56 protein-coding genes (2 of these 56 cut by a window edge) are annotated in these 57671 nt (G+C 39.4%); 46 read left to right on the top strand and 10 right to left on the bottom strand.

The features are described 5' to 3' along the window. The 5 genes from FZC41_RS04400 to FZC41_RS04380 all read left to right on the top strand — a co-directional run. On the top strand, positions 1–711 hold the 3' portion of the coding sequence (locus FZC41_RS04400) for a methyltetrahydrofolate cobalamin methyltransferase (protein ID WP_148566180.1). Its footprint begins 93 nt before the window's first position; the window shows 711 of its 804 coding nt (coding positions 94–804); its start codon lies off the left edge, out of view; its stop codon occupies positions 709–711. Between the two features lie 382 nt (positions 712–1093). Beyond that, a complete protein-coding gene (locus FZC41_RS04395) occupies positions 1094–1759 on the top strand; it encodes a DUF1214 domain-containing protein (RefSeq protein WP_148566179.1) in 666 nt (221 codons plus the stop codon). Beyond that, entirely contained in the window at positions 1756–2364 is a 609-nt protein-coding gene (locus FZC41_RS04390) for a DUF1254 domain-containing protein (protein ID WP_243136650.1), read from the top strand. Before FZC41_RS04395 ends, FZC41_RS04390 begins: the two co-directional genes overlap by 4 nt. Beyond that, positions 2361–3443, top strand: coding sequence for a DUF1648 domain-containing protein (locus FZC41_RS04385; protein ID WP_148566178.1), 1083 nt, complete (start codon positions 2361–2363; stop codon positions 3441–3443). Before FZC41_RS04390 ends, FZC41_RS04385 begins: the two co-directional genes overlap by 4 nt. A gap of 42 nt (positions 3444–3485) precedes the next feature. After that, on the top strand, positions 3486–4181 hold the full coding sequence (locus FZC41_RS04380; protein WP_148566177.1) for a C39 family peptidase: 696 nt from the start codon (positions 3486–3488) through the stop codon (positions 4179–4181). A gap of 40 nt (positions 4182–4221) precedes the next feature. Here the strand turns inward: FZC41_RS04380 and FZC41_RS04375 are convergent, their stop codons facing one another. Then, entirely contained in the window at positions 4222–4782 is a 561-nt protein-coding gene (locus FZC41_RS04375; RefSeq protein WP_148566176.1) for a TetR/AcrR family transcriptional regulator, read from the bottom strand. 171 nt (positions 4783–4953) lie between these two features. On the opposite strand from FZC41_RS04375, the gene FZC41_RS04370 reads away from it, so the two are divergent. From FZC41_RS04370 to FZC41_RS04320, 11 genes are all read left to right on the top strand, one after another. After that, positions 4954–5553: a class I SAM-dependent methyltransferase gene (locus FZC41_RS04370; protein WP_148566175.1), complete on the top strand. Its 600-nt coding sequence runs from the start codon at positions 4954–4956 to the stop codon at positions 5551–5553. A 272-nt stretch (positions 5554–5825) separates the two neighbouring features. Further along, the gene (locus tag FZC41_RS04365) at positions 5826–6740 is read left to right on the top strand and encodes a cyclic di-GMP-binding domain-containing protein, MshE-related (RefSeq protein WP_148566174.1); all 915 of its coding nucleotides are present in this window, start codon (positions 5826–5828) and stop codon (positions 6738–6740) included. A gap of 59 nt (positions 6741–6799) precedes the next feature. Next, entirely contained in the window at positions 6800–7159 is a 360-nt protein-coding gene (locus FZC41_RS04360; RefSeq protein ID WP_148566173.1) for a response regulator, read from the top strand. A 413-nt stretch (positions 7160–7572) separates the two neighbouring features. After that, a complete protein-coding gene (locus FZC41_RS04355) occupies positions 7573–8403 on the top strand; it encodes a response regulator (RefSeq protein ID WP_170253842.1) in 831 nt (276 codons plus the stop codon). A 440-nt stretch (positions 8404–8843) separates the two neighbouring features. Continuing rightward, positions 8844–9281, top strand: a complete 438-nt coding sequence (locus FZC41_RS04350) for a pyridoxamine 5'-phosphate oxidase family protein (RefSeq protein WP_148566171.1) — start codon at positions 8844–8846, stop codon at positions 9279–9281. Further along, complete coding sequence (locus FZC41_RS17860; protein WP_148566170.1) at positions 9188–9427, top strand: 4Fe-4S binding protein; 240 nt, start codon at positions 9188–9190, stop codon at positions 9425–9427. The genes FZC41_RS04350 and FZC41_RS17860 overlap by 94 nt, the downstream gene beginning before the upstream one ends. Positions 9428–9441: 14 nt before the next feature. Beyond that, entirely contained in the window at positions 9442–10191 is a 750-nt protein-coding gene (locus FZC41_RS04340) for a VOC family protein (RefSeq protein ID WP_148566169.1), read from the top strand. A 157-nt stretch (positions 10192–10348) separates the two neighbouring features. Further along, entirely contained in the window at positions 10349–10975 is a 627-nt protein-coding gene (locus FZC41_RS04335) for a TetR/AcrR family transcriptional regulator (protein ID WP_170253840.1), read from the top strand. Beyond that, entirely contained in the window at positions 10972–11250 is a 279-nt protein-coding gene (locus tag FZC41_RS04330) for a DUF2087 domain-containing protein (protein ID WP_186855147.1), read from the top strand. Before FZC41_RS04335 ends, FZC41_RS04330 begins: the two co-directional genes overlap by 4 nt. A 354-nt stretch (positions 11251–11604) precedes the next feature. Then, positions 11605–12291 (top strand): DUF2786 domain-containing protein, encoded by a 687-nt coding sequence (locus FZC41_RS04325; protein ID WP_148566167.1) that lies wholly within the window; start codon positions 11605–11607, stop codon positions 12289–12291. 195 nt (positions 12292–12486) lie between these two features. Beyond that, positions 12487–21276, top strand: a complete 8790-nt coding sequence (locus tag FZC41_RS04320; protein WP_148566166.1) for a GH36-type glycosyl hydrolase domain-containing protein — start codon at positions 12487–12489, stop codon at positions 21274–21276. A 55-nt stretch (positions 21277–21331) separates the two neighbouring features. Here the strand turns inward: FZC41_RS04320 and FZC41_RS04315 are convergent, their stop codons facing one another. Next, positions 21332–21559, bottom strand: a complete 228-nt coding sequence (locus FZC41_RS04315; RefSeq protein WP_148566165.1) for a CsbD family protein — start codon at positions 21557–21559, stop codon at positions 21332–21334. Positions 21560–21731: 172 nt separating this feature from the next. Then, the gene (locus FZC41_RS04310; protein ID WP_148566164.1) at positions 21732–21872 is read right to left on the bottom strand and encodes a lmo0937 family membrane protein; all 141 of its coding nucleotides are present in this window, start codon (positions 21870–21872) and stop codon (positions 21732–21734) included. Positions 21873–22105: 233 nt separating this feature from the next. Here FZC41_RS04310 and FZC41_RS04305 point away from each other — a divergent pair, with 233 nt between their 5' ends. The 3 genes from FZC41_RS04305 to FZC41_RS04295 all read left to right on the top strand — a co-directional run bounded on the left by FZC41_RS04305 (position 22106) and on the right by FZC41_RS04295 (position 24352). Beyond that, positions 22106–23572, top strand: a complete 1467-nt coding sequence (locus tag FZC41_RS04305; RefSeq protein ID WP_148566163.1) for an alpha-amylase — start codon at positions 22106–22108, stop codon at positions 23570–23572. Positions 23573–23757: 185 nt separating this feature from the next. Continuing rightward, entirely contained in the window at positions 23758–24003 is a 246-nt protein-coding gene (locus FZC41_RS04300; protein WP_148566162.1) for a CsbD family protein, read from the top strand. Positions 24004–24064: 61 nt separating this feature from the next. Continuing rightward, entirely contained in the window at positions 24065–24352 is a 288-nt protein-coding gene (locus tag FZC41_RS04295) for a YggT family protein (RefSeq protein WP_148566161.1), read from the top strand. 19 nt (positions 24353–24371) lie between these two features. On the opposite strand, the gene FZC41_RS17855 is transcribed toward FZC41_RS04295, so the two are convergent. From FZC41_RS17855 to FZC41_RS04280, 3 genes are all read right to left on the bottom strand, one after another. Continuing rightward, the gene (locus tag FZC41_RS17855) at positions 24372–24521 is read right to left on the bottom strand and encodes a JAB domain-containing protein (protein WP_148566308.1); all 150 of its coding nucleotides are present in this window, start codon (positions 24519–24521) and stop codon (positions 24372–24374) included. 124 nt (positions 24522–24645) lie between these two features. Next, positions 24646–25269, bottom strand: a complete 624-nt coding sequence (locus FZC41_RS04285; RefSeq protein WP_148566307.1) for a response regulator transcription factor — start codon at positions 25267–25269, stop codon at positions 24646–24648. A gap of 16 nt (positions 25270–25285) precedes the next feature. Next, a complete protein-coding gene (locus FZC41_RS04280; RefSeq protein ID WP_148566160.1) occupies positions 25286–26350 on the bottom strand; it encodes a sensor histidine kinase in 1065 nt (354 codons plus the stop codon). A 350-nt stretch (positions 26351–26700) separates the two neighbouring features. Between FZC41_RS04280 and FZC41_RS04275 the strand changes: the two genes are divergently transcribed. From FZC41_RS04275 to FZC41_RS04245, 7 genes are all read left to right on the top strand, one after another. Further along, entirely contained in the window at positions 26701–27633 is a 933-nt protein-coding gene (locus tag FZC41_RS04275) for an ABC transporter ATP-binding protein (RefSeq protein WP_148566159.1), read from the top strand. 10 nt (positions 27634–27643) lie between these two features. Beyond that, complete coding sequence (locus tag FZC41_RS04270; RefSeq protein ID WP_148566158.1) at positions 27644–28771, top strand: ABC transporter permease; 1128 nt, start codon at positions 27644–27646, stop codon at positions 28769–28771. After that, positions 28758–29924 carry an ABC transporter permease gene (locus tag FZC41_RS04265; RefSeq protein WP_148566157.1) on the top strand — a complete coding sequence of 389 codons (1167 nt, stop codon included), beginning with the start codon at positions 28758–28760 and terminating at the stop codon, positions 29922–29924. Before FZC41_RS04270 ends, FZC41_RS04265 begins: the two co-directional genes overlap by 14 nt. 122 nt (positions 29925–30046) lie before the next feature. Beyond that, positions 30047–30649: a helix-turn-helix domain-containing protein gene (locus tag FZC41_RS04260; RefSeq protein ID WP_148566156.1), complete on the top strand. Its 603-nt coding sequence runs from the start codon at positions 30047–30049 to the stop codon at positions 30647–30649. 11 nt (positions 30650–30660) lie between these two features. Further along, on the top strand, positions 30661–30954 hold the full coding sequence (locus FZC41_RS04255) for a DUF2087 domain-containing protein (protein WP_311135823.1): 294 nt from the start codon (positions 30661–30663) through the stop codon (positions 30952–30954). A gap of 240 nt (positions 30955–31194) precedes the next feature. Further along, on the top strand, positions 31195–31773 hold the full coding sequence (locus FZC41_RS04250; protein WP_148566155.1) for an NAD(P)H-dependent oxidoreductase: 579 nt from the start codon (positions 31195–31197) through the stop codon (positions 31771–31773). Beyond that, entirely contained in the window at positions 31770–32015 is a 246-nt protein-coding gene (locus tag FZC41_RS04245; protein ID WP_148566154.1) for a hypothetical protein, read from the top strand. The genes FZC41_RS04250 and FZC41_RS04245 overlap by 4 nt, the downstream gene beginning before the upstream one ends. Positions 32016–32126: 111 nt before the next feature. Here FZC41_RS04245 and FZC41_RS04240 read toward each other — a convergent pair whose 3' ends face one another. The 4 genes from FZC41_RS04240 to FZC41_RS04225 form a co-directional block, all read right to left on the bottom strand. After that, entirely contained in the window at positions 32127–33095 is a 969-nt protein-coding gene (locus tag FZC41_RS04240) for a methyl-accepting chemotaxis protein (RefSeq protein WP_148566153.1), read from the bottom strand. 7 nt (positions 33096–33102) lie between these two features. Next, positions 33103–34134: an FIST signal transduction protein gene (locus FZC41_RS04235; protein ID WP_148566152.1), complete on the bottom strand. Its 1032-nt coding sequence runs from the start codon at positions 34132–34134 to the stop codon at positions 33103–33105. Between the two features lie 485 nt (positions 34135–34619). Beyond that, on the bottom strand, positions 34620–35426 hold the full coding sequence (locus FZC41_RS04230; protein ID WP_148566151.1) for a flavodoxin family protein: 807 nt from the start codon (positions 35424–35426) through the stop codon (positions 34620–34622). 91 nt (positions 35427–35517) lie between these two features. Continuing rightward, positions 35518–36099 (bottom strand): PadR family transcriptional regulator, encoded by a 582-nt coding sequence (locus FZC41_RS04225; protein ID WP_148566150.1) that lies wholly within the window; start codon positions 36097–36099, stop codon positions 35518–35520. A gap of 218 nt (positions 36100–36317) precedes the next feature. Between FZC41_RS04225 and FZC41_RS04220 the strand changes: the two genes are divergently transcribed. From FZC41_RS04220 to FZC41_RS04125, 20 genes are all read left to right on the top strand, one after another. Then, on the top strand, positions 36318–36980 hold the full coding sequence (locus FZC41_RS04220; RefSeq protein ID WP_148566149.1) for a TetR/AcrR family transcriptional regulator: 663 nt from the start codon (positions 36318–36320) through the stop codon (positions 36978–36980). Positions 36981–37692: 712 nt separating this feature from the next. Next, positions 37693–38889, top strand: a complete 1197-nt coding sequence (locus FZC41_RS04215) for an MFS transporter (protein ID WP_148566148.1) — start codon at positions 37693–37695, stop codon at positions 38887–38889. A 154-nt stretch (positions 38890–39043) separates the two neighbouring features. Beyond that, positions 39044–41038 carry an oxidoreductase gene (locus FZC41_RS04210; protein WP_148566147.1) on the top strand — a complete coding sequence of 665 codons (1995 nt, stop codon included), beginning with the start codon at positions 39044–39046 and terminating at the stop codon, positions 41036–41038. Positions 41039–41530: 492 nt separating this feature from the next. Next, positions 41531–42205 carry a response regulator transcription factor gene (locus FZC41_RS04205; protein WP_148566146.1) on the top strand — a complete coding sequence of 225 codons (675 nt, stop codon included), beginning with the start codon at positions 41531–41533 and terminating at the stop codon, positions 42203–42205. Further along, entirely contained in the window at positions 42193–42516 is a 324-nt protein-coding gene (locus FZC41_RS04200) for an ATP-binding protein (RefSeq protein WP_148566145.1), read from the top strand. The genes FZC41_RS04205 and FZC41_RS04200 overlap by 13 nt, the downstream gene beginning before the upstream one ends. 73 nt (positions 42517–42589) lie before the next feature. Continuing rightward, positions 42590–43321, top strand: a complete 732-nt coding sequence (locus FZC41_RS04195) for a TVP38/TMEM64 family protein (RefSeq protein WP_148566144.1) — start codon at positions 42590–42592, stop codon at positions 43319–43321. Between the two features lie 108 nt (positions 43322–43429). After that, positions 43430–43882, top strand: a complete 453-nt coding sequence (gene def, locus FZC41_RS04190; protein ID WP_148566143.1) for a peptide deformylase — start codon at positions 43430–43432, stop codon at positions 43880–43882. A gap of 28 nt (positions 43883–43910) precedes the next feature. Next, positions 43911–44375, top strand: a complete 465-nt coding sequence (locus tag FZC41_RS04185) for a VOC family protein (protein WP_148566142.1) — start codon at positions 43911–43913, stop codon at positions 44373–44375. A 418-nt stretch (positions 44376–44793) separates the two neighbouring features. Then, positions 44794–45504, top strand: a complete 711-nt coding sequence (locus tag FZC41_RS04180; protein WP_148566141.1) for a response regulator transcription factor — start codon at positions 44794–44796, stop codon at positions 45502–45504. Between the two features lie 52 nt (positions 45505–45556). Next, a complete protein-coding gene (locus tag FZC41_RS04175) occupies positions 45557–46690 on the top strand; it encodes a sensor histidine kinase (RefSeq protein ID WP_148566140.1) in 1134 nt (377 codons plus the stop codon). A 200-nt stretch (positions 46691–46890) separates the two neighbouring features. After that, entirely contained in the window at positions 46891–48282 is a 1392-nt protein-coding gene (locus FZC41_RS04170; RefSeq protein ID WP_148566139.1) for a glutamine synthetase family protein, read from the top strand. 20 nt (positions 48283–48302) lie between these two features. Beyond that, a complete protein-coding gene (locus tag FZC41_RS04165) occupies positions 48303–49400 on the top strand; it encodes a C45 family autoproteolytic acyltransferase/hydrolase (protein ID WP_148566138.1) in 1098 nt (365 codons plus the stop codon). A gap of 46 nt (positions 49401–49446) precedes the next feature. After that, complete coding sequence (locus tag FZC41_RS04160; RefSeq protein ID WP_148566137.1) at positions 49447–49962, top strand: AmiS/UreI family transporter; 516 nt, start codon at positions 49447–49449, stop codon at positions 49960–49962. Between the two features lie 93 nt (positions 49963–50055). Further along, the gene (locus tag FZC41_RS04155; RefSeq protein WP_170253838.1) at positions 50056–50973 is read left to right on the top strand and encodes a radical SAM protein; all 918 of its coding nucleotides are present in this window, start codon (positions 50056–50058) and stop codon (positions 50971–50973) included. Positions 50974–51001: 28 nt separating this feature from the next. Beyond that, the gene (locus tag FZC41_RS04150; protein WP_148566135.1) at positions 51002–52939 is read left to right on the top strand and encodes a molybdopterin-containing oxidoreductase family protein; all 1938 of its coding nucleotides are present in this window, start codon (positions 51002–51004) and stop codon (positions 52937–52939) included. 27 nt (positions 52940–52966) lie between these two features. Continuing rightward, positions 52967–53704: a gamma-glutamyl-gamma-aminobutyrate hydrolase family protein gene (locus FZC41_RS04145; RefSeq protein WP_148566134.1), complete on the top strand. Its 738-nt coding sequence runs from the start codon at positions 52967–52969 to the stop codon at positions 53702–53704. After that, the gene (locus tag FZC41_RS04140; protein WP_148566133.1) at positions 53704–54690 is read left to right on the top strand and encodes a gamma-glutamylcyclotransferase family protein; all 987 of its coding nucleotides are present in this window, start codon (positions 53704–53706) and stop codon (positions 54688–54690) included. Before FZC41_RS04145 ends, FZC41_RS04140 begins: the two co-directional genes overlap by 1 nt. A 238-nt stretch (positions 54691–54928) precedes the next feature. Next, a complete protein-coding gene (locus FZC41_RS04135; RefSeq protein ID WP_148566132.1) occupies positions 54929–55300 on the top strand; it encodes a response regulator in 372 nt (123 codons plus the stop codon). After that, entirely contained in the window at positions 55294–55929 is a 636-nt protein-coding gene (locus tag FZC41_RS04130) for a chemotaxis protein CheC (RefSeq protein WP_148566131.1), read from the top strand. Before FZC41_RS04135 ends, FZC41_RS04130 begins: the two co-directional genes overlap by 7 nt. After that, positions 55922–57671, top strand: the 5' portion of a protein-coding gene (locus tag FZC41_RS04125) for a sensor domain-containing diguanylate cyclase/phosphohydrolase (protein ID WP_148566130.1). 113 nt of this gene lie beyond the right edge of the window; only the first 1750 of its 1863 coding nucleotides appear in the window; it begins with the start codon at positions 55922–55924; the stop codon falls past the right edge of the window. The genes FZC41_RS04130 and FZC41_RS04125 overlap by 8 nt, the downstream gene beginning before the upstream one ends.

Here is a 57671-nt window from a genome sequence, read left to right as displayed (position 1 = left end):
GTAAAACAGGCAGAGACAGGAGCTAATTTTATCGATGTCTGCGCCAGTACATCCCCAGAAGATGAAATTGAAACCCTTAAATGGCTTATTGAAGTGGTTCAGGATGCTACGGCAACACCGCTTTGCATAGACAGTCCCAACCCAAGAGCAATTGAAGCCGTATTTAAATATGCAAATCAACCGGGGATGCTGAATTCCATTTCCGAAGAAGGGGATAAATGCGAGATATTGCTGCCGCTTATGGAAGGAAATACCTGGGAAGTGGTAGGGCTCACCTGCGACAATAATGGCATTCCAAATGATGTTCAGACAAAAATAGAGATCACAAAAAGCATGGTTGAAAAAGCAGCCCAATATGGCATCACCGTCGATCGGATTCACATCGACCCTTGCGTCATGGCGCTGTCAACTGAGAACAACTCGATGTTGAATTTTGCTCAGGAGATAGCTATGATTAAGGAATTATACCCAACGATTCATGTAACCGGTGCCATCAGCAACATGTCCTTTGGACTTCCTGTTCGTGTACTTTTGAATAAAACTGCGATGGCATTTGCTATTCAGGCAGGGATGGATTCAGCCGTCATGGATCCACTCAATCGCGACATGATGGGGACTATTTTTGCCACTTATGCCCTGCTGGGAAAAGACAAACATTGCCAAAAATACAGCAAGGCCTTCCGAGCCGGTCAAATTGGAGCAGCAAAATAAAAAACGAAAAAAAAAGAGACCTTTATCGACGATGCACGAATTTGCAATGAAGATGAAATGATTCAAGTTGAATAGATAAATCAGTATTTCATGACAATGTTGATTTCGAAAAGCTGAGTTGTGGATGACCTTCTACGTCACCAAGAACTGCGCATCAATGGATGTTAGATAGAAACCTGTTACGTCATAAAGTAGCAGGTTTTTTCGTGGTTGATTTTGGGACCATTAAAGGCTCTGTGTCAAATGGTTGCTTTTTGCCCTTTCTACATTTTTATCTTACAACAAACCCTTCTATAGTTGGTATTTAGAAAAAACATTTTGGGGTAGGCGAATTATTATGTTAAGATTAAAATATAGTTCAATGTTGGGAGGGAATCATTAAATGACCAAAAAAGCATATAATTATCTGGTGATCATCAGCGGTGTGATTTGCAGTTATGTCATGATCAAATCGGTCTTTTTTGTTCAAACAAGACTGGTGAGAACGGACGTGATTCAAGGCCTTCTCGTCGGCTTTGGGCTGGCGATTGCCACGGCCTATATTACCGCGAAGATCAAATCCACAAAGGTCAACGGGTGGAGTACGATGGTTGGCTGCGGCGTGCCCGGCAATGGTATGTTGCTGCGAGCCGCGTGTGCGCTAGCCTTTCCCGGCCCAATAAACACTCCGCAAGAGGCGATGTACTGGACCACATCCGTAGATGGCGCGAAGCATGATCTCTCCGGAGAACACGAATACATCATGTGCTTTCCGGAAGGGGGACTCCCGCCGAATCATGCGTTCTGGTCACTGACGATGGGCGATGCGAAGAATCGCTTTGTGGCGAATTCAATCAATCGATACAGCGTCTCTGATCGGTCAGGACTGGTGCCAAACGCCGACGGCTCTGTCGACATTTACATTCAAAAAACCGCTCCGGCAGGTTATGAAGCCAACTGGTTACCCGCGCCCCCGGGCAAATTTATTCTCTGGTTACGCGTATATATGCCCGATGAGGCAATTCTAGGTGGACAATACAACGTGCCGCCGGTTGTGGAGGTGAAATGATGGAACAGGTGAGATGCGAGCATTTACTGATTTTTGGTTCGTTCATGGTCGCAGCATGGTTCATTGTCATCTACTTTTTACCGCGCATGCTTTTAATCGTATTCAAGCGGGCGATTCTCGTTAAAGGGTTTGGCGACGGCCCAATCCCAATCAATACGCTTTATACGCAACCGCAAGCGTCATTTGCAGACCCGCTCCACGCATCAAGCTCACCCTTAATGACGACTGGCGTGAATCGTGACACGCTCATTACCATCGGATGGTTAGACCTCCGTAAAGGGCCGCAAATATTGCATGTGCCGGATACGGCCGGTCGCTATTACAGTGTGCAGTTCACCGATCCGTCGAAAAATATCAACTTTGCCTACGTCGGCAAACGTACCACGGGATCCGAGGCTGGCGACTACCTCATCAGCGGTCCCGGCTGGAAGGGGGCCGTTCAGCAGGAAACGACAAAGATTTCTTCACCAAATAATTCGGTGCTTGTGATTGGCCGCGTTTTGGTCGGCAGCGACAGCGATCTCGCGAGCGCCCACGGCCTCGCGAAGCAGATTCAGCTATCGCCGTTGGCACCGCCATCGGGCACAAGGAGGAAACGATCATGAATAACAGTTTGAATTTAATCACAGGAGTGATGGGGTTATCCTGGGTTCTTGTCGTGTTTGCCACGGCCTTTACGCCCTATTTCGTACGGAAAAATATCTGTTTTGGTATTTCGATTCCCGAAAGTGAATATGACAATCCTCAGTTTAAAGCATTACGGCGTGATTATAGCATCGGATGTCTTGCGACTGGTTTGATTATTGGAATTGGAAGCGCTGTTTGTTATCGCTGGATACCAGCAGAAAAGGCAATGTGGATTCAGATTGAGGGTATGTTCTTGTATCTTGTTATCAGTATGTTAATGTATTTTTTTATGCGTTCAAAGATCAAGGCAATCAAACAAGCAAGTGACTGGAAAATCGAAACCAAGACAGTCACAGAAATCAGTCAAAAATCCGATAAAACCATTAATATTCGCTGGTATCTTGTGTACCTTGCTATTATTGCAATCACCGTTTTGGCGACGGTGCTCAAATATCCCTCTTTGCCAGAGCAAATCCCCGTGCATTTTAACATTGCCGGAGAAGTGGATCGCTATGCCCAAAAATCAATTGGAACAGTTGCCATCATGCCGGTTATACAGCTTTTAATCGGGATGTTGTTTGCGGCAATCAATGTTGCCATACGCATGTCCAAGCGTCAGGGGAATTTCCAGAAAAGCAATGTCTTTCGGGGCGTTATGAGCATGACCTTATTTGCTATCGGATTGATGGTAATGCTGCTGTTAACCTGTGTTCAGTTTTCGATGATGACCATATTAAGTGAAAAACTGATATCAGTCTTACCGTTAGCCTTTTTAATTGCAATATTCGTTATCTGCGCTTATCTTGCTATAAAAGTAGGTCAGGGCGGAAGCAGACTGAAAGGTACCGGTAATCAACCGGAAAATATGATCGATGATGACAGCCATTGGATTGGTGGATTTTTGTATTTCAATAAAAATGACCCGTCTCTTTTTGTAGAAAAACGATTTGGAATCGGCTACACTTTAAATTTTGGCAATAAAAAAAGTTTAATTGCCATTGGCGTTATTATTGTTCTGATCGGGGCACTTTTAGCGTTGCCGTTCATTTTAAAATAGTCTGAAGTAGCAAAAAAAGAAAATTGTGAGGAGGTATTATTGATGAAAAAGAAATTAGCAGTGCTACTGGCATTCTGTATGGTATTTACACTCGCGGCCTGCAGCATGCAAACCGAAGAAAAATCAGCAAAGGCGGAAAGTGCGGTCTATATTGGATATACGACCGATGCCGACAAATTTATTGATGTCCCGAATTTGCGTCAATACGGTGATTACACCTGTGGCACAACGTGTGTGCAGATGTTGATGAATTATCTTTATCCCCAGATTGGTGATAAAAATCTTTCAGCATATGAGGATAATCTAGGAACGACCCCAGAGAATGGCACGTCGCCTCAGCAGATTTACGATTATTTTAAAGCACAAGGGGTTGCTGTTGAGAAAAAAGAGAATATTTCTATTGAAGAACTGGTTTCATTGATTGATTCCGGCGATCCGGTGATGATGTGTATTCAGGCTTGGAGTGATAAATATAACACAACCGATCCCACTGCAACGGATCACACTTATCTTGCCGATGGGCACTGGGTGATTTGTGTCGGTTATAAAAAGACAGCGGATGGTTATCAGTTTTATTTTAATGATCCTGCTTGCGTCGGCCACTGCCTGATGTCGCAGCGTGATCTTGATGCGCGTTGGATTGATAGGGACGACGAAGGAACGATCTACAATCACTTTGGATTTGTCATAACAGGGAAGACCGAATATAATGATGATGGGGTGTTCTACCTCGATTAAAAAGATGTCCTTTATTTAAAAGAGGATGGAATGATATAAATTATAGATTAGTATTTTTTCTCGTGATAGCGGGAGAAATTACAGATATAAAATACTTTGTAAGCTCTTCTGGTGTTTGTTGCATATTTCCCGCGACCCACCATTTGATCATTTCAATAAAACTACCTGAAATATGATTAATTAGAAAATCTTTTGAAATACCAGTTGCTGATTCATCGTAAAAAACGAGGAGATATTCTTCGATTTGACTATTGAAGTATCCTTTGAAATAATGCATAAATAATTCGCTGCTTTCACTCATAAAAACACCTTGGATAATTTTATTATTCTCTTTAATATGGTAAAGAATGCTGGTTATCATTGAATGCGGATCAGCAGCTGATAAAGACTGGCTGCCGGAGTGCATATCTTCAAATATATTGGTACACATAGCTTTTAAAAGTTCGTCCTTAGTTTCAAAATGGGAGTAGAATGTACTGCGTCCTATGTTAGCAAGGTCTATAATTTCCTGAATAGTTATTTTATAATATTTTTTTTCTAATAAAAGTTGAGTAAATGCGCTATAGATTGCCTTTTTAGTTCTTGCTATTCTTCGATCCATATAATTTCCTTTCAAAACAGTTTTATCGATTTGTTCGGTAATGAACACTTGTCGATAGTTGTTTCTTGTAATTGATTTCTATTGTGATTAATATAAATAGGATACAAAGTGTTCATAAACATACATATTGTATTGAATAATAGGATAAAAGTCAATTAGGAGGAGATATAGATGCATAGCAGAAAAAAAGACGTTAAATTTGATAGGCGAGCTTCAAAGTATGATGAGGGTTTTGAAGGAAAATTATCACAAAAGTTTTATGATGAACTATTGGAACAAGTTGGGGTGGAATCGGGTTTTGATGTCCTTGATGTTGGGTGCGGTACCGGAACGGTGCTTAAAAGAATCAGTGAAAAAGCAAATATTGGTGGTTATGGAATTGATGTGGAGGTGAATATGATTGCCCAAGCTAAAAAGAAATGTCCTGAAATGGATATTCAATTGGCAGGATGTGAGCATATTCCCTTTGATGATAAGTCTTTTGATGTGCTGACTACCTGCATGGCTTATCATCATTTTGAAGATAAAAAAAAGTTTGCGATGGAAGCGGCACGGACATTAAAAGCAAATGGTTGCTTGTATATTGCAGATGTGCGTTTCCCCCATATGCTGCGCAAATTAGTTAATTGCATCCTTGAACATAAGGGCACGGTTGGAAGGTTTTGTTCGCCTAAGGAGATAGCTGCTAACTTTGAAGAGTATGGTTTTATACCGGTAAGAGATTCTACCAATAGATATGTTCAGGTTGTCGTTTTGAAGAAAGTGAACTAAGGTGTGGATGTTATTTTAATAGTGAGCCATGGCTTATCAGAACCAGGCGGCAACGCCAATATACGTGTATGGGCCAATGGTAATTAATCGTTGTCCTTCCACTATTTGTATTGCGCCACTGTTTTGTTATGAAGTTTATAAACCTTTTCTCCTTCTGGTGGCTAAAAATGTTCACAGGTTCCGAAAAATTCCCATGGCATGCTAGACAAGAATTGAAAAATGATATAATATAAACATATATGAACAATAAGACGCGCGCAAAGGAGGCTTTTATGTTTAATCAGTACTTTGGCAATTATCTTTTGGAGAAAAAATTAATCAAACCAGAAGAACTCAGAATGGTGTTAGCGGAACAAAAATCAGACAAGGTGAAACTGGGCGTTTTGGCTATTGATTCTGGTTACATGAATGCGGCACAAGTCAACAAAATACATCGAATTCAAGCTGCCAAGGATCGAAAATTTGGGGAGTTAGCTATTGAAGAGGGATATCTCACCGAAAATCAGCTGGATGAACTGTTAAATGCTCAGAAAAAATCAAATAGTTTATTAGGGCAGATTCTCATTGATAAGGGGTTCTTTTCCCTTGAAAAATATGAAAAAGTTCTGGCCCAATATAGAGAAGATGCACAATTGACAAGTGATGAAATACAAGCTTTGAAAAATAATGACATAACAGAAATCGCAGAGATTTTTCTTAAAACACTCTCTGCTCAGCAGGATAGAATTCCGCGGGAGTACTTTGAACTTTTTCTCAGAAATATAGTCCGTTTTATTGATGATGAGATCAGAATGGAACCAGCTGTAACGGTTGAGTCTTATCCATTTGATTATCTGGTGACTCAGGGAATCGAAGGAAAGTATCCTTTTTTCAGCGGTTTCGCTGCTTCCGAAACAGTCCTGACACGGTTTGCCGCGATCTATGCAGAAGAAGAGCTGGCAGAATTGGATGCCCTGGCTAAAGATTCATTGGGAGAATTTCTGAATTGCCATAATGGGTTGTTTTTATCTGAATTAGCCCATAAAGGCATCGAGCTTGATCTGCAAGTGGCGGAAGTAAAAGCGGCGGGTATCGTGAATCCGGCTGGAAAATTATATATCATCCCGTGCCATTTAAGTTTTGGTCAGATCGATTTTATTTTTGCTGATGCACATCCTGATTTTTCAGAAACCCGTGCAAGCAACTAAATTACAAACTAAAGAGCTAGTGGTTTATATAGAAGATATGATAATAGGAGGTTTTTCTTGTGGCGAGAATATTAATTGTGGATGACTCGGCGGTATCCCGGAAGAAATTGAGAATAATTCTGGAAGCTGCAAAGCATGAAATTATTGGAGAAGCTGGTGATGGCTTTGAGGGACTTCAAAAATATGAAGAATTAATACCGGATCTGGTTACCATGGATATTACCATGCCCAGGGTGGATGGAATTACCGGATTAAAGGACATTTTAAAACTTAATCCGACGGCCAGAATAGTGATGGTGACGGCACTGGGCAAAGGCAGTACAATTCTTGAGGCGCTTGATGCCGGGGCTAAAAATTATATCACAAAACCTTTTTCAGAAGATACGGTTATCCATACAATTGCCGAAGCGCTTAAATAATCAGGAGTAGCTTTTCCCGTACCAGGCTCACTTAACTTATTGGTGATATGGCAATTGATATGCCATATCACCAATATAGTTTTCCAGAGAGATACCGACTTTTCCAGCATCAATAAATCCAATTTCTATAGTACTCATCCTTCATCCTTAATTTTTAATTAATTCCCTTCTTAAATCTTTAATATGAGTCGAGTCTGCGCTATTCCAAAATAAATATGTCGTTTTAAGGTTCACCTCAGTTATATCTGAATGGCTTTCCCGTGCCGGACGCACTTAACTTAAGAAAATTTACAAACATCGTTGAAATATTTGCATAACCATTGAAATTAATTGCAACTATTTGTATAATAGAATAAAAGTACTAAAAATACATGAAGAAGATTTTGGTATGTTAGAATGAGGAGGAATTAATTGTGAAAAATTTACCGATAGTGATATTAGTGGATTCCAATACGGTTGTAAAAAACCGAATCAGAAGAATTTTATCAGAACAGGGAATCGTGATTTATGAGGCATTCAGCCGCCAGGAATTGCTTAGTATCTTCGATGAAAATAAAGGTAAGATAGATTTGATCATCTCTGAGGTTGAAATTAATACTGACAGGAGTTTGGATGGCATCAGTTTAATCAAGCTGGTAAAGAGCAAAAGTGAGACTATTCCGGTTATGATACTGACGGCAGTCAGTCGAAAAGAAGTCATCACACAATATTTGCTGGAAGGAGCCTCGGATTATATTTTAAAACCCTTTGAAGACACTTATTTAAAGGAAAAAATATTTAAACACTTGAATTTTGAAACCCTAACCGAGTCCACTGTTTTGAGATTCAGTTTAAAGACCTATTTGGAGAATGAGCTCTATAAGGCAAATAAAGGGAGTAGCTGTTTTACACTACTGAAGATCAGCTTCAAACACAATGAAGAGGATAACACCAAACAGTCAAATCTTAATTTTGTCGAACATTCGAAAAAAATTTATCAAGAAATCAAATTGCTATTCTGGAATGCTGATTTATACATTCAACATAGTATCCATAGTCATCTTGGATTTTTCCCATTCTGCAACCACGAGAATTCGCAGATCATCATTGAAAAAATCACGAGTAAATTTGAAGAACTCAAACGAACTGATCCAACAATAAAAAACTATACCATCAAACATGCTTATGCAACTTATCCAACGGATGGAGAGTCGGCAACAGAGCTGTTGAAGATATTGGAAACACGGAGTATGGAGGATATTTAAAAATTATTTACACTATCCCTTTAATTGCTGAAAACCCTGTTTTTTGAAACTATTTCTCCTGTTACATTTTTCACTCGGCTTCATGAAGTAATTCTTCGATTTGAATTTCCTGAATATCTTTTGAATCTATGATACCATGGCTAACACTGACTAAATAAGGCCTTTTTTCCTGTTCATTTATTTCACTGAATTGACATAAAATTCTTTGCCCGATTTTTTCAGCAATATCGGAAGTGCTGTTATAAAATACAATCAAAAATTTGAGATTTCAAGGCAATTGCTATTGACAATTGCAGTATTTTTGTTTATGATGTAAAACATATATGAAAAGTATGAAATGGAACAGCGCAATTTGGATGTGAACCAGTTGTTTCATCGCAACTCGGATTTAGGACAAACCCTGGTAAAGGTTGGATCATAATCAAGAAAGAGGGAATATAATGGGACTATTAACGAATGAAATTAAAGATGCTTTGAAAGTGGTAGGCAAAGGTGGCTCAGTGGTTCATTTGGCTACCAGTAGTATTGATGGAAAGCCTAATATCGTGGCTGAACGGTTTGTGACAAGCTATTTGGATGACTATATTCTGATTGCTGATATGTTTGCTCAAAAAACAAAGGTTAATCTTAATGAGAATCCTCATGCAGCGATTTCGATTGCGCATCCCATTGGTTCCCGTGCCTGGGTTTTCAGGGGGCCGGCAACAGTGATTAATATTGGGGCCGCCGCAAGTGACACCTGGCATGATATTAATGTCGGTCAAGTGTTGGCGGAGTGGGGTGATTGGGCATCGAAAGAACCGCCACTAGAAGTTCCCCCAGATATTGCCCCACCCAAGCAAAAACAGAACACGACGGTTTTTCCATTCCAATTCTAAAGAACTATGAAGACTGCATCGGGTGTGGAAAATGTGCGGATATCTGTTCCATGGGAGGAATTGCCATGACTGCTTATGTGTGTGATGCCGAAGAAAAATGCAAACGTGACAGGGAGAATTTTTTGTTTCAGAAAGGTCTGTATTGAAGGGAGCTGTTTAAATGTGCGAATTGCTATGGGATCATACCATCCATTATATAAATGATCTTCAACAAGCTAATGCTGTTTTTGAAAAAAATGGATTAATCGCCAAACAGGGTGGAAGTCATGAAGGATTTGGCACCTGCAATTCACTCAGCTATTTTTGGGCTTCCTACGTCGAGTTTTTGTCAATTGATGATAAGATAGTCAATAAAAACCCAGTTGAAGACATCCTGATTTTTGCTGATGCCGGAAAATTTCTGCCAAAGCATGAAGCCTTCGGAAGAATTGGTTTAAGAACCCATGATATTGTTGCCTTGAGAAATAAATTGGTTAAAAAAAACCTGAGTTTATCAGAAATATTTGCTGGTAATCGAACGACTCCTGATGGGGAAAGACTCACCTGGAAGCTGTTGATGATCAATGGCGATTATGGCGGGCTATCGTATCCTTTTATTATCGATTGGGAAATAACAGAAGAACAGCGATTCCGGCAGTTGAAAGGCAAGGGGCTAATCAATCAACATCCGTTAGGTCAGTTATTTTTATATGAAGGCGTTTTTGCGGTTGAAAATCCTGAGATCACAGCCAAACATTGGGCGGATATTTTTGGATTTGCACAAAAAAATGAGACCACGCTTATCATCGGGCAGCAACTGTTTCGTTTTGAAAAGGGAAGCGAAAATCGTTTGCAAGAACTCAATTTTTTATGTGACGGTGAAAAGGGGTTTGATTTCAAAATCGGAGAAGGTCGTTACCGCAGTTTATAAAAAAGGATTTAATAAAACAGAAATGTTTTATTAAATCCTTTTTAAATTTCCTGACTCCCGCTGTGAAAGTTGAGCGATTAAGATCATGATTTTGTTGACAATAATTGTCCAAAATGATATATTGAATAAAAATTCAATATATCATTTTGGAGGTGTTATGGCACGAACGAAGGAACAAAATGAAAAAATGAGGGTAACTCGCAAAGAAAAAATCCGAAATGCGGCACTTTTACAATTTGTCAAACAGGGCTTATTTGCCACTCGTATCCAGGATATTGCAGCGGAAGCAGGTATCGCTCAGGGGCTTTTATATCATTACTATGCTTCAAAAGACGAGATTTTTGTGGATCTCATAAATGATGCATTGGATAAAACCATTGAGGCATCCTATTCGGTCCGGGATATGGAGATCGACCCAGGCGAAAAAATCCGCTTTGCTTTAGAAAGACTTATTGATACCATTGAAAATAGTCGGACGTTTTTGGATACATGTCGGCTGATTAGCCAAGCAAGTAATTCAACAGCAATTCCTCAGGAGGCTCGGGATCTTATTCAAGAAAAAAGGAATATACCCTATCAAGTAATCGAAATAATAATGGAAGCGGGACAAAAAGAAGGAACCATCATAGCAGGGGATCCCAAAATGCTGTCTATTTTTTTCTGGACCAGCATTAATGGCTTGGCAATATATTATTCCACCAATAATAACAGGGAAGTAAAGCTAGATTATCGTGTGCTTTCATCCATGTTTTTGATTGAAAGAGAAAGAGAGGTTGAAAAATGATGCAAAAGATCAAACCATTTTTAAATGAAGAAGGGAAAATTAAGCAGATTCCTTCGAAACAGTCAAAGCAATTACTGGTATATGAATATCTGGCAGAAAAGTTTGATGATGATCAGGAATACTCAGAAAAGTCGGTTAATCAGCTAATTGATGCCTGGCATACTTTCGGAGATTGTATCTTATTAAGACGCGGATTAATAGAAACTGGATTTTTATGTCGATTATCAGATGGAAGCAAATATTGGAAAAACAAAGAAAAGGATCAAATTCAATAATTGGACTAAAAAACGAGCTTAATATTTTTAAATTTATTTCCCAATATTAATAAAAAATATATAGGATGTATGCGATTATCAATAGAGCAATGTAATTAAAATCTAAAATTAAATTTTAAGGAGATCAAACAATGCCAAAACCTTAAAGTGAAGACGATTCGAAAATCCAATCCTAAAATAATTAAGGTTCGTGAAAAAATTCATCTTCGTTCTTGACAGTTTGAGTGATTACAAATAAAATAAGGAATATAAAGTAAACTGATATCAAAATAGGATTGATTCTACAATAAAGGCTTTTGGATATCAGTCGATGTTTTTTGGCGAAAAACAGAAAGTTCAAAACGAGGAAGAAAAATGGAAGCGAATATTAAAGATCGAATTAAAAAACTGTTAGCCCTTGGCAAAAGTCCCAATGCCAATGAAGCAAATTATGCTATTTTAAAAGCAAAAAAGCTGATGGTTGAATATAAATTAACGGATCGGGATTTATTAAGATATAATGAAAAACCAATTAAGATAGATAGCAATATTTATTATACGACTCGAAGAGAACATTGGATGACCGGTCTGGCCGATGTCATTGCTGAGAATAATTGTTGTGTTTTCTATATGATTACACCTCCCGGTGCTCAACGGCACTACATTATATTTTATGGATATGAGGAAGATGCACTGATCTGCAGCAGTATATTTGCCTATGCGGTCGATTGCATACGTTCCCAGCTGAAGGCGATAAAAAAGGTTATGAAACTGGATGAAAAGCCCAATGCCATTATTAATGAAGCCTGTGAAACTTATGGCAAAGGTTTTTACGAGGGTTTGGATGATGCTTATACGGTTCAGGATTTTGAGCACCAGGAATGGGGTCTGGTGATGACGGTTCCGCCGGAAGTCAAAGAAATTCTCAAGCCAATGCAACATGTCCACCATAAAGAGAAAAACAATGAAGATCACTATTCTTTTTATGCCCAAGGTTATCGAGAAGGTAAAATATTTACCACTCAAAATAAATTGGAAGAAGTTAAGGAAGCAGCCGTGTAATCATTTATATAAATAGAAAAAGCCAGATACTTGTTATAGAAAAGTATCTGGCTTTTTTATTTCTAGATTAAGGTTATTAAAAGATATTAAAGGTATATAAAGAATATACAGATTTTCCTACAAAGAAAAAAGATATTTGTGTCGGAAGTCACTTTTCTGGAATAGGCATTAAATCACGAAAGGATTTGTGAAGCAATGGACGCTTATTTACGTTTGCTAATCGAGGGTGGAGTACTGCTTGCCGGTACTCTGGTTTTTTTATGGATTTTTTTGATAAAATCTGGAAAAACACCTAAATTAAATATGAGAGACGCCTCTCTTTCAAGTGAAGAACTGGAAGATCATGCAAAAAAGATTGCCTTCGAGCATTCGGTATCGGTCAAAAAAAGATCTTTAAAATCGCCAATTTTAAGAATGAATGACAACTACAAATTTATCATGACCGTGTACAAGGAACTTAATGAAGATGTTCAAAAGAAATTTGCGGTACCACCGGCATCGGAATGGTTACTGGACAACTTCTATGTTATTGAAAAACAGGTCAAAGGATTAAGGCGTGATTTAAAAAAATCAGATTATATCAGGTTACCTGTTTTGAAATCCGGGCTGTTAAAGGGGCAAATCCGTATATTTGCTGTAGCTGTTGAACTTGTTGCACATACAGATGGTCAGATTGATGAAAAAATACTATCCGATTATTTAAAAGCATATCAGTCGCACAGTGTTCTTTTTGATCGGGAAATTGTTGCATTGCCAATGATGATTACCCTTGCTCTCATTGAAAACATACGGGTTCTTTGTGAAGATATAAGAAAAACCCAAACCCAATGGCATAAAGCAGATAAAATATTTGTAAAGTGGATTGAAAATGAAGAATACGATACCAGGAAAACAGTAAAGCTGCTTCAAGACAGTCTGAAAAGCTTGGATGAAGTGGAGCCGTCCTTTGTTGAGCATTTGTTTTATCGATTGAGACGATCCGGTCGCAGTTATGTGGAAGTTTTGCAAAACATGGATGAGAACCTCGATAAGCTGGGAACAACCACAGAGGAGATCACCAAAAAAGAACACAGTACTCAATCTGTTAATACGGTTACCATGGGCAATTCCATCACCAGTATTCGTTTTTTCTCATCCCTGGATTGGTCGGATCTGTTTGAATCGGTGAGTATGGTGGAGCAGATATTAAAACAAGATCCGGATGGAACCTATCCACTCATGGATATTGCAACACGGAGTCATTACCGAACAAAAGTGGAAGAACTTGCCCTGAGTTTTGGTGTATCTGAACTCTATTTGGCAAAGATGGCCATTGCATTTGCAAAGGAATCTTATATCAAATCCAATCAAAGCGAGTCTGTGGACGCCAGTATCCAAAGAACCTGGCATGTTGGGTATTATTTAATCGGAAACGGTATTAAAAATCTGGAAAACAGAGAAAAGAAGATTAATAGTTTTAGCCCAAAAGCAGAGAGCATGGGCAAAAAAAATCCTGGAATCCTTTATATCGGTTCCATGGATCTGATTACTCTTCTTTTTGTTTTTATAGCGGTCCGTTATTCAAATTTTACCACATCATCACATGTCGTTTTGTTTTCTATTTTAGCAATCATCGCAGTGTTGATTCCCGCATCTGAAATTGCAGTGGATGTGGTAAATTGGATTGTCTGCCATGCGCTAAAACCTGCTTTTTTTCCAAGATTACAATTAAAAGATGGTATTCCCGAAACCATGAGTACCATTGTTGCGATACCAACACTTCTTTCAGACGAAAATCGGGTCAAAGAACTGCTGGCAGGATTGGAAAGTCATTATTTGTCGAACCGAGAAGATCATTTATATTTTGCTCTCATTGGAGCCTTTAGAGATTCGGATGAAGCTGCCATGAAAGATGACGAAGCGATCATTGAAACCGCATTATCCGGAATAAAGGAACTCAACGACAAATATGCCAAAGAGAGCACGGATAAATTTTATTTTTTCCATCGGGACAGTCAATACAGCAAAGAAAATGACAAATGGATCGGCTGGGAGCGAAAAAGAGGTGCCTTAATGGAATTCAATGACCTCATTCTCGGGGCAACCGATACCAGCTTTTCCTATGTATCTTCTAAAAACCCCCCATTTTCCAATGTTAAATATATCATTACCCTGGATAGCGACACCATTCTCCCAATGGGTATGGCAAAGAAAATGATTGCGACCATGGCCCACCCCTTAAACAGACCGGTGATTGATAAGGAAAGAGGGGTGGTGGTTGAGGGTTACGGACTCATGCAGCCCAGAGTTGAAGTCGAGAATGAGAGCTCCAACAGGTCCCTCTTTTCACGGATCTTCACTGGTCAGGAAGGCATCGATCCCTATGCTACCGCTATTTCCGATGTTTATCAGGATCTCTTCGGCGAAGGCATTTTTGTGGGTAAGGGAATTTATGATTTAACCGTATTCCAAAGTATTATGAAGGATGCCATCCCAGATAATACCATCCTGAGTCATGATCTTTTGGAAGGGTCTTATGTGAGAACTGGTTTAGTGACAGATCTTAAATTGGTCGATTCCTATCCATCAAAATATAATTCATTTTCTTCAAGACTTCACCGTTGGGTTCGAGGTGACTGGCAACTGGTACCAATTTTATTCAGAAAAATTTTTGATCGCAGTCATAGCAAGATATTTAATCCCCTTTCACGACTATCCAAGTGGAAAATATTCGATAATTTAAGAAGAAGTCTTGTCTCACCTGCCCTGATGTTATTGGCCTTTTTAAGTTTCACCATTCTTCCTGGAAGTATCTATTTCTGGCTTGCCTATTTTTTCCTGGCTCAGGCATTCCCTCTCATTATGGGTGTGATCGGATACTTGTTCTCGGCCCGGATTGGAAATGACCGAATCAAACGGTATACACCGGTAATGTTTGGCCTTAAAGCTGTCCTCATGCAGTTCTTGCTGACTCTGCTTTTTTTACCTTATCAGGCTTGGCTGATGGCAAGTGCCATTGTGGTCACCCTGGTACGGGTTTTTATTACCAAGAAAAATCTGCTGGAATGGGTGACGGCTGATGATGTTGAGAAATTTCAGAAAAATTCCTTGATCAGTTATATAGCCACCATGAAGGCTTCATTGTTTCAAGCCCCACTTGTTGTTCTGTTTGCATTTATTTTTAAATCGGAAGCAATTCTACTCAGTCTGGCCTTTTTTCTCGTTTGGGTCAGTGGACCATTGATTGCCTATTTCATCAGTAAAGACCATCAAGAGAAACCTTTCAAGATTTCAGAAGATGATACCCATGAATTGGGAAGAATCACACGAAAAACCTGGCGCTATTTTGAAGATTTTTCTAATGCGAGAAGTCACTATCTGATACCTGACAATTATCAGGCCGATCCTCCCAGAGGGCTTGCTCAGCGGACATCCCCGACGAATATCGGGCTGGGACTGTTGGCAACTTTAACCGCCAGAGACTTTGGCTATATTGGGACCTTTAAGATGATCGATTTGATTGAAAAAACGGTGGATACCATTGAAACTTTGGAAAAATGGAATGGTCATTTGCTAAACTGGTATGATACTCTGACCTTAAAACCGCTTCGTCCTGCATATGTTTCAACGGTGGATAGCGGGAACTTTTTAGGCTATCTCATCACCTTGAAGCAAGGCTTAAAAAACTATCTTCACAGTCCTGTTGTTGATCCCCGATTTTCAAATGGAATCAGAGATACGCTGCACTGTGTTGGCAAGAAAGACTATTCAGCCTATAATGAAATTCTTCCAATAGATACACGCACAGGGAATCCATCAGTGGATTTGATGGATTGGAACCAGACGCTTAATACGTTATCGAGGGAAGAGCATTTGGCGGATCTTGATGAAGGCGTTTGGAAAAAAAAACTTGAAGATATGATCAGCATGTTTAAAAATGATATGACAAAATGGATGCCGGGGATTGATCTGCTGGAAAAAATTCCGGAAGGTTTATCCAAGTATGGCGAAAAAGATGGCGTTTGTTCCAATATTGAAGAATTATTGAGCATGCTTAAGAAAAATGCAGATTTGTATGATTTGCCCCAAACTTACAAAGATTCAGCAGAAATTGCAACTAAATTGGCTGATGCTATTAGAAAAACAAATCAGGACAGTCATTCTGAATCGATAAACTGGCTTATCGATTTGGCGGAAACTTTGAATACGGCTGTTTCTGCGATTCAACAGTTTATCAACCGATACATGGCGTTGATTGAACGTATCGATGCACTTTCAAAGGCAATGGATTTTTTACCCTTGTATGACAAGAAGAAAGAATTATTCAGCATCGGTTTTAATCTGGAAGAAAAAAAGCTGACCAATTCATTCTATGATCTCCTGGCATCGGAGTCACGTCAGACCAGTTATATTTGCATCGCAAAAGGAAAAATACCAGCTTCCCACTGGTTTAAATTGGGTCGGGCTTTAACTAATGTTGATCATTACAAAGGTCTGATTTCCTGGACAGGAACCATGTTTGAATATCTGATGCCGCTTTTGATTATGAAAAGTTATCAAAATACGTTGCTGGATGAAACCTATTCATTTGTGATTAAGAGTCAGAAAAAATATGGGAATGAGAGAGCAATGCCCTGGGGAACCTCGGAATCCGGCTACAATGTTATGGATAAGGATCATGACTATCGATACAAGGCTATTGGTGTCCCATGGTTAGGCTTAAAAAGAGGATTGATTGAGGATGCGGTTACCGCTTCGTATGCCACCTTCCTGGCCCTGATGGTTGAGCCTGAGGATGCCATCAAAAATATCAAACGGTTGAAGGAAGAAGGTCTTGAAGGGACTTATGGTTTTTATGAAGCAGCTGACTATACTCCGGAACGATTGGGCTTTGAAACAAAACGTGTTGTTATAAAAAGTTTCATGGCACATCATCAGGGGATGAGTTTAATGGCGCTGAATAACTGTATGAATAACAATATTATGCAGACCCGTTTTCATGAGGATCCGGAAATCAATGCGGCCCGGTTATTGCTTCAGGAAAAGGTCTCGTCAGATTTTATCTTTACAAAAGGAACCAAAGAAAAAATAGTGCCTTACAAAGGCAAGATTTACAAAGAAGAAAGCTCAGTACGACGGTTCACGCGACCAGATCCAATTTTACCAAAAACACATATCTTATCAAATGGAAATTATTCCATTATGATCACAGATAGAGGCACCGGATACAGCAAAAGTAAAATGGCTGCGGTAACACGCTGGAGAGAAGACAGCACGCTGGATCAATATGGGATGTTTTTCTATCTGCGCAATATCGATACGAATGCGGTTTGGTCGGCGGCTTATTCGCCAATAAATGTTATGCCTGATAAATATGAAGTTGTTTTCACGGCTGACAAAGCAACTTTTAAGCGAATGGATGGGGCGATTGAAACAAAAACCGAGGTTGTTATTGCATCCAGCGATAATGTCGAAATCCGCAGAGTCACCCTAAAGAATACCGGTGAAAAAGCATATACTTTGGAATTGACAAGTTATTTTGAAGTGGTCATGGCACCTCAGGCAGGGGACATTGCCCATATGGCGTTTAGCAATCTTTTTGTAGAAACTGAATTTAATCAGAATAAAAAATGCATCATTGCCAACAGACGGCCACGATCAGAAAGTGATAAAAGTATGTGGTTGGCCAATGCGGTTTTACTTAACGGTAATATACTGGGTGACATTCAGTATGAAACTGATCGGATGCAAATGCTCGGCAGGGGAAATAATGTTAAGAATCCGGTTGTCATGAATCAGGAGAAACCGCTTTCCAATACAACCGGACCGGTGCTTGATCCAGTCATGAGTATTCGGCTTAAAGTTAAAATCGAACCAGGCCAAACCGCCCAATTCTCATTTATAACAGCTTTTAGCGAAAGTGAGGAATCCCTGCTTAATCTCATCGACCAGTATGGAAATTTCGGTGCGGTGGAAGGGGCTTTCAAGCTGGCATTGACACGGAGTCAGGTCGAAACAAAATATCTCAATCTGGATGCAGAAGAAACAGAACTCTATCAGGATATGATTTCCGATATTGTCTTTATCAGTCCGGCAAAAAGAATGAGTCAGGAGTTGATCCTTAAAAACACCCAGGGTCAATCGGCCTTATGGAAATATGGAATTTCCGGAGATAATCCGATTGTGGTTGTAGATTTAAGCAAAATTGATCAGGTTAAAATACTTTATGAGGTTTTAAAAGCCCATGAATATTGGCGTTTAATGGATTTAAAAGTGGATTTGGTCATAATAAGCGAAGAGGAATACAGTTATTCTTTGCCATTATATACCCTCATATCCGATATTGTATTGTCAACCCAGACCCATGACATCTTAAAAACCAGTGAAGATGTTTTTATCCTGGAAAAAAATAAATTGGATGAAAAAGATGTCTCTCTGATTTATGCTGTAGCCCGAGTGATATTAAAAGGCGGGGCCGGTATCATGAGAGATCAGATAACCGATTATTCAGTCAATCAGACAAAGACGCTGGAGCGTCAGGAATTTCCGGAAAAGAAGGTATTTTCGAGTAAACCCATCAATTTCCCGATGTCTCAGCCCGAAAAGCAAAATCTGTTATATGACAATGGCATTGGCGGGTTTGGGTCAGATGGAAGTGAGTATGTCATTCAATTGGAAAAGGGTCAGAATACTCCGGCGCCCTGGGTGAATGTGATCGCAAATCCTGAATTTGGATTTATGGTTTCAGAGTCGGGTTCAGGCTATACCTGGTATAAAAACAGCCATGAAAACAAACTCACACCCTGGTCAAACGATGTCGTATCAGACAGTCCGGGAGAAGTGATCTATATCGGAGATGATGATAGCGGAGAACTTTGGACAGTAACGCCTTTGCCGATACGGGAAGACGAGGTGTATGTTATCCGGCACGGCTTTGGATATTCCTTATTTGAACATACCAGTCATGGAATCAAGCAACGAATGACCCAGCATGTGCCAGTGAGTGAATCCGTGAAAATAACTCTGATCAATTTAAAAAATGATTCAGAGCTGGTGAGACATTTGACCCTGACTTATTATACCCGACCGGTATTGGGTGTAAGTGATCAATTTACGGCCATGCATATCAAAACCAGATTGGATGAATCCGGTGCTTTATTAATCGAAAATCCTTATAATGAGGATTTTCCAGAGCAAATCTGTTTTATGGATGTTTCAATAAGAGAGCGTTCGGTTACCAGTGATCGAAAAGAATTTTTCGGAGGCGGTGACATGAGCAGTCCGGAGAGCTTATCTTATGAGCGGCTGACTGGTGCCTTAGGCACGGGTTTTGACCCTTGTGGGGTCATTCAGGTGAAGGTCACACTTGAACCGAATGAAAGAAAAGACATTGTTTTCTTATTGGGAGTTGGGAATAATAGCGAAGCGGTTAATACAATAACTAAAAAGTATTTAGAGGTCAAGAATACAAAGGATTCAGTGAACGAGGTTATCGGATTTTGGAAAAGCAAGCTGGAAATTATACAGGTGGATACACCAACGGTTTCCATGAATCTCATGCTGGATGGATGGCTTCAGTATCAGGTTATTTCCTGCAGATTATGGGGGCGATCAGGATTTTATCAATCTGGCGGTGCCTTTGGTTTTAGAGATCAGCTTCAGGATGCTTTGGCTGTTGCCAATTTATGGCCGGAAATATCTCGTTCTCAAATACTCCTCCATGCAAGTCATCAGTATGTTCAGGGAGACGTTCAGCATTGGTGGCATGATCCAAAAGGACTGGGGACCCGAACGCGTTTTTCGGACGATCGTTTGTGGCTGCCCTATGTGACCGCTGAATATATCCGGATTACCGGGGATGGGGATATATTAAAGGAAGAAATTTCATTTATTGAAGAATCAGAGTTAACCGAATTTGAAGATGAAAAATGCGGAATTCCAATGCCGCTCAACGTTCAGTCAACCTTGTATGACCACTGTCTAAGAGCCATCGAGATTTCTCTGAAATTCGGAGAACACGGTCTTCCCCTGATGGGAACCGGAGATTGGAATGATGGGATGAATACAGTGGGAAACAAAGGCCGTGGGGAAAGCGTCTGGCTGGGCTGGTTTTTAGTTGCTGTTATTGACGGATTTATACCGCTGTGTGAAAAAATAGGGGATCCGGAAATCGCTGAAAAATACGCTGAAGTAAGAATAAAAATAATCGAAGCAATTGAGAAGACCGCATGGGATGGAAACTGGTACAGACGTGCCTATTTTGACAACGGACAACCATTGGGTTCGGTGCAAAACAGTGAGTGTAAGATTGATTCCATTGCCCAGAGCTGGTCGGTTATTTCAGGAGCAGGAAATACTGAGCGGTCATTTCAGGCGATGAGGTCTTTGGAAAATTATCTTGTCAGCAGAGAAGATGGGTTGATCAAACTGCTGACTCCGCCATTTGACAAATCAGATCTTGAACCCGGGTATATCAAGGGTTATATCCCAGGGGTCAGAGAAAATGGGGGACAATATACCCACGCAGCGGCTTGGGCTATTATTGCCTTTGCAAAACTGGGTGACGGTGACAAAGCCTGGGAACTGTTTGAACTCATTAATCCGATTAACCATACCTCAAACTTGAGGGACTATTCCCGATATAAGGTAGAACCCTATGTGTTAGCAGCTGATGTTTATTCGACTTATCCTCACACCGGAAGGGGTGGCTGGACATGGTATACCGGAGCTGCCGGCTGGTTGTACAGAGCGGGGTTGGAGTACATTCTGGGATTCCAGAAAAACGGGGAAACCATTATCATGGATCCTTGTATTCCCGGGAAGTGGAAAGAATATAATCTGAAATACAACTATCTGGGAACAATTTATGACATTAAAGTGAAAAACCCGGAGGGGGTTAACAAAGGCGTTAAAAAAATATCAGTAGACGGAATAATATCCACCAGAAATGTGATTAATCTGGTGGATGATAAAGAAAATCATGAGATTGAAGTTTACATGGGATGATAGAAAAAGGGGCCAATGTTGCAGATGATCATGCAATATCGGCCCCTTTTGTCTACTACTTGTGTTTATCGATCGCGTCATTTATATTTTCGGCGACGTCTTCTTTTAGTTTATCTGCTTTATCACCGATATCCGCTGCGTTTTTCTCAAGTTCGCCTTTTTTAGACTGAATTTTACCTTTTAATTCCAACTCTTCATTGTTGGTAACTTTTCCAACTGTCTCCTTCACTCCGCCCACGAGCTTATCTTTGGTTGACTCGATTTTACTTTTTGTATTTGACATAATTAAAGCCTGCTTTCAATAATTTATTTTTGTTCTAAAACGAACAACTAACGTATGGATCTAGCCTAACTCTACCTAGATAAATTGTTGTGCTGAATTTTTCCATCACAGATAAGAGCTAAGCATCTGTAATGACATGACCGTCAAAGTTTGTTTTTTCTGAGAACTTATCCTATCTACGCCGAACAAGATTCACAATAATTAGAATAACAGCGATCACGAGAAGAATATGAATTAATCCGCCAAATGTATAAGACGTAATCAACCCTAAAAGCCATAATACACAGAGTACGATTGCAATAATCCAAAACATTCTTGTCACCCTTTCTTTGTTTGATCAAAACATTGCATCTATATTTAATAATATACCCGATATCATGCGCCTCAAACATAAATTAGAATATAGGCACATAAAAAAGTGATATGAGTGTTTTTTATAAGTTGTTTAGGATAGAATGGAACAGTTAGGAAAATATTATGATGAAATCGGGAATTTGCGGTATGAGGATATATATATAAATTCATCAAGAATGAAAGGTGTTCTAAATGGAAAAAAATGGAGTTATGATTCAATATTTCGAATGGAATTTACCAGCTGATGGCAAACATTGGCAACGCTTGAAGGCTGATGCCCAGCATTTAAAAGAAATAGGAATTAGTTTAGTTTGGATGCCCCCAGCAACAAAAGCAACGGGTACTAATGATGTTGGTTATGGGGTTTATGACTTATACGATTTAGGTGAATTTGATCAAAAGGGTGCGGTGCGTACAAAATATGGTACAAAAAAAGAATATCTGGCCGCGATTAAAGCTTTACATGATCAGGGCATATTAGCAATTGCCGATATTGTGTTAAACCATAAAGCGGGAGCGGATGAATCTGAACGGTTTCCGGCCTATGAAGTCGATCCAAATAATCGTCAGAAAAAAGTTTCGGATGCTTATGATATTGAAGGCTGGACAAAATTCACATTTCCCGGGAGAAAAGGGAAATATTCGAAATTTCAATGGAATTGGACACATTTTTCAGGAACTGATTTTAATCAGGAAAATGGGAAAAAAGCCATCTATATGATTAAGGGAATTAATAAAGGTTGGGCGGACAACGATGAAGTCGACACTGAAAATGGTAACTATGATTACTTGATGTATGCCGACGTTGATTATGACCAACCGGATGTAAAAGAAGAGGTAAATCGTTGGAGTGAATGGTATATTAACGAAACCGGTGTCGATGGTTTTCGCCTGGATGCGGTTAAACATATTGCTGGTGAATTTATCGATGAGTTTATAAAAAACATACATGAAAAAAAGGGTGATGATTTTTATACAGTAGGAGAATATTGGAAGAAAAATTATGAAACCTTAGAAGATTATATCGAGGAGACCGATTGGAATGTGGATTTATTCGATGTTTCTCTGCATATGAATTTTTCAAAGGCAAGTAAATCCGGAAATAGTTTCGACATGAGTAAAATGTTCCATAATACATTAATGGAGAAAAACCCAGCCCAAACAGTAACATTTGTTGACAATCATGATTCTCAACCATCACAAGCTTTGGAATCATGGGTAGATGATTGGTTCAAACCTTTAGCTTATGGGATGATTTTATTACGAGAAAGTGGATTGCCCTGTGTTTTTTATGGGGACTATTATGGTATTGCCGGAGAAAAGCCGATTCAAGGCAAATCGGATATAATCGATAAATTGTTAGCTTTACGGATAAACTATGCATACGGAAAACAAAAAGATTATTTGGATCATCCTAATTGCATTGGCTGGACCCGAGAAGGTGATGAAAAACATTCTGCGGGCATGGCAGTTTTGATAACAAATGGCGATGAAGGTTTAAAAGATATGTACATTGGTAAGCAACATGCTGGAAAAGTTTATGCGGATTATTTAGAAAATCGTGAAGAAACAGTACTAATTAATAATAAAGGGATGGGCACTTTCTTATGTGCGCCAGGTTCTATATCCGTCTGGGCAGAACGCGTGACTAAACCATAATTATCGAAAAAAGCGACGGGATTTCCAGCCCCTAATATGTTGGAGAGCATCAAGGGGATCGATAGCAGGATGGTTTTATGCAAATGAAAAAATGTAATAAAATAGTCTATCAACGGGATAAAAGCTAAAAATAGGGTATGTATTTATAATTATGAAGAATAATTTATTAATAGGAGGATTTAATTATGACAGATACAAAAGGTAAAATCGAGTCAACCAAAGATAAGACCTTAGGTGGCGTCAAGGAGGCCGTTGGGAAAGTTACCAACAATGAAGAGTTGGAATTAAAAGGTAAAATACAGTCCTTAAAAGGGGAGCTAGAAGGAAAAGCAGTGGATGTCGGTGATAAGTTAGGCGAAATAAAAGAAGACGTCGCAGAAAAGATCAATGATTTCATCGATAAAAAGAAAGATGAAAAAGATGAAAAGTAAAAATATTATAAAGTAAATTACTTTAACTGAAAGAACTAGTTTGGAATTAGAGGGGTAAAAAATGAATTCAGGTGCAAAAAAGATTATTGGATTAGTTGTCGGATTAGTTCAAGCGGGATTGTTGATTCGTCTGATTTTAAAACTGCTGGGCGCAAACTCGGAAAATGTTTTTGTTAATGGTGTTTATATGATCACTCAGCCGGTAGTGGCTATTTTCGAAGGGATTTTCGCCCAAATTTCCGTTACAAATATTAGCGCCGCCGGAGTCTTTGAGCCGGCAACTCTGATTGCGATGCTGGTTGTGGCCTTGATTGGTTGGGTTTTACAGAAATTTTTTTCGGGGCATTAACCCAAAAATAAATTTCGTTTTAAGTGATGGACACAAGAATGAGTTCGTTGATTTGGTCTAACAATTCAATGTCTATAAGTCCACCAATTTGTTTGATGTCTATGGTAATGCTAATATTTTTACTAGCAGGATCGGAATCTCCTAAGGAATGTATGAGAAAGAGGAGGATAAGAGCGTTTCAAAATTTGTATACACCGCCAAGCTGATGTAGAATAAAATCAGCTTGACGGTGTTTTCATTTCCCCTGTGAATTTTTTGATGGGCTCGTGTGCCTGCCAAAGATCTTCAGTTGCTCACAGCAGATTCTTGTAAAAAAAGATGGCCAGCTGGGTTCGATCTCGCAGCACCAGTTTTTCGAGGATGACGCTGATGCGATTCCGGACCGTCCCTTCACTTAAATACAGGCTGTTTGCAATCTCACGGTTACTGAGTCCCTGGGCGACCAGGTCAATGATTTCCCTTTCCTTATCGCTTAAATCAAAGGTCTGATGATCCTGATGATCCCCACTATTTATCAAACCCGGTATTTTTGTCACAATATCCTGTCCAAAGACGCTTTGCCCAATCTGTACGGCTCGCAGCGATGGAACGATGCTTTCAAAATTCTGTTTAATAATATAGCCCTTTGCGCCAAGCTTAAGGGCTTTGATAATATACTCGTCATCCAGAAAAGTGGTTAAAAATAATATCTTTGCATCTTTATCGCCACCTAGAATGGTCCCGGCTGCTTCCAGTCCGGTCATCACATCCATGCGGATATCCATCAGCAGGACATCCGGTTTTAACTGGCTATACAATAAAATGGCTTCCTGGCCATTATAGCCCAGCCCCACCACTTCAATATTATCTTCTGATTCAATAATGGTTTTCAATGACGTGCATACCAGCTTGTCATCATCAACAACAACGATTTTCATGATTCCCCTTTCGTTTCTATTCATTTTTCGGCACCGAAATAAAAATTCTAAAACCCCGGTCAGCGGTGATATTCACATTGCCGTTGAGGGCGGAGACCCGATCGATAATATTCTTGAGCCCGATGCCTTCGCCGTCAGGCGTCTTTGTCCCAGCCCCGTTATCATGGACAACCAGCTGGATCAGCCCCGGATGTTCCCGGACAACCACCGAGACTTGGGTGGCCCGGGAATGCTTAATGATATTTGAAAATGCTTCCTTCACCACGGTAATAAAACAGTATTTGACGTCTTTATCCAGACCGGATTCCACATCATAGTCCAATTTTACGGGACAGAAATCAAAATTTTTAATCAGCGTCTGCAACTCCACCTGTAAATCCAGCGATTCATCATGAAGATCGTGGACACTGTTTCTGATGCTGTCCATGGCTTCGGAGAGGGTTTCCTTAATCTGCACCAGGCCCTCCTTTGTCTGTTCATCGGTGCTGACAGCAAGCAGGGCTCCGGTTTGCAGAATACTCCGGGAAAGCATATGTCCGACATTGTCATGAATATCCCTGGCAATCCGGTTCCGTTCCGTTAAGGTGGCCAGGTTCAGTTCATAGTCCTGCTTTTCCATCAGTATTTTATTCTTTTTTTCAAGCTGCAGAGCGGTTTCCCTCGTTGTATCCCGAAGCGAGTTATAGTCTTTCTTTAATGTTTCCAGGGAAAGGCTATGCTTTTTCAGGAAATAGGCAACCACCATAAAAACCGGAATCAGAACCACGGAAGTGCCGTCAAGCTGATTGAAGCCAATGATGATGGGCAGAAGCGACAGGGTCCACAGCCACTTGTATTGAAAAACGAGAATGTCGTAGCACATCAGCGGTATAAACATGAGATAAACCGGTTCAAAAAAGCAGATCACCACATAGCCCACAAACAGAAGGGCTGTGACAACTCCTTCTTTTAAATAGCTTGAAGCGGCGCCAAAAATGATTGCCACCAGAACCGGGGCGATCAGAAGCGCATTGTCAACGGTGGTCAGATACAATGCCAGACAGAACACAAAAATAATCAGTTTATCAATCAGCTTATTCATCACTACCAGACCTTTATGAGAATTTTATCTGGATACCATCATATCCAGCACGTTTTTATTATTCATACTTTAACATAAATGGTGACATTTGTCATACTTATTAAGGAGGCAGGTCACTTACAAAGGGGCACAATCTTTATTAAAATAGACACATCAACAAATATAATTCAGGCAATACTGATAGTCGACGAACAATAATTGCTTTACGATCGGTTTCCACAAACAATTGTGTAACGTGTAGGCGAACAGGCGATAGCCTGTCCGACGTACCGTGTAACAATTGTTTCGTGCGAAACGGATCGTAAAGTTCACGGCAGTATCGCGATTAAACTCATAAAGGAGAAATTAATATGGTAATCAATGTGAAAAATCTGGTCAAACGATACGGGAATCTGATCGCCTTGGATCATTTCAATCTGGAGGTACAGGAAGGTGAAATCCTCGGACTCCTGGGTCCCAACGGTTCGGGAAAAACAACCGCCATCAACTGCATTTTATCGCTACTTAAATACGATAAGGGCACGATTGAAATTTACGATCAGCCGATGTCCCCGGAGGCCTACGCCATCAAACGCAACATCGGTGTTGTGATGCAAAACGTGGCGGTATTCAATGAGCTGACCGTATATGAAAATATTGACTACTTCTGTGGTCTCTATGTTTCCGATAAACAAACCCGAAAAAAACTGGTGGCAGAGGCCATCGATTTTGTGGGGCTCAATGATTTTAAAAAATTCTACCCGAAGAAACTCAGCGGTGGTTTGCTCCGTCGTCTGAACATCGCCTGCGGCATTGCCCATAAGCCAAAGCTGATCATTCTGGATGAACCCACAGTAGCTGTCGATCCGCAGAGTCGAAACAATATTCTGGAAGGGATCATGGAGTTGAACCGACAGGGTGCCACCATCATCTATACTTCTCATTATATGGAAGAGGTTGAACAAATCTGCAGCCGTATCGCCATCATGGATAAGGGCAAGATCATTGCCATGGGAACCAATGAAGATCTGAAGAAGATGATCAAATCCGGCGAGCATATCAACCTTGAACTGCTGAATCCCGAGGAGATGGAGCTATCCGAAATCAAATCACTGCCACATGTTATTTCTGCCGAACTAACGGACCATCAGCTGGTGGTGAAATCAAGCCGGGGGAAAAATAATCTGATTATGATTCTCGATCACTTGAAGGATCAGAATATTGGTATCGGTAAAATTTATTCGGAACCGCCGACCCTTAATGATGTTTTTCTGGAAATAACCGGCAAAGAACTCAGAGATTAGGAGGAAAACCATGTTTTTATTTAATTATCGCTATCGTCTCAAGTGCATCTTTAAAGACCGGCAATTAATGTTCTGGACTTTTATGTTTCCGATTCTTCTGGCAACCCTGTTCAATTTGGCCTTTGCCAACCTTTCAAGCTCAGATAATTTCAAAAAGGTGAATGTTGCTGTGGTTCAAAACGAGCAGCTGGATCAGAATCCGGCTTTCGTCAAGGCTCTGGATGGGGCTGACAATCTATTTGTTGTCAAGTACACAACTCAGGATCAAGCGGCCGTGCTCCTTTCTGATCATGACATTGACGGCTATATCACTTTCGATCCGGATCTCAACCTGGTGGTCAACCAGTCCAGTCTCAATCAGACCATCATCCGGGGATTTTTGGATGATTTCAAGCAATCTTCAGCTACCATCACAACCATTATCACCCAGAATCCTTCGGCTCTGGCAAACGGAAACCTTGAAGGAATTTCCAGTCGGACCGAATATCTGAAAGCGGTAGCTGCCAACCAGTCCAACCCGGATCCGGTTGTCAATTATTTCTACGCAATGATTGCCATGACCTGTTTATATGGCGGGTTTCTCGGAGTAAAAGAGGTGGTGGCCATTCAGGCCGATCTCTCTGATGTGGGCGCCCGCATCAATCTGGCTCCCACCAATAAACTGACGGTCTTTCTTGCCTCGATCATGGCCGCCACGACGGTTCAGCTGTTGGAACTACTAATTCTGCTGGCCTTTATCATCGGGGTTCTGGGCATCAGTTTTGGTGACCAGCTTGGCTATATCGCCCTGACCTGTGTGGTGGGGAGCTTGACCGGCGTGACCTTCGGAACTTGCATTGCGGCCATTATAAAAAAGGGCGAGGGCCTCAAAATTGGCATCCTGATTGGTTCGACTATGATCATGTGCTTTCTGGCCGGGATGATGTCTGCCAACATTAAATATACGGTGATGACCAAAGCCCCCATCCTGGGCTACCTCAATCCGGCCAACTTGATCACTGACAGTTTTTATGCCCTGTACTACTACAATACCCATACCCAGTTTTTTACTGACATCCTCTTGCTGTGCGGCTTTACGCTGTTCTTCAGTTCAGTTACCTATTTTGTTTTAAGGAGACAGAAATATGCAAGTTTATAAAGCTTTTTTCAAAGTAATCCAGAAAAATCGCGCTCAGATCTTGATTTACCTGGTGGTTTTCATGGCCCTGGCGCTGATTCTCAGTGGTGCCTATAACCCGCCACAAGATACCGATTTTACCAAAGTCAAGGTCAATATCGCCTTCATTAATGACGATGGTGATTCTCAGCTAGTGGCTGGGCTCAAAACCTATCTGGGTGAAAATGCCAATCTGGTGGCTATTCCCGACGAAACCCAAAAACTCCAGGATGCATTGTTTTTCAGACAGGTGGAATACATCCTCAGAGTTCCGGCCGGATTTACCGAGGATATGCTAAACGGTAAAGAAGTTCAGCTGGAAAAAACAACAGTCCCTGATTCCACCAGCAATATCTATATGGATCTGCTGATCAATAAATATCTGAACACGGTTAAAACCTACACAACCTATCTACCCGGTCTCAGTCAGGATGATCTTTCCCAGAATCTGGAAAAGGATCTGGCCGAACAAAGCAAAGTGACGATGATCAGCAATGGAACGCACTCAATCTATGCCGAAAAATCGGGATACTATTTCAATTATCTGTCCTATTCCTTATTTGCCATTCTGATTCTGGGAGTCTGCTCAGTGATGCTGGTTTTCAATGATACAGATTTGAAACGGCGAAATCTCTGTTCCCCGATTCGATCAGCCAATATGAATATGCAGATGGTTCTCGGAAATCTCAGTTTTGCCATTCTGACCTGGCTGGTTCTGATCTCGGCAAGTTTTATCATGTACGGCAGCTTCATGTTTACCGCCACCGGCCTACTGCTGCTTTTAAACTCCTTTGTGTTCACCCTGGCGGTCTTAAGCATCAGCTATTTAATCGGCAATCTTGTCAAAAGCCGGGGCGCCATGTCAGCCATAGCCAATGTTTTTGCGCTGGGTACCAGCTTTATCAGCGGGGTGTTTGTCCCCCAGGAACTGCTGGGAGCCAATGTGCTGACCATTGCCAGCTTTACTCCCACCTACTGGTATGTCAAAGCCAATAACGAAATCACCGCTGCCGTCAGCTTCAATACTGGCAATCTGAGTTCCATTTTCACCAGTATGGTTCTGGTGCTTGCTTTCGGGGTTGCTGTCCTCGGGGTAACACTGGTGCTGATCAAACAAAGACGGGTGGAATCCTAATCGGGAGTCTTCCACTGCTTTTTTAAAACGGATAGTAATGGCAGAATCGATATAAACTCGACGGAGCGTTGATTGAATAGTCAAAGGTAGTTGGTTAAAATAAAGATCATGGAGGTAAAAAAATGGATTGCAATAAGGTAGGTGCATTACTGAAAGCGTTACGAAAAGAAAAAGAAATGACCCAAAAACAGGTCGCCGATCAGATGAACATCAGTGATAAAACAATTTCCAAATGGGAGCGTGGTCTGGGTTGTCCAGATGTATCACTTCTTGGCGAGCTTTCGGAACTATTTGAAGTGAATATTGAAAAAATACTTTTGGGAGATTTGAAATCGAATGATATGGAAACGGGAAATCTGAAACGAATGAAATTTTATGTGTGTCCAAACTGCGGAAATGTAATTAGCAACATCGGAGGCGCAGATATTTCCTGCTGTGGACGAAAATTGGCTCCACTGGTTGCCAAACCGACAGATAAAAAACATGCGGCCAAAGTGGAAGATGTTGATGGGGAATATTATATTACCTTTGATCATGAAATGAGCAAGACACATTTTCTTTCTTTTGTGGCCTATGTTACAAGTGACAGAAGCTTGTTCATTAAACTTTATCCCGAACAGACCGCTTCGGTACATCTGTCAAAAATAGTTGGCGGAAACCTAATGAAAAAGAGCAGTGGAAGGCTGTATTATTATTGCAGTCAGCATGGGCTGTGGGTATTATAATAGGTGATGAAATGAAAATGGAGAAAAAGCTTGATGTTAAACAATTTCTTGATGAGTCAGGAAAAATAGTACAATTATCGGAAAATAAGAAGAAGCGTCGGGCGTTACTTGAATATCTGGCTGAAAAATTTGAGCCAGATTGCGATTATAGTGAGCGAGCTGTCAATGAAATCTGTAGCAAATGGCATACATTTGGGGATTATTTTCTATTGAGACGCGAACTCGTCGATTACGGTTTGTTGTGCCGTGAGCAAGATGGATCCCGTTACTGGAAACCGGAAACTAATCGAAATGGCAAATGGTAACAACCAGGAAGATTAGGCTTTCGTTTTTATTAGTATATTCCAAAAAACAGAGAGCTAAACAAAAAAGATATAAAATCAAACAGGTTAAAACAGTTATTATAGAGTATAATTAATGCAAAGATGTAACTTAAATTTGAGATCGGATAGAAAATGCGATAATCTGCGAAGCAGGTCGTCAACTAATTGAAAAGCAGTAAAATTTGCAGATAGAAATATTAATAGTCTAGCTGAAGGGAAAGTATGATGAAAAATTTATTGTTTGTGAATGCGTGTGTGCGTGGAAGTGAATCCAGAACAAAAAAGTTGTGTGATGAATTTATTAAGTGGTTAAATAACAAGGAAGAATATCAGATTGATGAGTGTAATTTGGAATGTGAAAAAATAACACCAATGAAGTCGGAATCATTGATCAGACGAAATCAATTGTTGGAAGTCGAAAAATACACTGATGAAATGTTTATCTATGCAAAAAAGTTTGCGGAGGCAGATAGTATTGTTGTTGGGGCACCCTATTGGGATTTGTCTTTTCCAGCATTGATAAAAGTATATTTTGAAGCAGTGAGTGTATGTGGTATCACATTTCAATATGGCGCAGATGGAATTCCGATGGGAATGTGCCATGCAGAGAAACTGTATTATGTGACTTCTTGCGGCGGATTCATTGGAAATTTTAATTTTGGTTATGATTATATCAAAGGGTTATCGATGCTTTATGGCATCAAAAACACAGAAATGATTGCTGCGGAAGGATTGGATATTATTGGTATGGATGTGGATGCGCAAATGAGCAAAGCATTGGAGAGAACAAAGAAGCTGTGAAATTAGTTGGGCATTTTGGATGTGATAAATACTTCGAACATAACGCGGACCTACAGTTTCATAAAGAGATTATAAAAAAAGAAACCCTGAAGATTATTCAGAAAATGGTAGAAATCCGTCAGATTACTGGAGCTTGTGAGTTGGCAAAACTGGTTAATGCCAAAGATATAAAGATCATTCAGAATCGAATATGGCGCAGCCAGAACAGAAAATACCTGCCTTTGATTGAGATAGAAAGATGAAATCTGCTTTATAAAATTGGCACTGGGCTCAGCTTAACTGAACAGAATTTATGAAAACAACTCATTCCGCATAATATAATATGGTAACTATTTAAAATAATCCGCTGCAATTTATTTTTGTTCGCTGAATATTTTTATCTGATTCAAATGGTTTAGAATCCTTAAATAGTAATCGGATTTTACCTGGACGGCAGAGATTAATTTTTCAAATTGCTGATTTTCAGTCTTTGAACGATCAACGACATTGGCCAGATTATTTGAAATCATTTCCATTTTTTCGATATTTGTGTTTTGTGATCGTTGTACCATGTTTATATGTTCATGAACAATGTTTTCCGCCTGAACGATATTATTGAGCAATCCAATGGATTCGTCCGTTGTTTTGGTAACCGCATGAATGACCTTTTTTCCATCCGCTGATTTTGCATTCAGTTTTTCCATATCGAGATTCATATTATTTAAAGCATCCAGAATGTCCGTTGCATTTTTCTTTGATGTATCAGCCAGCTTTTTTATTTCATCCGCAATGACCGTAAATCCGCGGCCGGCGGCACCGACATGTGCGGCTTCGATGGAGGCATTTAAAGAAAGAAGATTTGTCTGGCTTGCGATTCGGTTAATAATGGTTGAAAAGTTTCGAATGTTACGGAATTGTTTTTGTGTTTCAACTATCATGACCGAGAATTCTTCAAAGACTTCGTTAACCTGATTCATCTGCTGGACCAGGTCGCCGATCCCCAATTTAGCTGTCTGGATTTCCTGTGAGGTCTGCTCCAAACTTTTATATACACTCTGTACCTGATCTTGGGTTTGTTGCGTATTTTCGGAAAGAGAACCCAGGTGCGTCTCAATTTGTTCGATTTGTAGTGTCGTATATCCTGAACCACTCAACAGATTATTCAGATTGTAAGTGACGATGCCTTCTTCTTTAAGTAAATTATGAATTTGCTGATTGACATCACCGGATAATTCGTAGATTTCTTCCAGAAAGACAAAGGGTTCCGTTGCTTCGATTCCTTGATTTCCGGTCTCATCCGGGGTTATTATTGCCTGAGAATTGGTTATTTCATTTATCATCATAGATCTCCTATTCTACTACCAAAAGAACCATGGTTTGATTAAAATGGTTCTTGTAATATTGCTCGCCGTAACTGATAAATCCGGTCTGGTTTTTGCAGATGGACAGCAATTCAGCATCCACATCACGCCATAAACTGTTTTCAATAAAATATAAACTGCGAAGGATGCAATTGATGGAAAGGACGAAATTGGGCCTGAATTGGACCGCATTCAATGTATTTTGAATGATCGACCTATGATCTTGCAACTCTAAGATGTCAACAAATGTGTTTGGAATAATTTGAGCATAAAAAGTGATCGATTTGTCCGAATTTATTTTCATTGGAGAGGCAATGAAAATATCGTTTTCAGAACTTTTTCCAAGTGGATTTGACATGAAAGACTTATCTAATTGTGATTCACTGACATCCAACATCCTGGCATATTCGGTTGACGCAGGTTTGTTATTAAAAGTTTTGACGGTTCGTTTGATGGGATCAGCATCAGTAACCAGCATTTTTTTACCACAGGGCTCAAATAAATTCTCTTTGATGAGCTGCGTTCTTGTTCTAGAATTGAAAAATAAGGCGGCACTATGTACTTTTTTTGATCCAATATAGATGGCTGTTGCTTCAAATTTCAAATTATCGCCGGCACTGCCGCCGATGATCTTAAAATCAGGTTCTGTGAAAAAAAATGTTGTGATAATGCTTTCTTCCATTGCAGAGAGTCCGTCGCAGAGTAACAAAGCAAAAGCATTGGGATTATGTTTGACTTTGGCATAAGCTTTTTGAAGAGCACGTAAACCTTTTGCAGGCGGATATAATAATTCAACGACATCGACACTGTCGGGATCGTATGAAAAACCGGTGATGGCAGAATCTTGAAAGCCCTTTGGTGTAAATTCGCCTGAAGTAGAACAGAGAATGACATTATCGCCAAACTTTCCGGCTAATTCATGCACCATTGAGATACCGGCAAAAACAACATAGGACAGGCTATCGTTTTTGCAGATTGAAGAAATCAGTTCCTCTGAGGTTTGATATAAAAAAGAATTCATTTAAGTTAAGTCACTCCTTTAAAATGGGAATCTGGTCTGGTTAATATTGGGATTAAAGATGATAATTTATTTGAATTTATCAGATCAATGTTGGACATCGATTCCAATCGGTCAAAATACCTGAAGATGCTCAAAAATTGCACATAAAAAAATATTTACGATTTTTTAAGAGAAACATCGCTGTTTGGTGTACGGAATTTTGCAATTATATCATAAAAAATTAGTTTTTACGAGACTAATTTAGATATATCAATAGAATTTATAATGTAAGCTAAGTTAGATTGACAGATAAAGAGAATATGCGTGTAATAATTGGACACTTAACGGTTGAAAATTTAACGATCAAGATGATTTAGCTTCAGGCAACAAAAAACAGACCACTTATATCATGCTAGTCTGTTTTTGAGATGTTTTAGAATTTAGTTAGACAATAAATATTTCAAGCTAAAGGTATTTTACTGCTACAAGATAGCAGACAAAATATGTTAATCTAATTTTAAATATCTTTTTCCTGCCAAGTGAACCATATTTTTTATAATTTGACCAAATGCTTTTTTTAATGGATTAAGCTTTATAGCATAGAAATAATCACTTTCTATCCATCCTTTTTTGATCCAATAATCTCTATCGATCTTAGAAGTGTATGTTTTACTTCTTAGACAGTTGAACATAAAAATATCATAGAAAGTTGGAACTCTTTTATCCGTGGCTTTTAGTCTTTTAAAAAGATTTAAAGAAACCGTTTTTATTTTTTGGCTGCATTGTTGGAAATAATATGGATCATAACCAAAAACACTTTTCGGTGTACGGTTTTCAAAATATAGGGGAGCAGTAATTTGAATATTTCCGACAATATCCATACTCCAGCCTGAAAGAGTCATTTTTAAATATTTGTACACCTGTTTACTTCCACCGCCATCTGTTGTGATAACAATAATTGCCGGTTTTCCCACCATCTCCTGCCGATGAAACAGATAGGACATCCTATCAATAAACCGCTTCAATTGGCCTGTTACCTGATATGCATATACGGGACTGGCAACAATCAATCCATCTGCTGAAAACAGACGGGCCTTAATTTCAGTCAAATCATCATCACGACAAGGACAGCAATTTTCACTTTTTTGAAAGCATAGGCAACAGCCTTTACAGTCCTGAATATTATATTTGCTTAAATAAATGTAGTCAAATTCAATGTCGTTATCCATCTCTTTTATCTGATTTTCAATTTGTTTGCAAACGGTATAACTGTCCTGTTTTCTTGGACTTCCAAGTAGTACTGCTATTTTCATAATAATCTCCTTTATATATCCAATGTTGGATAGCAACTTTATTTTTTTCCGCATCTCATAAAAGATGCGGATATTGTTCTATAATATTCTCTTAGTTCTGGGAATAATCTGTGGTTTTAATCATTTGATGTATTTTATCGACCACTGAAATTGTTTCATCGATATTATCCAGTAGAGCCATATGCCATTTTATCTGCAAATTTATCGTTTCTTTCATCATGCTAAGGGTTGCTTTTTCAACACTTTTTGACGTATCCTGTTTTTCCTGTTCCCATTTTATTATCTTTGCTTTTTCATTTTCTAACTGATGCAAATGTGCTGTAACAGATTCTATAATTTCACTTTTATTAAGATTAGCTACTATCGGATAAATTAAAAACTTTTCTGCAGTGATACTACCCAAGGGCTTTTTCATTTCTTGCAAGGCTATTTTATGCAGTTCTAATTGACCTTTCTCCGTAATTCCATATATACATTTTGCTTTTTCACCGGCGTTGGATTTATCAACGATCGAAATAAAACCTGAACGTTCAAGTTTATTAATTGCATAGTATATAGAACCCGACTTAATATTATTCCATTCGTTCATTTGATTCATTTGTATAAATTTTTGTATCTCATATCCATGAGTTTGCTTTATGCTTAGATAGTATAAAATAAATAATTGAACCATAATTATTAACCATTCCTAAAAGTATTTAAATACAAAATCCATTATATATCCAACATTGGATAGCGTCAAGGAACTTTTATAAATTTACGAAACAATAGTTTATTTCTGCAGAATAAGGGGGGAAGAAATGTCGAGAAATAAATGAGATAAAAGCCCCTGAAATCAGAGCGTTGTGGTAAAATAAATAAAAAATAAAAATGGAAAGTGAGAAATGATTTTTGGCAAACTATAAAACAGGCATTGAGACAAAAGAAAAGATATATAAAACCGCAAAAAGATTATTTTATGAAAATGGTTATGTCAAAACAACCCTTTCAGAAATTGCAAAAGAGTCTGAAACCAATAAGGCCATGGTGGCTTATTATTTTGAAAATAAAAGTAAACTGGCATTAGAGGTTTATAATGAATATATGGTAGTTAATAAAGTGAGAATTCAAAATGCAATTAATGAACAGTTCCCGGGCTGTAATCATGTGCTGAAAACGGCCATAGAATACCGAATTCAAAACCGAAATTGTCGATTGAATCGGCAGTTGAACCGATTTTATCATGAACTTTGTGAGTCGAATGTTTTTATGAAAACAGAAAGTGCTTCCATTGGATTTGTGGAAAATATTAATCGGGCCTATAAGCTGGGGCTTGATCGTTTAACCGTTAAAGCGTTGGCATTGGCCAATCTTGCTACGGTTCATGGGCTTCATGTGGCTCGAAACGAAGGATATTTGGACTGCTCCAGCGAATATTTAGCAGAAATGGAAATCCGATTATTGTTTCAGAGTTTGCGTTTTGATAATGATTTTATCGATGAATGCATTGAGGAATCCCTTCAGATGGTTGAAAAAATAGATCTTCAGGTTGGAAAAGACTTTACTGTTAAATAGAAAAGTAAAGCCCAGGGACAAGCGTAACAGCAGATATGATTTACTATTGTCCCCAGAAAGGTTTTGTTAATAAACTCAAACGGCTCAGTTCTCTGAGTCTTTTTTTAGTTGGAGATTAGCACAGCATCATGAGCATACCGAAAAACGATTCTTCGTATTGCTGCATTTTTTCACCGACAACCCCATCAAGATCGGGTTGTCGGTGCAGGATTTGCTTTTTGAATTCAGCATAGGGGGTATAATATTTGCTTTTAAATTCAGGTATATTTTAAGCACAGGGTCAATGGAAGCTTCTTGAGGATGCGTCCATACCTTTTCACCGGAATTATCATATTTCTCCTTAATATTTAAATCATTTTATCTATAGCATTGCTTCTGTTCACGAGAAAGTTAACCACGATTAATTCATTACAAGTATAAAACTTAAAAAATGAAATATCAACGTTTTTCATGATAATGTTAAAAATTTACGAATAAAAAAAATAGTAAACATCTATATCCTTTTAAAAAGGCGTTTTAGAATGGGAATTTGTTTAAAAACTATGTTTATTATTATAAAACTAAAAATAAACAGTGACAGATCAATATATGGATGCTATGATTGATTAAAGTTAAACGCGGTTATAATTAAACAAGGTTAGATTAAATGAAAAGAATTGAGAAGCTTTTCGGGAAGATAACCGAAAATTATTACATTAAAGGAGTGAAATTTATGAGTGAAAAAAAGAATGGTAATTTATGGGTTCAAGTGGCATCCTTGTCGGTGGCACTACTCATGTATACAACCAGTATGACAACCCCGGCATTAGCAGAAATTGCAAAAGCTTTTCCAACTGCGGCGCCAGAAACAATTAAACTATTATCCACTATTCCTTCTCTTATGATGGTATTCTTTTCATTAATTGCTGGAAAAATGACTCAGTATATGAGCATCAAAAAAGTGATTACGATTGCCATGATTCTTATCTTTGTTGGTGGTATCCCATCCGCATTTGTTGGAGATTTAAATTTTATGATCTTCACCCGAGTAATCTTTGGTGCCGGTTACGGCATGATCTTCCCAATGGCATCGGCCATTATTGCTGTTTTATTTACAGGCCCGGAATGTAATAAAATGATGGGAATAAAAGGTGCCGTTGGTGCTGCTGCAGGTATGGTATTCCAAATGATGGGCGGTTTATTGGCTGGCTATAACTGGAGATTTTCATTCTTGGGATTTTTACTGGTCATTCCAATTGCCATTATCATTTGGGTTAAACTTCCAGATGCCGGAGTTGTAAAACATGAAAAAGTTAAAACTTCAGGAATAAAAGAAAAGAAATTAACAATACTGACCTTTGTTTTAACTATTGCCTGTGCCCTAATTAATATTGTTCAATTTAGCTTTATGACCAATATCGCCATGGTAATGAATGCCGATAAAATTGGAAACGCAGCTCAATCAGCAACGGTACTCACCGTTTTCACCGCTGGCGCATTTGTGTTTGGTCTTTTATATGGAAACACCTCAAAGCTTCTTAAACAATACAGTGCTTCGATTGGAGCATTATTTGTGGGGTTATCCTTTATCCTATTTATATTTGCAAACAGCATGACAATGCTCATTGTAGGGGCGGTTATTTTTGGTATTGGTTTTGGAACCTTCAATCCCGCCATTACAATTGCGGTGGCAGCCAGTGCGGCTCAGCCAAAATACACGGCACTCGCTATTTCAGTCTATGTTTGTGGAACTGGGCTTGGTCAATTCTTTTCCCCTTATGCTCTGAAATTTATTCGAGGAGCATTGAACTTAACCTCAACCCGTGCAGATTGGGAAATTGCCGCATTGTTCCTTATCGCCGGAAGTGTTATCTCAATGATTTTCATAGCACTTAACAGCAGAAAAAATACGTTAATCGAAGAGATATAAAAAACCCCTATTTATTACAGAAAGTCCGTTTATAATTGAGAAATAAAGCGTTCATCCTTTTGCCCAAAATGAGGATCAACAAAACCAAACTGTTGCATGGATTCAGCAACTTAACCAAAAGTACGATAAAAAGATTTTATTATGGAGGTAAACTATGTCATACAAATATCAGAAACTTTTTGAGCCAATGCAAATTGGTAATGTCACAATCAAGAACCGGTTCGCGATGGCGCCAATGGGACCCATTGGCCTAGGGGATGCAGTTGGCGGATTCAACCAGAGGGGTATTGATTATTATGTCGAACGTGCAAAGGGCGGCACCGGACTGATAATAACGGGAGTCTGCTTTGTCGACAATGAAGTGGAACCTCATGAAATGCCCAGCACACCTAGCCCTACCGTTAACCCCGTGCATTTCACACGTACGGCCAGAGAGATGACGGAACGCATCCATGCCTATGATGCTAAGGTGTTCCTTCAGTTAAGTGCTGGCTTTGGTCGCGTCGCGCCACCAGTTAACCCGGACGTACAGCCGGTTTCGGCCTCCGCAATAATGAACCGCTGGGCCGATATTCCGTGCCGGGCATTGACCAAAGAAGAAATTCGTCACATTGTCAAAAAATTCGGAGAAGGTGCCGCCACCGCAAAGAACGCCGGCTTTGACGGTATCCAGATTCATGCTGTGCATGAAGGATATCTTCTTGATCAGTTTGCTATCTCTTTTTTCAACAACAGAACCGATGAGTACGGCGGCAGCCTTGAAAACCGTCTGCGTTTCGCACGCGAGGTGCTTGATGAAATTAAAAAGACCTGTGGCAAAGATTTCGTCGTCACCCTTCGCTACAGCCCAAAATCGTTTATTAAGGACTGGCGCGTCGGCGGGCTTCCGGATGAAGAATTTGAAGAAAAAGGTCGGGATCTGCCAGAAGGTATCGAAACGGCAAAGCTTCTCGTGCAGTATGGCTATGATTCCCTCGATGTCGATGTAGGCTGTTACGACGCGTGGTTTTGGAATCATCCGCCAATGTATCAGAAAAAGGGATTGTATATTCCCTACGCCAAAGCGATCAAAGAAGTGGTAAATGTTCCGGTGATCTGCGCCGGACGGATGGATAATCCGGATCTTGCCCTTTCCGCTCTGGATGACGGCGCCTGTGATATGATTGGACTTGGTCGTCCTCTACTTGCCGATGCGGATTATGTCAACAAGCTGCGTTCAGGACAAATAGAACTAATTCGTCCCTGTCTTTCCTGCCATGAAGGTTGCCTTGGACGGATGGTACATTATGGTTGGCTGAACTGCGCGGTCAATCCAACCTGCGCGCGAGAACGCATTACTGAATTGAAACCGGCTTTAAAAGCGAAAAAGATTATGATCATCGGCGGCGGTGTTGCTGGTTGTGAAGCAGCCCGGGTACTCAGTCTACGCGGTCATTTTCCGGAAGTTTACGAGAAAGGCGACCGTCTGGGTGGCAATCTGATTCCTGGCGGAATGCCGGATTTCAAAGAAGATGATCACGCCCTTGCTACGTGGTATGAAAACACGTTGAAAGATTTACAGGTACCGGTTTACTTCAATGTGCAGATTACTCCCGATATGGTAAAAGCGGCTAAACCGGACACGGTGATTGTAGCTACCGGTTCCACACCGAATATTTGTATCCTCGGAAACAATGACAAAGTCTTTACTGCAGAAGATGTGCTTCTCGGCAGGAAAAATCCGGGGGAACAGGTTGTTGTTCTTGGCGGCGGACTTGTCGGCTGCGAGCTTGCGCTGTGGCTTAGAAATAACGGTAAGGATGTTTCCATCGTCGAAGCCGAGGATAGTCTGCTCAAGCTGAACGCACCGCTTTGTTTTGCAAATTCCGATATGCTTTTGTCGCTGATTAATTACAAAAAAATCAAAGTATATACCGATTCCAAAGCATCCCGTACAACGGATCAAGGTGTTGTTATCGCAACCAAAACGGGAGAGCAAGAGCTGAAGGCCGATTCTGTTGTCCTGGCAGTGGGGTATAGTCCGGAAAACGATCTTTACAACGCTCTAAAATTCGAAATTGAGGACATCCATTTGCTTGGCGATGCGCGTAAGGTTTCCAATATTATGTATGCTATTTGGGATGCTTTTGAAGTAGCGTCAAACATTTAACGGTAGTATTATCCTGTCAGATTAGTCATGGTGACAATTTTAAAAAACATCGCAATATAGTTCAAAAATGCAGATGGATTCCATAATTAATAAGGTATCCGGTTATAAATTACACATAAAAAAGAACGGCAATTAGAACGGCAATTTGCCGTTCTTTTTTGCTTCGCGCGACATGTTGCCATGGACACAGATTACTTGGTATTAATCAGTAATCTACAGCAAGGACGATTATTATTTCCCCATCTATCCGGCGGGAAGGTTTTTAAAAAGACGGTAGAAAAATGATGCTTTTTTCATCGCTTTTGGAGAAAAATTAAGAAGATCCTTTTTAAAAATGTTGCTTCATGATCCAACTTTTTTCCTAAATAAGCCATATATAGTGGATCGTTTGATTAACCAGTTCACAATGACTATTTATGTGTGAATAGTTGATAAAAAATTGATAAATAACTGTTATAATAAAAATAGAAATGGGAATGGGAGGTCGATCATATGCAAAACATAATTTTAATCGTTGATGATGAACCTGATATTGTGGGATTGCTTCAGGACTATTTTGAAATAAATGACTATCAGGTTATGACTGCAGAAAATGGAGAAGAAGCCATAAATAAAGCTGAAAAACAACCGGATTTGATCATATTGGATATTAATATGCCGGATATGGATGGACTGGAAGTTTGTAAAAAAATCAGAGATTTTATTCCCTGCCCTATTTTGTTTTTAACCGCAAAGGTGGAAGAATCGGATAAGATCAATGGCTTTCAGGTGGGAGGAGATGACTACATCGAAAAGCCATTCAGTATCGATGAATTGGGGGCTCGGGTAGAAGCACATTTGCGGCGGGAAAACAGGAACCAGGTTAAAACGAAAACGAAATTTGACGGAAATTTGGTTATTGATTATATGGAACGCGGAGTTTATTATTGTGACGAGTTTATTTTTTTTGCAAAAAAAGAGTTTGATATCATTGAGCTTTTATCAATGAATCGAGGTCAGGTTTTTGACAAAGAACGCATTTACGAGGGGCTTTGGGGATGGGAGAGTGAAGGTGACAGCTCTGTTGTGGTGGAACATATTCGACGAATCCGAGGAAAATTCATTGCCGCCGGAAGTCGGCAATATATTGAAACGGTATGGGGAGTGGGATACAAATGGGTGAAATAAGATCCGGCATATGGCGAAAATTCAGGTTCAGAAACATGACTATTTCCCAGGCATTCATGTTTTTAACCGTTCTGACGCTGCTGGCAGCGACCATTAGAAAGAATGAAATAAAAAGGGTATCAGATCCATTCTATACCGGGAAAAATGGAAAACAGGGTAATAAGGATAACCATTTTGGATTAGGTTTGCATATTTGCAGAATATTATGCGAAAAACATGGTGGTTTACTGATCATCAAGAATGACATCAGTGGTGGTGGATTGGTCACTGCAAAATTTTCCAAAAATATTAATGATTCCGTTAGTTTATAAAAAGTAGAAAAATGAAACATCTATTCTACTTAAAAAAATCGGAAAATATTCCGATCTGAAAGGAGCGCTTTTATTGGCATTAGATATAAAACCTAAAGAAAAACAAATCAAGGATCGGTCAGTTCGACAGAAAAAGATCATCAGCTTAGGGGCGATTTTAACTTTTATTGTGCTTTCAATTGTAATTCTCGGCCTGGTTGGCAAACCGATGATCGCTTTTGTGTCTGAGCTGCCGCAATACAGGGGATGGGTGGATGATAATGGATTCATTAGCCGGTTAGTTTTTGTTGGGATGATGATACTTCAGATTGTTGTTGCTTTTATTCCGGGGGAACCCCTTGAGATAGCTGCCGGATATGCATTTGGATTCTGGGAAGGGAGTCTATTATGCTTAATTGGGGCTGTGATTGGAAGTGCCATCGTTTTTTTGTTTGTTCGCCACATCGGTATGAGAGCGGTAGAAGTCTTTGTTTCCAGGGAAAAGATACAATCCCTCAAATTTTTGAAGAATACAAGAAAACTAAACAGCATTGTCTTTCTTCTCTTTCTTATTCCTGGAACACCAAAAGATATTATGACCTATTTCATTGGGATGACGAAGATGAAATTCTCCACATGGTTACTCATTACTGGGATAGCCCGGATTCCCTCGGTCATTACCTCAACAATGTGTGGCGATGCATTGGGTATAGAAAACTATACCATTGCCATTTGGGTCTTTGGATTAACCGCCATAATCAGCTTGATGGGTTTGCTTTTCTACAAAAAAATAAGCGGTATTGATGGTGAGAAAAATGAGGGGTAAAAGTTCCAAGAATTCAGTCCCATATTATTTGAAGAACGGAGTCTATTGACAGTACTTTATTTTCGCAATATACTTAAAAAAACAAGTAATATGAATCAGGAGGAAGCAATGGCAATACGACAACTTCGACAGGATGAGGATGCAATACTCAGAAAAAAATGCAAAGAAGTAACAGAAATTGATGAAAAAATAGAAATGATTTTAAATGATATGCTCGAAACTTTGCATAGTATTCCCAACAGTGCTGCAATTGCCGCCAATCAGGTGGGCATACTAAAAAGACTGGTGGTCATTGATATGGAAGAAGTTGTGATGAAGCTGGTTAATCCGGAAATAATCGACTCCAGTGGAGAACAGGAATGTATCGAGGGATGTTTGAGCTTTCCCGGAAAGTTTGGAACAACCATCCGGCCTCAAAAAGTGACGGTCAAAGCACTCAATGAAAAAGGGGAAGAAATCATTATCACTGGAGAAGATGACCTGGCGAAATGCTTTTGTCATGAACTGGATCATCTGGATGGGGAAGTGTTTATTGATAAGGTGATCGCATTTCTGGAATAGAATGGATGAAAAATGAGGAGGAAAAGAAATGAAGTTTGAAGCACCCATGCTGGTGGTGGATGATATCAATCGTTCACGGGCTTTTTATTGTGATGTTTTTGGTTTAGAGGTGGTGATGGATTTTGGAGAGAATATTACCTTTAATGCAGGATTTTCCCTGCAGGATAAGGCACTTTGGACGAAATTTATCGATGCGAAAGAAAAGGATATCATCTATCATGGAAACGATATGGAATTGTACTTTGAAGAAGAGAATTTTGATGATTTTTTAGAGCATTTAAAAAAATTTGAAGAGCTTGAATATTTGCATGGGGTAAAGGAAGCCACTTGGGGACAGCGGGCCATCCGGTTTTATGATCTGGATTATCATATCATTGAAGTCGGCGAAAGCTTGGCGATGGTCTGTCGGCGGTTTCATGACCAGGGGATGACCGTGGAAGAGATAGTCGAGCGAACCATGCTGCCTGTTGAAGTTGTTAAGAGTTTCTTTTAAAATAAAATTGGACTTTTGAGCAGTAAATATATGATAATGCAACCACTTATCATGATGGAAAAAAAGCAGACGTTTCTCTGTCATGATTTCTTTGAACATGAGTTTAAAGTATATTTATGTAAGATCCATTATAAAGCTGTTTACAATTTCAAAGATTTGTAGTATCATCAAAACAATAAATTAAGTAAAATGAATTTGACAAAGGTGTCACCCCCCTTGTCAAATTTATTTTTTTTTGATGTTAACTTGGATATTATCTGTGCTTTCATTATTTTACAGAAGGAACCAATTTTGTTTCCGCTTGTGCTTGGAGGTGTGGTTGTATTTTCAAGTTAATGATAACTGGAAAACAAAAAATTTGCTTTAGCTTTTTCATTGCGACGGAGTCTTGAGCGAAGAGAAAGAAATGTGATGTAAAATGAAAACGGTATTAATTATTGATGATGATCTTGAAGTGCAACAATTAATTAAAACTTATCTTGAAAGAGAAGGCTTTGGCGTTTATTGCACGACCCGTTCGAGTGAAGGATTGGAAATTATTAATGAAAAGAAGTTAGATCTGATTATTTTGGATATATTTCTTCCAGATGGCAATGGTCTCGAGGTCTGTAAAAAAATCAGGAGCACTTCGAAAATCCCAATTACATTAATCAGTGCAAAAGGAGACGAATCAGATAAGGTGTTGGGGCTTGGTTTAGGTGCAGATGATTTTATTACAAAACCATTTAGTATCAATGAATTAGTTGCTCGCGTAAAGGCTCAAATAAGACGAAATGAATTTATTGAAGATTTAAAAAAAGAAAATAGAAAACACAATGACTCAATTGTGGCAGGCCCAATTGTTATTAATATTGAATCCAGAACTGCTTTTTGCCGAGAAAAGAAAATTCTCTTAACGGCCAAGGAATTTGATTTGCTTACCTTTATGGCAAAAAATAAAGATCGGGTTTTCAGTAAAGACTTCTTATATGAATCTATTTGGGGGTATGAGTCAAGCGGTGACAGCAGAACGGTGACGGTTCATATTCGAAAGATTAGAGAAAAGATTGAAAAAAATCCGAAAAAACCCCAGATCATTGTAAATGTTTGGGGAGTTGGCTATAAATTTACTGTCAGCGGGATCTTGTAGTTGGTAGAAGTAAATTGTGAACTGCGTTGATGCAGCAGAATAGAAGGTGAGTATGACGAGACAAATTGAAAATCAGGTGAAATTTTTAAAAAATGAAATCAAAAAATTGCAGCAGGAAAACAATCATTTAAAAAAAATACTCGATGAGGCACAAACAAAACTGCAAAAAGAGCGGAACTTTTTATTCTCGCTGATCGACGGCATACCCGCATATGTGTATCTTCAAGCAGATGATTATTCGATAAAATATGCCAATAAAATGTTTTATGAATTGTATGGCGGTTATGATATTAAACCCTGCTACAAAGTATTGCATAATAGAGATATCCCATGTGAGAATTGCATGACGTTTCGTGTATTTGAAACAGATGAGCCGCAAATATGGATGCATCGGGATCAGCTGAGTGGTAAAATTTATCGCATCTATGATTATCCCTTTGTTGATTATGAGGGAACGGCGCTAGTGCTGGAAATGGGAATTGATATTACGGCAGATCAGAAAAATGAAGACAGCAGACTAAATCTTTATGCGAATATCTCACATGATCTTAGAACGCCGATCACAAAAATAATGGGGTATTCTGAAGCCTTAATCGATGTATCATATACATCGGATGAAAGTCAAAAGTATGCCCAGTGTATTTTTAGAAATTCACAAGCGCTGGTGAAATTGGTGGATGATTTATTTGAATTATCAAAATTAGAAACAAGAGATGTGCTAAATATAAAAGTGGTTGAACCAAGCCAGTGTTTTGAAGATTTTTTAGATGAACAGGCATTTTATTTTAGTGATAAGGATCAGAATTTCACCTATCATATTCAGGATGATCTGCCGCTGATGGAGGTTGACTTTGAGCTGCTGATTGAAGCGTTAGTGAATATTATTGATAATTCAGTACGCTATACCGAAAAAGGGGATGATATCAATATTAAGGTCTATACTCAGGATGACAATTTGATGATTGCCGTGTCCGATTCTGGTTTTGGCATTGCACCGGAAGATTTAAAATATATATTTAATCGATTTTACCAGCCTGGCAGTAAAGAGTATGAAAGTGTCCACAGCGGTCTCGGGTTACATATCTGTAAGACGATTGTAGTACAGCATGGCGGGCTTATTTGGGCAGAAAGCGAGCTAGGAAAAGGCTCGATATTTTATATCAGTATTCCCTTTAACGTTTGTTAAGTTAATGAACAGAATTTGATTTTTAGATAAAACTTTATTCTTTCTTAATAATTGGTACCTCGTTAATTTGAATTTATCAGGTATGATGGTTTCAAGTTAAACATCAAGGGCGATGTCATTACCGGCGATGTTTCGAAACATAGAAACGGTGTCAGTAAAAACTGATTGCCGTTTTTGTTATTTTTAAGGAGGATGTTTTTATGGCAAAAATCAAAAGAACGCCAAAAGAAAAAACAATGCTAATGAGCATTGAGAAACAAATTAAAGCAAACAATATCAAATATGTAAGATTTGAGCAGTTTGATCTTTATGGAATTCCAAGAAGCAAAACCGTACCGGTCGACTTTTTTCAAAATTATATTGAGAATGGGTTGAATTTCTATGGCGGTATTCTGACCTGTGATGTACAGACAAGATGTGCACCAAATACTGGACTGGGAGAAGAAGTGACCTACGGAGACGCATGCACAATTCCAGATTTAAGTACATTTCAAGTGCTTCCCTGGGTGCCAAATACCGCAAGAATTATTGTCGATCCGCATTGGTACGATGGAACACCAGTTACGCCAACGCCTCGAATCATGCTGAAAAATCTGTTTGGGGAATTCGATAAACTGGGTTATACCGTTCGTCTGGGTTATGAATTTGAATTTTATTTATTTGATGCAGTAACGAAAGAACCGGTATACGGTTCCCAACCGATTTTTGTTACCCAGTATAATAATTTTGATATTGACTATCTTTATGACATGATGGATAAGCTTCAGGAGGGTGGCTTCAGAATTATTACCCAAAACTCGGAACAGGGCCCTGGTCAGCAAGAGATTAACCTGACACACCGGGATGGCATTGATGCAGTAGACGAAGCCCAGGCCTTTAAATATGCGATCAAAGAAATTTCGCTGCAGCACGGCTATCTTGCAACTTTCATGACAAAACCGATTATTGACAGATGCGCATCCGGTGCTCATGTCCATATCAGCCTGATTGATAAAGAAACAGGAGAAAATGTATTTTTAGATAACAATAGCCCTGACGGACTATCCGATATCTGCAAACATTTTATTGCCGGAATTGCTGATCATGCCGAAGCAAATATGGTTTTTGCAGCACCAACAGTGAACTGCTATAAGCGATATCGAACTGGCGTTTGTGCTCCGACAACAGCAACATGGGGATTTGAAAACAGAAGTGTTGGTATTCGTGTCAAGGGATGCCGTGGAAACAGCACCCACGTTGAGACAAGAATAAACTGTTCTGCGGCCAGTCCTTACCTGACAACCCTATCAACATTGACGGCCGGTTTACTGGGGATTAAAAATAAAACAGTTGCTGCGGCTCCTTGTACCCATGATGTCTGGGCGGACAGTAATGCAAAACAACTTCCGGCTACAATGGAAGAAGCCTTTGCGGCGTTCAATAAAGACCTGGAGATTCAGGAAGCATATGGACCTGAGTTTGTTAAAGTTGTGCAGGCCATGAAAACCTGGGATATGAAAATTGCGAAAGAAAATTGTGCTGATTATGAAATGCCTGAATTCAAGTCTTATATTTCTGAGTGGGAATTAAACGAGTTTAGAGAAGTACTGTAATTAGCAGGAGGGTATTGACAATGAAACAAATGCCGGTAATTGAATTAAGTGGTACAAGTTACGATATCGGTTATCAACATGGAACGATTTTAAAAAATCAAATACATGATTTTTACAATACGATATTTGAACTGCATATGCGTAATATAACAGCCGCTACAGATAAAAATACATTACTGGATTATACTGGAAAAAACATTGGCTTTTTAAAGAATTATTCTGTTGAGTTATATGAGGAATTGCAGGGGATCGCAGATGGCAGCGGCCTGGCTTTCGAAGAAATTGTGTTTCTGAATTCATTTCTGGAGTTGGAAGACATTCGTCCGCCGGAACTGGGGGGAAAACTCCTTAGTAAAAGATTATGGGGATGCACTTCCTTTAACATTTTGCCCCAGGCCTCAAAAGACAACAAGCCTTATGTTGGACAGACATTTGATATGGAACAGTATTATAGTAAGTACAATATCGTGCTTAAGATCCATCCAAAGCAAGGGCCCGATCAACTCGTCTATAGTATGGCCGGAATACTGGGACTAAATGGCATGAATTCGAATGGAATTGCCCTTTCAATTAACAAAATTGTTGCCAATGATGCCCGCTTTGGGGTGCTGTATCCATTGATCATACGAAAGGCTTTGGCACAAGTTCGCGTTGGCGATGCATTTGGGGCAATCGTTTTTACAGAACGGGCGGCAGGAATTAATTATCAGTTATCCTGTAAGGACGGTGTTGCCTGGTGTATTGAAGCTTCAGCGACAGACTACGATTTAATTCCGATACAGGGTGCAATTGCACATACCAATCACTATCTTTCAGCAAGAATGAGAAAATTCGAAACAGCGAATTGGCTTTCTCATGGCGGGTCTTATGTGAGACATCAGGTCAGCTCCAACATCTTAGCGGAGCATTTGGGGAAAATTGATATTGAACTAATTAAAACGGTAACGAGGGATCATACAAATTATCCGCGGTGTATTTGTGCTCATGGGTTTGAAGAGGAAAATGAAATGGATGCCTTTGCGACGGTTGCAGCGGTCATTTATGATACGGCGGAAGGCATCATGTATGTGTGTCATGAAAATCCCTGCACCAATGAATATGTGCAAATAAAATTATAAAAATAGTTGAGTGAGAAACTCAGACAACTTTAAAGGAGGAAAAATTATGGCTACAGGAATTGGTCTACTTTATGTAGGGTGTGTTTTATTAATTAACGGTATTGGAATGTATCAAAAATTTGATTCAAAAGCACTGGCAGTAATGAATTTTTTTACAGGTGGTTTATACGTCGTTATTAACATTATTAATTTAAGTCATGCGGTATTTACCGGTCAGGACATTAGCGCTTTTTACGGCGTTGGCACAAGTATGTTATTTGGTTTTACGTATCTGTTTGTCGGATGTACCAATTTATTCAATCTGGACGGAAGACCTCAGGCTTGGTATTGCTTCTTTGTCGCAGTCAATACCATCCCATCTTCTTACCTCGCTTTTAGCGGGGGAGATTCCAGATTTGGGGTGATTTGGTTATTATGGGGTGCGCTATGGGGAATCTACTGGATTGCCGGAGCATTTCCGAAAATCAAGCTTAATTCGAATGTCGTTCCAATGGCTACTTTGTTAGTCGCAATCGGGACCTGTTGGATACCAGGATATATGCTGCTGGCAAGCTGGTGGTAAAATAGTTTTATATTAAAATAGTGCATGATGAGGTTGTTCTAAATAGCATATTTAGGATAGCCTCTTATGTGTATAATAAAAGGTGGGTTTTACATGCTGAATTTATTTATTACGTACCAATGTAATTTTAATTGTGACTATTGCTTTATTCATGGATTTGGGAAGAAATATCCGATGCTTATGGAAGCCAAAGATTTCGAAAAATTATGTTTATGGTTAGAAAAACACAAGGTTGCAACGATTGGCATTCTAGGCGGTGAACCGACCACTCATCCGGGATTGGTTCGGATGCTGGAACAACTAAACGAATGCGGTGTTGCGCCAGTGCTGTTTACCAATGGATTGTTTGAAAAAGATCTCCAGGAACCGCTGGCAGAGTTGGTGGTGAATTTTGTAATTAATTATAATGATCCATCGATGTATACGAAAAAACAATGGGATCGGCTGCAAGAAAATATAGAGGGGCTAAAAGAACTGGATGCACGAGTATCTTTTTCCAAAAACTTCTCAAAAGGAAAAATCAGCTATGCTTACATTCTTGAAGCGGCAGCACAATATGGGATTACCAACATACGATATGACATTTCGCGACCGAATCCCTTGGAAGCTAATAATTATTTTAATTTAGAAGACTCCAAAGTTTTAGTAAAGCAGATTTTAGAATTTGTAAAAGCCTGCGAAAGACAAAACATTCATACTGGACTGGATTGTTGTATTCCGTTGTGTTACTTTACCGAAGAAGCACTCGAGTATATGCGGAATATCTCAATGAAATTTTCAGGAGTTTGCCATCCATCGATTGATATCCAAACAGATTTATCCGCCACCTATTGTATACCGATGCAGGAAGTCAATTTATCAAATATTACCGAGTATAATGGAGAACTGGAAGTTTTGACTTATTTTAATAAGCAGGTGGGAGCAATTCGAACAAAAACAGCCCAGGAACGGTGTGGGGCTTGTGACAAATTTGGAAGACAGTGTCAGGGTGGCTGTTTGGCATTAAAATGACTTAATTGGACGGGAAGGAGTATCATTTATGGGAGAAAGCACAGTAGTTACAACATGTACGAGAGATTGTCCCAATTCTTGTGGATTATTAGCTCATGTAAAAGATGGGAAAATTGTGAAACTGGTTGGAAATAAAGATAATCCCATTAATCAGGGAAAATCCTGCATAAAATGCTCGCATTTTATCGAGCGCGTGTACCATAAGGAGCGTGTCCTTCATCCGCTCAAGAAAGTGAACGGTCAATTCGAACAGATATCCTGGGAAGAAGCCCTTGATGAGATCGCCGAAAGAATGAAGACAATCTGTCGGGAGAAGTCGCCGGAAGCCATTTTGTACTATCAGGGATTTGGAGAAAGATCTGCGCTGAAACTGGTAAACCGCCGATTTTTTAATTTGCTTGGAAATACCACGATTACCAAGGGAACAATCTGTGGTGGGGCAGGGCAGGGCTCTCAAGATCTGGATTTTGGAAACAGGATCTCACATGATGTCAGAGACTATCGAAATAGTCATTCAATGATCTTGTGGGGCAGAAATCCGGCAGCAACAGGCATTAATGTTCTTCCTTATATAAAGGATATCAAAAAAAAAGGCGGAGTGGTTATATTAATTGACCCGGTTAATACCGAGACGGCGCCATTGTGCTCCATGCATGTGAAGCCGAAGCCCGGTACCGATTCTTATTTAGCGATGGCTTTGTCGCGATTATTACACGAGGCTGGAGCAGAAGATAGCGAATTTTTAGAAAAGCATTGTATCAATTATGCGGAATATCGAAAATTAGTTTATTCACATACCATAGAAGAATATGCAGCGATGTGTGATGTTAAGATAGCGGAAATCAAGAAAATAGCCGATGTTTTACTTAAACAAAAACCAACTGCTTTTGTACTGGGATGGGGGTTGCATCGATGGGAATATGCCCATACAACCTTACGCGCCATCGATGCACTGGGAGCCGTGGCTGGTTCTATCGGAATTCCCGGCGGTGGTGTCAGTCAGGGATTTGAGGAATATGCTCCCTATGACTGGAGTGTGTGGGGAGACGAACTTCAACCGGGAAGACGAAAGTTTTTTATGCAATTAATCGGGCCGGAGCTTTTAGCTGCTGACCCGGCAATCGAGCTGGCATTTATAACCGCAGGAAATCCCGTTTCGATGGTCCCGGATGCAAATGTAACAAAAAAGGCCTTTGAAAAGATACCTTTTCTTGTGGTTGCCGGACATTTTCTGGATGATACCGGAATTCTGGCGGATATTTTCTTGCCGGTTACCACCTTCTTAGAAGAAAAGGACATCATAGCTTCATATGGGCATGATTTCATCGGCCCGCTGAATCCGGTTATTGCTCCGGTAGGGGAATGTAAATCTGATTTTGAAATCTTTATGGAATTGGGAAGTCGGTTTGATTTTGCCGATACCTATGTCAAATCATTAGAGAACTGGCTGGAAATTATCATGCGGCCGTCATTGGAAAAAGGCGTTTCACTGGAAGAAATATTCCGATTAGGGGTCAATAATCCTGATGCACCGGAAGTACCTTATCTTGATCGGATATTTCCGACTGAATCAGGAAAGTTTCAGCTGATGACAGTCTTTGAGCATCCGGCCAAATGGGATTTGCAATATCAGTTTCAACTGATGTCGGTGGCACCCAAAAAATGGATTTGCTCTGAAGTTACCCTGGAAAGTCAGACTGAACTTTTAGAGGTTAAAATTAATGATAAAATAGGATTAGCACTTGGCTTAGTAAACGGAAAAGAATGTCTAGTAGAAAATCAGTTTGGAAGTATTCGGTGCACGGCTTGTTTTGTTCCCGACCAAAGGGAAGATCTGGTTGTGATTTATCGAGGAGGATGGGGACAGGTTGGCCGCAATGTGAATGTACTGACCCGAGGTCTTGTAACAAAAGTAGGAAACGGAACTCCTTATTATGAGACAAAAGTTAATGTAAACAGACTGTAAAAGAGCTAGAATAAGGAGTGAGGGATTATGAAAGCCTTGATTGGAATTACATCCACGCAAGTAGATGATAAAATGGAACTTTTGAAAGAATATGCAGATGCGGTAGTGGCTGGAGGTGGTATTCCGGTGATCATTCCAGCGCTGGAATGTTTTCCTTTTTATGACGAATATCTTTCCATGCTGGATGGTATTTTGATTAGCGGCGGACAGGATATATTGCCGCTTTATTATGGGGAAGAACCAATCGAAGGATTTCGACTAATGGTTGAGATGACACCGGAAAGAGATGCTTTTGAACTTGTTTTGATTAAGAAAGCATTGGAAAATAATATGCCGATTTTAGGAATCTGCAGAGGGCTGCAGGCGATTGTGATTGCAGGTGGCGGTACATTATATCAGGATATCGACACCTGTATTGATCGAACAATGCGGATCAAACATTTTCAGGAATGCTCATTTTGTACAGACACCCATTCGGTGGAACTGCAAAAGAAAACAAAGCTTTTTGAGATCCTTCAAAAGGATTCGGTCATGACGAATTCCGTTCATCATCAGTCGATTAAGCAAATTCCAGATGGGTATATCGTGACTGGACGAACACGAGATGGGATCATTGAAGCGGTGGAATCCGTTCAGCATGAATTTGTTTTGGGCGTGCAGTGGCATCCTGAAAAATTACTGGAGAAGAATAGAGAATGGGCGAAATTGTTTCGTGCATTTGTTGATAAAGCAGTGGAGTTTAAAAATAAAAAGGATGAAAAATAATGGGTGCTGAAAAAATGGAGCTGTTATTTACCTATGGCACTTTTCGCGATTTAACGATACAAGAGGCGTTTTTCAAAAGACCAGTCAATATGAAGACAGCCACATTGGAAGGGTATCGGGTATTTTGCGGAGCGGATGGATTCTTTTCCATTTCCGAAGAAGAAAACGCGATTACAAAAGGATTTGTGCTGGAATTATATCCCCATGAAATGTGGATAGCTGATAAATGGGAGGAAGTTCCTTTTTATGAGCGCGAGAAGCGAAAGGTGAGAATCGACAATGATCTGGCTGATGCATGGGTCTATCTAAAATCTTCTGAAGATAGCGGAATGATAGCGGATAATACAGAGATGAGTGCAGCGGTAACCGATGAAGAATTAGAAGAAGAAATTCGAAAGTTTGTTCTGTATCAAAATACCAGATCCATCCCAGATGGTGACTTTTATCTGATCGCTGACTGTGAAGTTGCGGATGGAGAGCAATGGATGTGCAGCCAAAATAATACGGCGCAATTTAGAAAACCCGTGAAGGATCATATAAAATTCATGAATTTATGTTGCGCATCGATGAAAAAAAGAAATGTGATAATTAAGGGCACAATCATCGGAAATCTTTATTTTTATCTTCCTTCGCACAACATCCAGACAAGAATTCCGGGAGCTATTTATCTTATGGAGAATGAAAAAAGGGTAACAATCATATTAGCTTTCCCATGTATGATAATCGATGTTGATTATGTTATAAATGCTTTTGAAACGAACCGATTATTGATCGAAACGGAGCATTGGAAGCAATTCCTGGAAGAATTTGGAATGGTCTGCGGCAACCCCATCCAGAAAAAGTATTTCGTAAACGGCACAACACTGCAATTAAAGCGAGAGCATGAAAAGTGCGTGAGTGATGATGTGGAATGGTTCTATAATGAGAGTCAGAATTGGTATTATAAGAGAATGGAAAATCAGATAGAGTCCATTTTAACTTCTTAACTTCTTAACTTCGAAAAGTTTGGAATTGGAAGTAAATGAATGAGTCCAAATATGATATTGGCTGAGCCTGTTGCGTAAGTAGCAGGTTTTTTTATATTTGAATTTAATTTTTTATGGAAATGAAAAGACGAAAATGTTAATATATACATATTGTAATCATAAAAAAATGAGCTGCGCGTATAAGAATGACGATATGAACAATATTTACTTAAAATAACCTGGCTTTAAGGAGACTGAAATGAAAATATTAGTTATTGAGGATTCAATGCTTTATAAAAAAATAATCGTGAAGTATTTAAAAGAATATTTACCGGAAGCAGACTATTATGTTTGCTCCGATGGGCTTGAAGGATACGAGGCTTGCCTGAAAGAACAACCCGATTTTATTACTCTCGATCTATTGATGCCGAAAATGGATGGCATTGAATTTCTGAAACTTTTAAAGAAAGAAGGAATTCAGACAAAAGTTTTTGTTGTTTCGGCAGACGTACAGCAGAAGATGAAGGATGAAGTTTTTGAACTGGGGGCTTTGCAGTTTATTAACAAACCGTTTTCTTCAGAAAAAGCAAAAGAACTAGCCGAAATTATAACAGGAGGACTGGTGTGTTAAATTTACAACAGGAAGATGCTTTAAAAGAATATATGAATATGTTTATCGGCCAGGCATCCAGCCTTTTGTCGGAAATTGTTGATAAAAAAATTATTTTGACATTGCCACAGATCATGTTATTAAATCTGGAACAGCCAGAAGATCTTTTAAGATATTCTGAAGTGAGACCGACACTTTTTAACAGTCATGTGGTATCTTCAATCATTGAATTTGGAAAAAGATTTTCAGGCAATGCAAGATTGCTGTTTCCAAAGGACAAAGCACAGGTGCTGGCGCATTTATGTTTGGGTGAAGATTATGAAGCGGTTGATGACGGTGAACTTACAGATGTCGATTTTGATGTGATCCGAGAAATCGGAAATGTCATTCTGAATTCCGTACTTGGAGGAATTGGAAATTTATTGGATTTGAAACTGGAATATACATTTCCAAAAGTGCAGGTTTGCTTTTTCCCAGAGGAGGAAGAGGCGATTCTTTTTAATAAAGAAACCCATGTGATGGTTATCTGCAATACCTTTTCATTTGAAGATACTCAATTGGATGGAGCGATTGTGATGGTTTTCAATATGTCTTCGACCATTGAATTGATTAAGAAAATAGACGAAGTATTGGTGGATATCGATGGATAGCTTATGCAAAAATATTCTGAAAAAGATTAATTCAGGAATCATTATCTTTGATGAAGAGCTTTTAATATCACATTGGAATGAATGGCTGGAACAATACACCGGGATTTTAAAAGACCAGGTGATTGGGAAAAATGTTAAAGAAATTATTCCGGCATTCAAAAAAAATTACTATCTTCAACTATTCCAGAAGGCTTTTAAAATGGGTCAAAGCATGTTTTGTTCAGGCGGCTTGCATCCTGTTTTTGTCTATCCGGCAAACACGATGGAAGGATCAATTATAAAACAGAATCTCCAGATCGATGCAATTTTTATGGGGAAGCAAAAATATATCCTTATTCAGATCTTTGACACGACAAATCAGTTTAAACGGGTTGAAACGCTAAAAATGGAAATTGCAAATCGCAAGGATGTGGAACAACTTCTATTTGCCAAAAAAGAACAGTTCAAGACAACTTTATTATCCGTTGGGGATGGGGTTATTTCCACCGATAAACGTGGTCATGTGCAAATTATCAATCGTGTCGCAGAAGAACTAACCGGCTGGACTCGGGCGGAAGCAGTTGGGAAACCAATAGAGACCGTATTTAATGCCATTAACGAATTTACCAGAAAAAAATGCGACTATTCATTTAATGCACTAGTTTCATCGGATTATTCAACGGATACGATTGATACGATTGATTCTGTCATTTTGATATCCCGGAATAATACCGAAATAATGATTGAAGACAGCGTTTCGCCAATCAGAGACAGATTGGGACATATCAATGGGATGGTTTTAGTTTTCAGAGACGTCACTGAAAAGAAACAAAGACAAGATGAAATCAAGTACTTGAGTCTCCATGATCAGCTGACGGGGCTTTATAATCGCAGATTTTTCGAAGAAGAGTTGAAAAGACTGGATACCAGAAGAAACTGGCCACTGACCATTATTTTGGGAGATATCAATGGACTTAAGCTGATCAACGATTCATTTGGACATGGGATGGGTGATGAATTAATTAAAAAAAGTGTCGAGGCAATTAAAAATGGATGCCGGGAAGATGAGATTATCTGCCGAATCGGTGGTGATGAATTTATTATTCTGCTTCCAAAAACGGATGCTTCAAAGGCAGAGAAAATAGTCAGCCGGATTCAGAATATCGCTTCCCAAAAAAAAGTCGGAAATTTAAACGTATCGATTTCTTTTGGAATTGATACAAAAATCGATGAAACCGACTCAATGAAAGCCGTCATCAAAAAAGCGGATGAGCAGATGTATCATCACAAACTTTTTGAAAGTCCGGATATGCGGAGTAAAACGGTTAATGCAATTATAAAAAATCTCTATATAAAAGACCAGCGAGAAGAAGAACATTCCAAAGGGGTCGCGAAGTTATGCCAAAACATAGGAGCGGTTCTCGGTCTGCCTGAAAATAAAATAGATGAACTTAAAACAGCGGGACTGTTACATGACATCGGAAAAATAGCCATTGATGAAACCATATTCAATAAACCCGGTAAACTGACGGAGGACGAATGGAAAGAAATAATTCGTCATTCAGAGATCGGGTATCGAATTTTGAGTACAGTTAAAGAGCTGTCTGATATTGCAGAATATGTATTGGATCATCATGAAAAGTGGAATGGAGAAGGATATCCAAAAGGGTTGAAAGGTGAAGAAATACCTTTTGAATCAAGAATTTTGAATATTGCAGATGCTTATAATGCCATGATCAGTGATCGAAGCTATCGAAATGCAT

Origin of the sequence: Acetobacterium paludosum (genome assembly GCF_008086595.1) — a bacterium.
GTDB lineage: Bacteria > Bacillota > Clostridia > Eubacteriales > Eubacteriaceae > Acetobacterium > Acetobacterium paludosum.
This window is presented reverse-complemented; position numbering and strand designations above follow the sequence as displayed.

Excerpts from the sequence above, each read along its gene's own strand:
- FZC41_RS04205 (WP_148566146.1), top strand. The coding sequence starts at position 41,531 with ATGCAAAACATAATTTTAATCGTTGATGATGAACCTGATATTGTGGGA.
- FZC41_RS04295 (WP_148566161.1), top strand. The coding sequence starts at position 24,065 with ATGAATTCAGGTGCAAAAAAGATTATTGGATTAGTTGTCGGATTAGTT.
- FZC41_RS04185 (WP_148566142.1), top strand. The coding sequence starts at position 43,911 with ATGAAGTTTGAAGCACCCATGCTGGTGGTGGATGATATCAATCGTTCA.
- FZC41_RS04370 (WP_148566175.1), top strand. The coding sequence starts at position 4,954 with ATGCATAGCAGAAAAAAAGACGTTAAATTTGATAGGCGAGCTTCAAAG.
- FZC41_RS04135 (WP_148566132.1), top strand. The coding sequence starts at position 54,929 with ATGAAAATATTAGTTATTGAGGATTCAATGCTTTATAAAAAAATAATC.
- FZC41_RS04380 (WP_148566177.1), top strand. The coding sequence starts at position 3,486 with ATGAAAAAGAAATTAGCAGTGCTACTGGCATTCTGTATGGTATTTACA.
- FZC41_RS04170 (WP_148566139.1), top strand. The coding sequence starts at position 46,891 with ATGGCAAAAATCAAAAGAACGCCAAAAGAAAAAACAATGCTAATGAGC.
- FZC41_RS04325 (WP_148566167.1), top strand. The coding sequence starts at position 11,605 with ATGGAAGCGAATATTAAAGATCGAATTAAAAAACTGTTAGCCCTTGGC.
- FZC41_RS04140 (WP_148566133.1), top strand. The coding sequence starts at position 53,704 with ATGGGTGCTGAAAAAATGGAGCTGTTATTTACCTATGGCACTTTTCGC.
- FZC41_RS04240 (WP_148566153.1), bottom strand. The coding sequence starts at position 33,095 with ATGATGATAAATGAAATAACCAATTCTCAGGCAATAATAACCCCGGAT.
- FZC41_RS04305 (WP_148566163.1), top strand. The coding sequence starts at position 22,106 with ATGGAAAAAAATGGAGTTATGATTCAATATTTCGAATGGAATTTACCA.
- FZC41_RS04215 (WP_148566148.1), top strand. The coding sequence starts at position 37,693 with ATGAGTGAAAAAAAGAATGGTAATTTATGGGTTCAAGTGGCATCCTTG.
- FZC41_RS04375 (WP_148566176.1), bottom strand. The coding sequence starts at position 4,782 with ATGGATCGAAGAATAGCAAGAACTAAAAAGGCAATCTATAGCGCATTT.
- FZC41_RS04340 (WP_148566169.1), top strand. The coding sequence starts at position 9,442 with ATGTGCGAATTGCTATGGGATCATACCATCCATTATATAAATGATCTT.
- FZC41_RS04165 (WP_148566138.1), top strand. The coding sequence starts at position 48,303 with ATGAAACAAATGCCGGTAATTGAATTAAGTGGTACAAGTTACGATATC.
- FZC41_RS04365 (WP_148566174.1), top strand. The coding sequence starts at position 5,826 with ATGTTTAATCAGTACTTTGGCAATTATCTTTTGGAGAAAAAATTAATC.
- FZC41_RS04250 (WP_148566155.1), top strand. The coding sequence starts at position 31,195 with ATGATGAAAAATTTATTGTTTGTGAATGCGTGTGTGCGTGGAAGTGAA.
- FZC41_RS04300 (WP_148566162.1), top strand. The coding sequence starts at position 23,758 with ATGACAGATACAAAAGGTAAAATCGAGTCAACCAAAGATAAGACCTTA.
- FZC41_RS04330 (WP_186855147.1), top strand. The coding sequence starts at position 10,972 with ATGATGCAAAAGATCAAACCATTTTTAAATGAAGAAGGGAAAATTAAG.
- FZC41_RS04255 (WP_311135823.1), top strand. The coding sequence starts at position 30,661 with ATGAAAATGGAGAAAAAGCTTGATGTTAAACAATTTCTTGATGAGTCA.
- FZC41_RS04270 (WP_148566158.1), top strand. The coding sequence starts at position 27,644 with ATGTTTTTATTTAATTATCGCTATCGTCTCAAGTGCATCTTTAAAGAC.
- FZC41_RS04265 (WP_148566157.1), top strand. The coding sequence starts at position 28,758 with ATGCAAGTTTATAAAGCTTTTTTCAAAGTAATCCAGAAAAATCGCGCT.
- FZC41_RS04275 (WP_148566159.1), top strand. The coding sequence starts at position 26,701 with ATGGTAATCAATGTGAAAAATCTGGTCAAACGATACGGGAATCTGATC.
- FZC41_RS04395 (WP_148566179.1), top strand. The coding sequence starts at position 1,094 with ATGACCAAAAAAGCATATAATTATCTGGTGATCATCAGCGGTGTGATT.
- FZC41_RS04260 (WP_148566156.1), top strand. The coding sequence starts at position 30,047 with ATGGATTGCAATAAGGTAGGTGCATTACTGAAAGCGTTACGAAAAGAA.
- FZC41_RS04320 (WP_148566166.1), top strand. The coding sequence starts at position 12,487 with ATGGACGCTTATTTACGTTTGCTAATCGAGGGTGGAGTACTGCTTGCC.
- FZC41_RS04145 (WP_148566134.1), top strand. The coding sequence starts at position 52,967 with ATGAAAGCCTTGATTGGAATTACATCCACGCAAGTAGATGATAAAATG.
- FZC41_RS04150 (WP_148566135.1), top strand. The coding sequence starts at position 51,002 with ATGGGAGAAAGCACAGTAGTTACAACATGTACGAGAGATTGTCCCAAT.
- FZC41_RS04310 (WP_148566164.1), bottom strand. The coding sequence starts at position 21,872 with ATGTTTTGGATTATTGCAATCGTACTCTGTGTATTATGGCTTTTAGGG.
- FZC41_RS04180 (WP_148566141.1), top strand. The coding sequence starts at position 44,794 with ATGAAAACGGTATTAATTATTGATGATGATCTTGAAGTGCAACAATTA.
- FZC41_RS04160 (WP_148566137.1), top strand. The coding sequence starts at position 49,447 with ATGGCTACAGGAATTGGTCTACTTTATGTAGGGTGTGTTTTATTAATT.
- FZC41_RS04350 (WP_148566171.1), top strand. The coding sequence starts at position 8,844 with ATGGGACTATTAACGAATGAAATTAAAGATGCTTTGAAAGTGGTAGGC.
- FZC41_RS04315 (WP_148566165.1), bottom strand. The coding sequence starts at position 21,559 with ATGTCAAATACAAAAAGTAAAATCGAGTCAACCAAAGATAAGCTCGTG.
- FZC41_RS04200 (WP_148566145.1), top strand. The coding sequence starts at position 42,193 with ATGGGTGAAATAAGATCCGGCATATGGCGAAAATTCAGGTTCAGAAAC.
- FZC41_RS04225 (WP_148566150.1), bottom strand. The coding sequence starts at position 36,099 with ATGGTTCAATTATTTATTTTATACTATCTAAGCATAAAGCAAACTCAT.
- def (WP_148566143.1), top strand. The coding sequence starts at position 43,430 with ATGGCAATACGACAACTTCGACAGGATGAGGATGCAATACTCAGAAAA.
- FZC41_RS04175 (WP_148566140.1), top strand. The coding sequence starts at position 45,557 with ATGACGAGACAAATTGAAAATCAGGTGAAATTTTTAAAAAATGAAATC.
- FZC41_RS04230 (WP_148566151.1), bottom strand. The coding sequence starts at position 35,426 with ATGAAAATAGCAGTACTACTTGGAAGTCCAAGAAAACAGGACAGTTAT.
- FZC41_RS04335 (WP_170253840.1), top strand. The coding sequence starts at position 10,349 with ATGGCACGAACGAAGGAACAAAATGAAAAAATGAGGGTAACTCGCAAA.
- FZC41_RS04155 (WP_170253838.1), top strand. The coding sequence starts at position 50,056 with ATGCTGAATTTATTTATTACGTACCAATGTAATTTTAATTGTGACTAT.
- FZC41_RS04235 (WP_148566152.1), bottom strand. The coding sequence starts at position 34,134 with ATGAATTCTTTTTTATATCAAACCTCAGAGGAACTGATTTCTTCAATC.
- FZC41_RS04390 (WP_243136650.1), top strand. The coding sequence starts at position 1,756 with ATGATGGAACAGGTGAGATGCGAGCATTTACTGATTTTTGGTTCGTTC.
- FZC41_RS04210 (WP_148566147.1), top strand. The coding sequence starts at position 39,044 with ATGTCATACAAATATCAGAAACTTTTTGAGCCAATGCAAATTGGTAAT.
- FZC41_RS04280 (WP_148566160.1), bottom strand. The coding sequence starts at position 26,350 with ATGAATAAGCTGATTGATAAACTGATTATTTTTGTGTTCTGTCTGGCA.
- FZC41_RS04285 (WP_148566307.1), bottom strand. The coding sequence starts at position 25,269 with ATGAAAATCGTTGTTGTTGATGATGACAAGCTGGTATGCACGTCATTG.
- FZC41_RS04385 (WP_148566178.1), top strand. The coding sequence starts at position 2,361 with ATGAATAACAGTTTGAATTTAATCACAGGAGTGATGGGGTTATCCTGG.